This is a genomic window from Bradyrhizobium paxllaeri, from assembly GCF_001693515.2.
Lineage (GTDB): Bacteria > Pseudomonadota > Alphaproteobacteria > Rhizobiales > Xanthobacteraceae > Bradyrhizobium > Bradyrhizobium paxllaeri.
Genome location: NZ_CP042968.1, coordinates 4477381 through 4532051, shown reverse-complemented (window position 1 = coordinate 4532051; position 54671 = coordinate 4477381). Strand labels below are relative to the sequence as shown.

At 63.1% G+C, this 54671-nt stretch carries 58 protein-coding genes and 2 pseudogenes (2 of these 60 only partly in view); 38 read left to right on the top strand and 22 right to left on the bottom strand.

All coding sequences use genetic code 11. The features are described from left to right. From argS to surE, 11 genes and pseudogenes are all read left to right on the top strand, one after another. Positions 1-240: the 3' end of an arginine--tRNA ligase gene (gene argS / locus LMTR21_RS21660; protein ID WP_065756493.1), read on the top strand. Its footprint begins 1554 nt before the window's first position; the window shows 240 of its 1794 coding nt (coding positions 1555-1794); its start codon lies off the left edge, out of view; its stop codon occupies positions 238-240. A gap of 115 nt (positions 241-355) precedes the next feature. Beyond that, positions 356-1891 (top strand): SPOR domain-containing protein, encoded by a 1536-nt coding sequence (locus LMTR21_RS21655; RefSeq protein WP_065756494.1) that lies wholly within the window; start codon positions 356-358, stop codon positions 1889-1891. 47 nt (positions 1892-1938) lie between these two features. After that, positions 1939-2961 (top strand): beta-N-acetylhexosaminidase, encoded by a 1023-nt coding sequence (nagZ, locus tag LMTR21_RS21650; protein WP_065756495.1) that lies wholly within the window; start codon positions 1939-1941, stop codon positions 2959-2961. After that, positions 2958-3785, top strand: a complete 828-nt coding sequence (locus tag LMTR21_RS21645) for a segregation and condensation protein A (protein ID WP_065756496.1) — start codon at positions 2958-2960, stop codon at positions 3783-3785. The genes nagZ and LMTR21_RS21645 overlap by 4 nt, the downstream gene beginning before the upstream one ends. Positions 3786-3803: 18 nt before the next feature. After that, positions 3804-4557: pseudogene (gene scpB / locus LMTR21_RS21640) on the top strand (SMC-Scp complex subunit ScpB). A 146-nt stretch (positions 4558-4703) separates the two neighbouring features. Next, positions 4704-4946, top strand: coding sequence for a twin-arginine translocase TatA/TatE family subunit (locus tag LMTR21_RS21635; protein ID WP_057834624.1), 243 nt, complete (start codon positions 4704-4706; stop codon positions 4944-4946). 104 nt (positions 4947-5050) lie between these two features. Next, on the top strand, positions 5051-5569 hold the full coding sequence (gene tatB, locus LMTR21_RS21630; protein WP_065756498.1) for a Sec-independent protein translocase protein TatB: 519 nt from the start codon (positions 5051-5053) through the stop codon (positions 5567-5569). Further along, positions 5566-6387: a twin-arginine translocase subunit TatC gene (gene tatC / locus LMTR21_RS21625; RefSeq protein ID WP_065756499.1), complete on the top strand. Its 822-nt coding sequence runs from the start codon at positions 5566-5568 to the stop codon at positions 6385-6387. Before tatB ends, tatC begins: the two co-directional genes overlap by 4 nt. A gap of 111 nt (positions 6388-6498) precedes the next feature. Further along, the gene (gene serS / locus LMTR21_RS21620; protein WP_065756500.1) at positions 6499-7830 is read left to right on the top strand and encodes a serine--tRNA ligase; all 1332 of its coding nucleotides are present in this window, start codon (positions 6499-6501) and stop codon (positions 7828-7830) included. A gap of 12 nt (positions 7831-7842) precedes the next feature. Then, a complete protein-coding gene (locus LMTR21_RS41850; protein ID WP_210250527.1) occupies positions 7843-8310 on the top strand; it encodes a hypothetical protein in 468 nt (155 codons plus the stop codon). Positions 8311-8406: 96 nt separating this feature from the next. Beyond that, positions 8407-9174: a 5'/3'-nucleotidase SurE gene (surE, locus tag LMTR21_RS21610; RefSeq protein ID WP_065756502.1), complete on the top strand. Its 768-nt coding sequence runs from the start codon at positions 8407-8409 to the stop codon at positions 9172-9174. A 33-nt stretch (positions 9175-9207) separates the two neighbouring features. Here the strand turns inward: surE and LMTR21_RS21605 are convergent, their stop codons facing one another. Further along, positions 9208-9585, bottom strand: coding sequence for a response regulator (locus LMTR21_RS21605; protein WP_083519162.1), 378 nt, complete (start codon positions 9583-9585; stop codon positions 9208-9210). 245 nt (positions 9586-9830) lie between these two features. Between LMTR21_RS21605 and LMTR21_RS21600 the strand changes: the two genes are divergently transcribed. Together LMTR21_RS21600 and LMTR21_RS21595 are read left to right on the top strand one after the other, a co-directional pair. Further along, the gene (locus tag LMTR21_RS21600) at positions 9831-10475 is read left to right on the top strand and encodes a protein-L-isoaspartate(D-aspartate) O-methyltransferase (RefSeq protein ID WP_430642457.1); all 645 of its coding nucleotides are present in this window, start codon (positions 9831-9833) and stop codon (positions 10473-10475) included. A gap of 109 nt (positions 10476-10584) precedes the next feature. After that, positions 10585-11967 carry a peptidoglycan DD-metalloendopeptidase family protein gene (locus LMTR21_RS21595; RefSeq protein WP_065756503.1) on the top strand — a complete coding sequence of 461 codons (1383 nt, stop codon included), beginning with the start codon at positions 10585-10587 and terminating at the stop codon, positions 11965-11967. A 570-nt stretch (positions 11968-12537) separates the two neighbouring features. Here LMTR21_RS21595 and LMTR21_RS21590 read toward each other — a convergent pair. Then, positions 12538-13692 carry an IS110 family RNA-guided transposase gene (locus LMTR21_RS21590; protein ID WP_065750576.1) on the bottom strand — a complete coding sequence of 385 codons (1155 nt, stop codon included), beginning with the start codon at positions 13690-13692 and terminating at the stop codon, positions 12538-12540. 82 nt (positions 13693-13774) lie between these two features. After that, complete coding sequence (locus tag LMTR21_RS21585; RefSeq protein ID WP_065756475.1) at positions 13775-14746, bottom strand: ATP-binding protein; 972 nt, start codon at positions 14744-14746, stop codon at positions 13775-13777. A 209-nt stretch (positions 14747-14955) separates the two neighbouring features. Here LMTR21_RS21585 and yajC point away from each other — a divergent pair, with 209 nt between their 5' ends. From yajC to LMTR21_RS21560, 5 genes are read left to right on the top strand one after another with little or no spacing between them, the layout of a single operon-like run. Further along, a complete protein-coding gene (yajC, locus tag LMTR21_RS21580) occupies positions 14956-15318 on the top strand; it encodes a preprotein translocase subunit YajC (protein ID WP_028345926.1) in 363 nt (120 codons plus the stop codon). A 54-nt stretch (positions 15319-15372) separates the two neighbouring features. Further along, complete coding sequence (gene secD / locus LMTR21_RS21575; RefSeq protein WP_065756476.1) at positions 15373-16971, top strand: protein translocase subunit SecD; 1599 nt, start codon at positions 15373-15375, stop codon at positions 16969-16971. A 10-nt stretch (positions 16972-16981) separates the two neighbouring features. Continuing rightward, a complete protein-coding gene (gene secF, locus LMTR21_RS21570) occupies positions 16982-17983 on the top strand; it encodes a protein translocase subunit SecF (protein WP_065756477.1) in 1002 nt (333 codons plus the stop codon). A 3-nt stretch (positions 17984-17986) separates the two neighbouring features. After that, complete coding sequence (locus LMTR21_RS21565; RefSeq protein ID WP_065756478.1) at positions 17987-18370, top strand: Mth938-like domain-containing protein; 384 nt, start codon at positions 17987-17989, stop codon at positions 18368-18370. Next, positions 18367-19230, top strand: a complete 864-nt coding sequence (locus LMTR21_RS21560) for a phytoene/squalene synthase family protein (protein WP_065756479.1) — start codon at positions 18367-18369, stop codon at positions 19228-19230. Before LMTR21_RS21565 ends, LMTR21_RS21560 begins: the two co-directional genes overlap by 4 nt. 105 nt (positions 19231-19335) lie before the next feature. Here LMTR21_RS21560 and LMTR21_RS21555 read toward each other — a convergent pair whose 3' ends face one another. From LMTR21_RS21555 to LMTR21_RS21545, 3 genes are all read right to left on the bottom strand, one after another. Further along, positions 19336-20433 carry a serine/threonine protein kinase gene (locus tag LMTR21_RS21555; protein WP_065756480.1) on the bottom strand — a complete coding sequence of 366 codons (1098 nt, stop codon included), beginning with the start codon at positions 20431-20433 and terminating at the stop codon, positions 19336-19338. 4 nt (positions 20434-20437) lie between these two features. Then, positions 20438-21871, bottom strand: a complete 1434-nt coding sequence (trmFO, locus tag LMTR21_RS21550) for a methylenetetrahydrofolate--tRNA-(uracil(54)-C(5))-methyltransferase (FADH(2)-oxidizing) TrmFO (protein WP_065756481.1) — start codon at positions 21869-21871, stop codon at positions 20438-20440. Between the two features lie 191 nt (positions 21872-22062). After that, positions 22063-22215: a DUF1127 domain-containing protein gene (locus LMTR21_RS21545; protein ID WP_084031005.1), complete on the bottom strand. Its 153-nt coding sequence runs from the start codon at positions 22213-22215 to the stop codon at positions 22063-22065. A gap of 527 nt (positions 22216-22742) precedes the next feature. Between LMTR21_RS21545 and LMTR21_RS40160 the strand changes: the two genes are divergently transcribed. Beyond that, a complete protein-coding gene (locus LMTR21_RS40160) occupies positions 22743-22886 on the top strand; it encodes a hypothetical protein (RefSeq protein ID WP_187399159.1) in 144 nt (47 codons plus the stop codon). 45 nt (positions 22887-22931) lie between these two features. On the opposite strand, the gene LMTR21_RS21540 is transcribed toward LMTR21_RS40160, so the two are convergent. Both LMTR21_RS21540 and LMTR21_RS21535 read right to left on the bottom strand, forming a co-directional pair. Further along, positions 22932-23747 carry a lytic murein transglycosylase gene (locus LMTR21_RS21540; RefSeq protein WP_065756490.1) on the bottom strand — a complete coding sequence of 272 codons (816 nt, stop codon included), beginning with the start codon at positions 23745-23747 and terminating at the stop codon, positions 22932-22934. Positions 23748-23959: 212 nt separating this feature from the next. After that, a complete protein-coding gene (locus LMTR21_RS21535) occupies positions 23960-24871 on the bottom strand; it encodes a DUF2189 domain-containing protein (protein ID WP_065756482.1) in 912 nt (303 codons plus the stop codon). A 294-nt stretch (positions 24872-25165) separates the two neighbouring features. On the opposite strand from LMTR21_RS21535, the gene LMTR21_RS21530 reads away from it, so the two are divergent. Both LMTR21_RS21530 and LMTR21_RS21525 read left to right on the top strand, forming a co-directional pair. Beyond that, on the top strand, positions 25166-25552 hold the full coding sequence (locus tag LMTR21_RS21530) for a DUF3597 domain-containing protein (protein ID WP_065756483.1): 387 nt from the start codon (positions 25166-25168) through the stop codon (positions 25550-25552). A gap of 74 nt (positions 25553-25626) precedes the next feature. Beyond that, positions 25627-25861: pseudogene (locus LMTR21_RS21525) on the top strand (fumarylacetoacetate hydrolase family protein); the annotation flags it as partial. 111 nt (positions 25862-25972) lie between these two features. Here LMTR21_RS21525 and LMTR21_RS21520 read toward each other — a convergent pair. Continuing rightward, positions 25973-26242, bottom strand: a complete 270-nt coding sequence (locus LMTR21_RS21520; protein WP_065756485.1) for a GNAT family N-acetyltransferase — start codon at positions 26240-26242, stop codon at positions 25973-25975. Between the two features lie 101 nt (positions 26243-26343). Between LMTR21_RS21520 and LMTR21_RS21515 the strand changes: the two genes are divergently transcribed. Continuing rightward, a complete protein-coding gene (locus LMTR21_RS21515; RefSeq protein ID WP_065756486.1) occupies positions 26344-27288 on the top strand; it encodes a tetratricopeptide repeat protein in 945 nt (314 codons plus the stop codon). A 66-nt stretch (positions 27289-27354) separates the two neighbouring features. On the opposite strand, the gene LMTR21_RS41475 is transcribed toward LMTR21_RS21515, so the two are convergent. Further along, a complete protein-coding gene (locus LMTR21_RS41475; protein WP_283813498.1) occupies positions 27355-27477 on the bottom strand; it encodes a hypothetical protein in 123 nt (40 codons plus the stop codon). On the opposite strand from LMTR21_RS41475, the gene LMTR21_RS21510 reads away from it, so the two are divergent. Next, positions 27467-27868 (top strand): SPW repeat protein, encoded by a 402-nt coding sequence (locus LMTR21_RS21510; protein WP_065756487.1) that lies wholly within the window; start codon positions 27467-27469, stop codon positions 27866-27868. The genes LMTR21_RS41475 and LMTR21_RS21510 overlap by 11 nt on opposite strands. A gap of 52 nt (positions 27869-27920) precedes the next feature. Here LMTR21_RS21510 and LMTR21_RS21505 read toward each other — a convergent pair whose 3' ends face one another. Next, positions 27921-28442 (bottom strand): DUF3828 domain-containing protein, encoded by a 522-nt coding sequence (locus LMTR21_RS21505; RefSeq protein ID WP_065756488.1) that lies wholly within the window; start codon positions 28440-28442, stop codon positions 27921-27923. A gap of 189 nt (positions 28443-28631) precedes the next feature. Between LMTR21_RS21505 and LMTR21_RS21500 the strand changes: the two genes are divergently transcribed. From LMTR21_RS21500 to LMTR21_RS21490, 3 genes are all read left to right on the top strand, one after another. After that, the gene (locus LMTR21_RS21500; RefSeq protein WP_084031006.1) at positions 28632-30329 is read left to right on the top strand and encodes an acyl-CoA synthetase; all 1698 of its coding nucleotides are present in this window, start codon (positions 28632-28634) and stop codon (positions 30327-30329) included. A 4-nt stretch (positions 30330-30333) separates the two neighbouring features. After that, on the top strand, positions 30334-31191 hold the full coding sequence (locus tag LMTR21_RS21495) for a PCC domain-containing protein (RefSeq protein ID WP_065756489.1): 858 nt from the start codon (positions 30334-30336) through the stop codon (positions 31189-31191). 341 nt (positions 31192-31532) lie between these two features. After that, entirely contained in the window at positions 31533-32513 is a 981-nt protein-coding gene (locus LMTR21_RS21490; RefSeq protein WP_065750579.1) for an IS110 family RNA-guided transposase, read from the top strand. Positions 32514-32737: 224 nt separating this feature from the next. On the opposite strand, the gene LMTR21_RS21485 is transcribed toward LMTR21_RS21490, so the two are convergent. Both LMTR21_RS21485 and LMTR21_RS21480 read right to left on the bottom strand, forming a co-directional pair. Further along, a complete protein-coding gene (locus tag LMTR21_RS21485; protein WP_065753815.1) occupies positions 32738-33406 on the bottom strand; it encodes an outer membrane protein in 669 nt (222 codons plus the stop codon). Between the two features lie 492 nt (positions 33407-33898). Then, positions 33899-34222, bottom strand: coding sequence for a hypothetical protein (locus LMTR21_RS21480; RefSeq protein WP_065753816.1), 324 nt, complete (start codon positions 34220-34222; stop codon positions 33899-33901). 80 nt (positions 34223-34302) lie between these two features. Here LMTR21_RS21480 and LMTR21_RS21475 point away from each other — a divergent pair, with 80 nt between their 5' ends. The 6 genes from LMTR21_RS21475 (at position 34303) to LMTR21_RS21450 (ending at position 38018) form a co-directional block, all read left to right on the top strand. Continuing rightward, positions 34303-35079, top strand: coding sequence for an AAA family ATPase (locus LMTR21_RS21475; RefSeq protein WP_065753817.1), 777 nt, complete (start codon positions 34303-34305; stop codon positions 35077-35079). Positions 35080-35089: 10 nt separating this feature from the next. Continuing rightward, positions 35090-35329, top strand: a complete 240-nt coding sequence (locus tag LMTR21_RS21470) for a hypothetical protein (protein ID WP_065753818.1) — start codon at positions 35090-35092, stop codon at positions 35327-35329. 191 nt (positions 35330-35520) lie between these two features. After that, positions 35521-35847 (top strand): PRC-barrel domain-containing protein, encoded by a 327-nt coding sequence (locus LMTR21_RS21465; RefSeq protein ID WP_065753819.1) that lies wholly within the window; start codon positions 35521-35523, stop codon positions 35845-35847. 229 nt (positions 35848-36076) lie between these two features. Then, positions 36077-36619, top strand: coding sequence for an SRPBCC family protein (locus LMTR21_RS21460; protein ID WP_065753820.1), 543 nt, complete (start codon positions 36077-36079; stop codon positions 36617-36619). Between the two features lie 2 nt (positions 36620-36621). Continuing rightward, positions 36622-37569 (top strand): YVTN family beta-propeller repeat protein, encoded by a 948-nt coding sequence (locus tag LMTR21_RS21455; protein WP_065753821.1) that lies wholly within the window; start codon positions 36622-36624, stop codon positions 37567-37569. A 77-nt stretch (positions 37570-37646) separates the two neighbouring features. After that, a complete protein-coding gene (locus LMTR21_RS21450) occupies positions 37647-38018 on the top strand; it encodes a nuclear transport factor 2 family protein (protein WP_065753822.1) in 372 nt (123 codons plus the stop codon). A gap of 153 nt (positions 38019-38171) precedes the next feature. On the opposite strand, the gene uvrA is transcribed toward LMTR21_RS21450, so the two are convergent. The 3 genes from uvrA to LMTR21_RS21435 all read right to left on the bottom strand — a co-directional run bounded on the left by uvrA (position 38172) and on the right by LMTR21_RS21435 (position 43136). Further along, positions 38172-41156 carry an excinuclease ABC subunit UvrA gene (gene uvrA / locus LMTR21_RS21445; RefSeq protein WP_065753823.1) on the bottom strand — a complete coding sequence of 995 codons (2985 nt, stop codon included), beginning with the start codon at positions 41154-41156 and terminating at the stop codon, positions 38172-38174. Positions 41157-41409: 253 nt separating this feature from the next. After that, a complete protein-coding gene (locus tag LMTR21_RS21440) occupies positions 41410-42153 on the bottom strand; it encodes an outer membrane protein (protein WP_065753868.1) in 744 nt (247 codons plus the stop codon). A gap of 224 nt (positions 42154-42377) precedes the next feature. Continuing rightward, positions 42378-43136: an outer membrane protein gene (locus tag LMTR21_RS21435; RefSeq protein WP_065753824.1), complete on the bottom strand. Its 759-nt coding sequence runs from the start codon at positions 43134-43136 to the stop codon at positions 42378-42380. A gap of 502 nt (positions 43137-43638) precedes the next feature. Between LMTR21_RS21435 and LMTR21_RS21430 the strand changes: the two genes are divergently transcribed. From LMTR21_RS21430 to LMTR21_RS21415, 4 genes are all read left to right on the top strand, one after another. Beyond that, positions 43639-44127, top strand: coding sequence for a single-stranded DNA-binding protein (locus LMTR21_RS21430; protein WP_065753869.1), 489 nt, complete (start codon positions 43639-43641; stop codon positions 44125-44127). 279 nt (positions 44128-44406) lie between these two features. Continuing rightward, entirely contained in the window at positions 44407-44805 is a 399-nt protein-coding gene (locus LMTR21_RS21425) for a DUF2306 domain-containing protein (RefSeq protein ID WP_065753825.1), read from the top strand. A 202-nt stretch (positions 44806-45007) separates the two neighbouring features. Next, complete coding sequence (gene gyrA / locus LMTR21_RS21420) at positions 45008-47734, top strand: DNA gyrase subunit A (protein WP_065753826.1); 2727 nt, start codon at positions 45008-45010, stop codon at positions 47732-47734. 203 nt (positions 47735-47937) lie between these two features. Then, entirely contained in the window at positions 47938-48447 is a 510-nt protein-coding gene (locus LMTR21_RS21415) for a hypothetical protein (RefSeq protein WP_065753827.1), read from the top strand. Between the two features lie 90 nt (positions 48448-48537). Here LMTR21_RS21415 and LMTR21_RS21410 read toward each other — a convergent pair whose 3' ends face one another. After that, a complete protein-coding gene (locus LMTR21_RS21410) occupies positions 48538-49374 on the bottom strand; it encodes a hypothetical protein (RefSeq protein ID WP_187399158.1) in 837 nt (278 codons plus the stop codon). Positions 49375-49757: 383 nt separating this feature from the next. Here LMTR21_RS21410 and LMTR21_RS21405 point away from each other — a divergent pair, with 383 nt between their 5' ends. Both LMTR21_RS21405 and rnk read left to right on the top strand, forming a co-directional pair. Continuing rightward, positions 49758-50243, top strand: coding sequence for a GreA/GreB family elongation factor (locus LMTR21_RS21405; RefSeq protein ID WP_065753829.1), 486 nt, complete (start codon positions 49758-49760; stop codon positions 50241-50243). A 16-nt stretch (positions 50244-50259) separates the two neighbouring features. After that, positions 50260-50673 (top strand): nucleoside diphosphate kinase regulator, encoded by a 414-nt coding sequence (gene rnk / locus LMTR21_RS21400; RefSeq protein ID WP_065753870.1) that lies wholly within the window; start codon positions 50260-50262, stop codon positions 50671-50673. 80 nt (positions 50674-50753) lie between these two features. Here rnk and LMTR21_RS21395 read toward each other — a convergent pair whose 3' ends face one another. The 5 genes from LMTR21_RS21395 to pcaB all read right to left on the bottom strand — a co-directional run. Next, entirely contained in the window at positions 50754-50957 is a 204-nt protein-coding gene (locus LMTR21_RS21395; protein WP_084030676.1) for a hypothetical protein, read from the bottom strand. A gap of 168 nt (positions 50958-51125) precedes the next feature. Next, positions 51126-51479, bottom strand: a complete 354-nt coding sequence (locus tag LMTR21_RS40155; protein WP_065753831.1) for a hypothetical protein — start codon at positions 51477-51479, stop codon at positions 51126-51128. 69 nt (positions 51480-51548) lie between these two features. Next, a complete protein-coding gene (locus LMTR21_RS40935; protein ID WP_283813497.1) occupies positions 51549-52856 on the bottom strand; it encodes an ATP-binding protein in 1308 nt (435 codons plus the stop codon). 483 nt (positions 52857-53339) lie between these two features. Next, complete coding sequence (locus LMTR21_RS21385; RefSeq protein ID WP_065753833.1) at positions 53340-54335, bottom strand: Bug family tripartite tricarboxylate transporter substrate binding protein; 996 nt, start codon at positions 54333-54335, stop codon at positions 53340-53342. Positions 54336-54338: 3 nt separating this feature from the next. Continuing rightward, on the bottom strand, positions 54339-54671 hold the final stretch of the coding sequence (gene pcaB / locus LMTR21_RS21380; protein ID WP_246175716.1) for a 3-carboxy-cis,cis-muconate cycloisomerase. It continues 1038 nt past the right edge of the window; the window shows 333 of its 1371 coding nt (coding positions 1039-1371); the start codon falls outside the window, past its right edge — the gene reads right to left on this strand; the stop codon is at positions 54339-54341.

Here is a 54671-nt window from a genome sequence, read left to right as displayed (position 1 = left end):
ATAATCGAGGCGGCGGCAGTCGCACATGAGCCACACCGAATCGCTTTTTATCTATATGATTTGGCCAGTGAATTTCATGCGTTATGGACCAAGGGGCGGGATTTGCCCTATTTACGCTTCATTATGACTAATGATGCAGAGATCACGAGGGCGCGACTGGCTATGGTCCAGGGCGTCGTCTCGGTTCTGGCATCGGGCTTAGCCGTTCTCGGCGTCCACGCTCCGACCGAGATGCGGTAGGCAGGGGCGAAGGCCTTCACGAATGGGGGTTCGTGAGGGTATCTGGCAGGGGCCGCTCGTCATGGTTTGTTTGACATGGCGGGTTGGCGCTGTCCCGTAGGGATGCATCATCACGATGGCTGATCGATATCAGGACCGACCTTTTCCCTCCGCCGACCAGGCTCGCGGCGAGAGCGATCCATTGGCCGAGCTCGCAAGGCTGATCGGGCAGAACGACTCGTTCGCGAATGCGCCCAAGCCGGCGCCGCGCCCGCTGCAGTCGCGAGCCAATGCGCGTCCACCGCAGTATGATCCGCCGGCGTATGATCAGCCGGAAGAGGAGGCCAGCGCGCCACCGGCCCTGCCGGCATGGATGCAGCGCGCACGGCAGGAGACGACCCCGCCGCCGCCCCTTCCGTCGCCGCTGCCGGAAAACACCTACGACGACGAGTCGGAATACCAGCAGCCATCGCCGGTACATCCGTTGCACCGCTATTCGGCCCAGCCGCCGCAGGTGCCTACTCATGGGTCGCCTGCCCATGAAGCGCCCGTGCGGGACGACTATTACGAGGCGCCGCAACACCAGCAATATGCCGACGACCCGCAGCAGCAGGACCCGTCGCGCTACGACGATGCGCTGTACGGGCGGTTGGAGAGCGACGAGCACGGTTATCAGCGCGATCCGGCCTATCCGGACGATCCCTATGCCTACCAGAGCGAGTACGAGGAAGAGCCCGAACCCAAGAAGCGTTCGAGCGGCCTGATGACGGTCGCCGCGGTGCTGGCGCTGGCCGTGGTCGGGACCGGCGCTGCCTTTGCCTATCGCACCTATGTCGGTTCGCCCCGCTCAGGCGAGCCGCCGATCATCAAGGCTGACAACAGCCCGACCAAGGTGATACCGGCGCCGTCGGATGCGGGCGCGGCCAAGAACCCTGACCGGCTGCTGTCGGGCGATGGCGGCGAGAAGCTGGTGTCGCGCGAGGAGACGCCGGTCGATGTCACAAGGTCCGGCGCGCCGCGCGTGGTGTTTCCGCCGCTGAACCAGAACAACAGCCCGCCGCCGGTCTCAAGCGTTTCTCCTCAGGGTCTGCCGCCGCAGAACGGGGCGAACGGCACGATGCCGAACAATGAGCCGCGCCGGATCAGGACGCTCGCGGTCAAGGGTGACCCAGCCGACAATGGCGGCGTCCCTGCAGGCGCCGGCGCGCCGCCTCCGCGGCCGGCACCGACGACGCGAAGCGCTGCCGTTCCGGGGCCAGGCCCGACGGTGCCGTCCGCCGCGCCGGCCGGGCGCAATCCGGCATCCGCCAATGCCAGTGCCAATCCGCCGATGTCTCTGGCGCCCGGTGCGGCCGATCCTGCTCCTGCAGCGCCTGCGCGTGTCGCCGCCGTCAATCCCACCCAATCGGCCCCTGCGGCCGGCGGTGGCTATCTGGTCCAGGTCTCCTCGCAGAAGAACGAGGCCGATGCGCAGGCCTCCTACCGGGCGCTGCAGGGCAAGTTCCCGAGCGTATTGGGACCCCACTCATCGATGGTGAAGCGGGTCGATCTCGGCGAGAAGGGCGTCTATTACCGCGCCTTCGCCGGCCCGTTCGGCTCGTCCGAGGAGGCGGCGCAGGTCTGCAACAGCCTGAAATCTGCCGGCGGACAGTGCTTCGTCCAAAGGAATTAACGGCGGTTTCCTTGACCCAGGGGCTGCGAGGGGCCTAATCGGCCCCCATGACAAGCCGCGCATTCATCACGGGCGTATCGGGACTGGAATTGACCGCTGCAGAGCGGGAGTTCATCCGTGGCGAGCTGCCATGGGGCTTGATCCTGTTCAAACGCAATATCGAAGCACCGGATCAAGTATCTGCGCTCGTTGATGAATTCCGGAGCCTTGTGGGCGAGGCGGATGCGCCGGTCCTGATCGATCAGGAAGGCGGGCGGGTGGCGCGGCTCGGACCTCCGCACTGGCCGGTCTATCCGCCCGGCGCCACCTTCGGCGCGCTCTACGACCTCGACCCGGCGCTGAGCCTTCAGGCGGCGCGCTTGAGCTCACGGCTGATCGCGGCCGACCTGATCGACCTCGGCATTACCGTCGACTGCCTGCCGCTGGCAGACGTTCCGGTGGCCGGCGCTGACGCCGTGATCGGCAACCGGGCCTACGGAACCGCGCCGGCCAAGGTCGCGGCGATTGCGCGCGCGGTTACCGAGGGGCTGGAGCAGGGCGGCGTGCTGCCTGTGCTGAAGCACATTCCCGGCCATGGCCGGGCTACCGCAGATAGCCATTTCCGGCTTCCGACGGTTGATACGGCGCGAGAAGAGCTGGAACGGACCGATTTCGCGGCCTTTCAGCCGCTGGCGGACTTGCCGATGGCGATGACCGCACATGTTGTGTTTAGCGCGCTGGACCCCGCCCAACCCGCGACGACTTCTGCGACAATCATCCACCAGGTGATTCGCGGCGGAATTGGGTTCCAAGGCTTGTTGATGAGTGACGACGTATCGATGAATGCGTTGGCGGGATCGATCGCCGAGCGGACCCGCGCCATCGTCAATGCCGGCTGCGACATGGTCCTGCATTGCAACGGCAAGCTCGACGAGATGCGCGACGTGGCGCGCGAGACGCCGGAACTGGCGGGCGAGGCCTTAGGCCGCGCCAAGCGGGCGCTGGCCGCGCGAAAGCAGCCGAAGCCCTTCGACCGGCAGGCGGGACGGGCTGAACTTGAAGCGTTGATGGATCGGGTAGGAACGGCATGACGGCTGAGATTCTATCGTTTGAAACCGGACGGCCCGCCGAGATCACCGACGGCGAGGCCGCGCTGGTCGTCGACGTCGAGGGCTATGAAGGCCCGCTCGACCTGCTCCTGACGCTGGCGCGCCAGCAGAAGGTCGACCTCGCCAAGATTTCGATCCTGGCGCTGGCCGATCAGTATCTGACCTTCATCGAGGCCGCCCGAAAGATCCGCCTCGAACTCGCGGCCGATTACCTCGTGATGGCTGCCTGGCTTGCCTACCTGAAATCGCGCCTGCTGCTGCCCGAACCGCCCACGCCGGACGGACCGAGTGCGGAGGAAATGGCGACCGCACTGGCCAACCGGCTTCGCCGGCTCGAGGCTATCAGGGAAGCCGCCAACCGGCTGATGAACCGTCCGCAGTACCAGCGCGATATTTTTCCGCGCGGCAATCCGGAGTCGATTGCCGAGATCAAGCATCCCAAATTCACCGCGAAGCTGTTCGACCTGCTCTCCGCCTATGCCGCGCAGCGTCAGCAGCGCGTGCTGGCGACGGTGCATCTGGCCAAGCGCACGGTGTGGTCGCTCGCCGAAGCGCGTGCCTCGCTGGAGCGGCTGGTCGGTATGACCGAATCCGAGGACTGGAGCTGCCTCGACGATTTCCTGCTCAGCTACGTCGTCGATCCCTCGCAAAAGGCGACGGTGTTTGCGTCGAGCTTTGCCGCAGCGCTCGAGTTGGTGCGCGAAGGCGAGATGGAGCTGAACCAGAAAGAGGCGTTCGCGCCGCTGTATTTTCGTAAGCGTCCGCCGCAAGCAGCGGCGCCGGCGCCGGATATGACGGTCGAGTAAGTGGAAGGAGACCTAGCCATGGCAAGCCTGGCGGAAAAAACGCATGGAAGATGCCGAGGATCATCCCATCGACCAGAACACCGATCAGGCCGCGCGGCCCGAGGAATTGCGGCTGCTCGAAGCGTTGCTGTTTGCCTCTGCCGAGCCGGTCGATCAGGCAGCCTTGGCCAAGCGCATGCCCGATGGTGTCGACGTCAAGGCGGCGCTGGCGCAGTTGCAGGCCGAATATGCCCCGCGCGGCGTCAATCTGGTGCGCGTGGCGAACAAGTGGACGTTCCGCACCGCCGGCGATCTGTCGTGGCTGATGACGCGAGAGAGCACGGAGACGCGGCGTCTGTCGCGGGCGGCGATCGAGGTGCTCGCGATCATTGCCTATCACCAGCCCGTGACGCGCGCCGAGATCGAAGAGATCCGCGGCGTGATCACATCAAAGGGAACGCTGGATGTGCTGCTCGAAACCGGCTGGATCCGCCCCCGCGGCCGCCGCAAGACGCCGGGTCGCCCGCTGACCTTCGGCACCACCGAGGCGTTCCTCTCGCAGTTCAGCCTGGAGGCGCTGGGCGATCTGCCGGGCCTGGAAGAGCTGAAGGGCACGGGACTGCTGGATTCGCGGCTGCCCTCCGGCTTCAGCGTTCCGACGCCATCGGACGACGTGGCGCTGCGCGAGGACGAAGACCCGCTGGAGGCGGGAGACAATCTGGAACTGCTGTTGGCGCCGGCTGCCGAGCCGGAAGAGGGCGGTGGGGCTGGTTCCGAGGGATCAGCCGGTTAGTCCCGTAATCGGGGTTAACAATAGCCATAATACGTAGCCGCGACAGCGATTTGCCGCGGCGTGGGTCCTTGTTTTTGACACCTCTCGGGCCTACCTTCCGCCAAAGCTTGGCCGGAAGCCGGCCGTCTCTTTTGGAGGGTTGCAGGATGGGTTCGCTTAGCATTTGGCACTGGATCGTCGTGATCGCAGTGGTCCTGCTGCTGTTCGGCCGCGGCAAGATTTCGGACCTGATGGGTGATGTCGCGCAGGGCATCAAGGCCTTCAAGAAGGGCATGCAGGACGACACCAAGGAAGCCGAAAAGCCCGCTGAACCGGTGAAGACGATCGATCACAATGCGACGCCGGCGCCGACGGCGGCACGCACGGATGTCGGCAGCAAGGCTGTCTGAACCGGGCTCGGCTGATAGAGACCGGTTGAGAAAAGGCGCGGGCGGCTCCAAATCTTGGCTATGATGGCTTGGGGCGCGGACGTCTCGCGCGAGCGGAAGAATTCATGTTCGACATCGGGTGGAGTGAACTGGTCGTCATCGCGGTTGTCGCGCTGATTGCCATCGGCCCGAAAGAGCTGCCGGGCGTGCTGCGCATGGTCGGGCAATGGATGGGCAAGGCGCGCAAGATGGCGTCCGAATTCCAAGGCCAGTTCCAGGAAGCCATGCGCGAGGCCGAAATGGCCGACCTCAAGAAGAGCTTTGACGAGGTCAAGGAAACCGCAACTGCACTTTCCCCGGCCAGCGTCATGACCTCGCTGCAAAAGGACGTCAACGACGCGCTGCAGATCGGCGACATCGACAAGCCGGCCGCTGCCCCCGCCAACGACGCCCAGGTGGCGGGCGCAATCGGCGAACCCGTCACCCCGACGACGCCGGCCGCACCGACGCCTGAGACCTTTGTCGAGGCGGAAGCGCATGCGGCGGCTTCCGAGCCGCTGGCGATCACGCGTGAAGTTCAGCCGACGCCGCAGGACGTTGCACCGCCGGCGCCCGACATCCTCAAGGACGCCAAAGCGTCATGACCATCGAAGACATCGAGGCCAGCAAGGCCCCCTTGATGGATCACCTGATCGAGCTGCGCTCGCGGCTGATCAAGGCGCTGCTCGGCTTCGGCATCGCATTCATCTTCTGCTTCTTCTTCGCCAAGCAGATCTACAACGTGCTGGTCTGGCCGTTCGTCTGGGTCGCGGGCGCAGAGAATTCGAAATTCATCTACACCGCGCTGTTGGAATATTTCCTCACGCAGTTGAAACTCGCGCTGTTCGGCGCCGCCTTCATCTCGTTCCCGATCGTGGCGACGCAGATCTATAAATTCGTGGCGCCCGGCCTCTACAAGCACGAGCGCGGCGCGTTCCTGCCGTACCTGATCGCAACCCCGTTCTTCTTCGTGCTCGGCTCGCTGCTGGTCTATTTCGTGGTACTGCCGATGCTGGTGCGGTTCTCGCTCGGCATGCAGCAGATGGGCGGCGAGGAGACCGCGCAGATCCAGCTGCTGCCCAAGGTCGGCGAGTATCTGTCGCTGATGATGTCGCTGATCTTCGCCTTCGGCGTCGCGTTCCAACTGCCCGTGATTCTGACTTTGCTGGGCCGGATCGGCATCATCACCTCGCAGATGCTGCGCGAGAAGCGGCGCTATTTCATCGTCATCGCCTTCGTGATCGCTGCCGTGCTGACCCCACCCGACGTCATCAGCCAGGCCTCGCTGGCGATCCCATTGCTGGCGCTCTACGAGGGCGCGATCGTCGCGGTCCGCATGGTGGAAAAGAAGGCCGCCGCCGCGCAGGCCGCGTCAGGCACGCCACCCGCCAGCCCGCCCCCGGAAGCCAATCCGGCGGAATAGGGGTTATTCGTCATGCCCGGGCTTGTCCCGGGCATCCGCGTCTTTTACAGACCTTGCGGTTAATACGTGGATGGCCGGGACAAGCCCGGCCATGACGCAGGAACTGTGGCCATGCACGACATCAAATCGATCCGCGACAACCCGCAAGCCTTCGACGCCGGCCTGAAGCGCCGTGGACTGGCGCCGCTGTCGGCTTCGCTGCTCGCGATCGATGAAAAGCGCCGCGCCGCCATCCTGGCATCCGAGCAGGCGCAGGCGCGGCGCAATGCGGCTTCAAAGGAAATCGGTGAGGCGAAGAAGGCCAAGGATGACGCGCGCGCCAGCAAGTTGATGGCCGAGGTTGCCGAGCTCAAGACCACGATGCCGGAGCTCGAACTGGCGGCGAAGACGGCGGATGAGGAGCTGGCGAAAGAGCTCGCGGCGCTTCCGAACCTGCCGCTCGCTGACGTGCCCGAAGGGGCCGACGAGCACGGCAATGTGCAGCGCCACATCTACGGCAAGATCCGCAACTACGCCTTCACGCCGAAGCCGCATGACGATCTCGGCGGCGCGCTCGGCTACATGGATTTCGAAGCCGCCGCGAAATTGTCGGGCGCGCGCTTCGTCGTGCTGAAGAAGGGCCTGGCGCGGCTGGAGCGCGCGATCGGCCAGTTCATGCTCGATCTCCACACCAACGAGCACGGCTACACCGAGGTCAATCCGCCGCTGCTGGTGCGCAACGACGTCATGTTCGGCACGGGACAATTGCCGAAGTTCGAGGACGATCAGTTCTGGGCCATCAAGGGCGAACTGCTCGTTGCTCCCGACGAACGATTGAAGACCGAACGTCTCGGTCTCATTCCCACCGCCGAAGTTTCGCTGACCAATCTCGTCCGTGAATCCATCGTCGACGAAAAAGAACTGCCGATGCGGCTCACGGCGCTGACGCCGTGCTTCCGCGCCGAAGCGGGCGCTGCAGGCCGCGACACCCGTGGCATGATCCGGCAGCATCAGTTTACAAAAGTCGAACTGGTGTCGATCACGACACCCGAGACCAGCCGCGACGAGCATGAACGGATGCTTTCGTGTGCCGAGCAGGTATTGCAAAAGCTCGACCTGCATTACCGCGTGATGACGTTGTGCTCCGGCGACATGGGTTTCTCCGCGCAGAAGACCTACGACATCGAGGTCTGGATGCCGGGGCAGGGCGAGGGCGGCGCCTTCCGGGAAATCTCGAGCTGCTCGGTGTGCGGCGATTTCCAGGCGCGGCGCATGGATGCGCGTTCGCGCGGGCCCGACGGCAAGCCGCGTTTCGTGCACACGCTGAACGGCTCCGGCACCGCCGTCGGCCGCGCGTTGATCGCGGTGATGGAAACCTATCAGCAGGAAGACGGCTCCGTCGCGGTGCCTGCGGTGCTACAGCCCTATATGGGCGGGCTCAAATCCATCGAGCGGGATAAATAGCGCAAGGCACGAATGGCATTGCATCGCGACATCCTTTGGATCGGGAGGCAATGGGCTGTAACCGGCCACGGAATGCAATTGATCGACCAGAGGCTGATGGGCGCTTTCGATATCGAAGTGGCCAGCTTGTGGGATGACGACCTGATCGATCGGATGCGTGCGAAAGAGTGGCTCAACGTCGCCGATTTCGACAAGGGGCTGGCGGTCGCGCGGACGCGGCACAAGCTGCCGGAGCCGGGATCGGAGCCGATAGCTGTGGCGGTCCCAGTGATCGACGCCGTCGCGCTACGTCCGCCACCGAAACTGGAGCTGCCCGCTACCGCTGAGCCTCCGCAAGCGGCGCCGGCGCTGCCTGCGGCTGCGATACCGCCATCTGCGCCCATCGAATCGGGGCAACAGGCGTCGCCGGATCTGCAAATGAAAATCGATGGAGCTGCCAGATTCTCGCGCCCCTGGCGGGTCTGGATGAAGAAAACATGAGGACACCGGACGGTTTGCCTCAGCCGCGATAGCCGGATAAGACCACGCCCAAAGGCAAGAGCCCGCCTCGATCCGAACCAGAAGGCATTTTGACGGATGCGAATTCTCTGCACCAACGACGACGGCATCCATGCGCCGGGCCTGAAGATCGTCGAGGAGATCGCCCGCGCGCTATCCGACGACGTCTGGATCGTGGCGCCGGAGCTCGATCAGTCCGGCGTCTCGCATTCGCTGTCGTTGAACGATCCGTTGCGTCTGCGCGAAGTCGGTCCGCGTCATTTCGCGGTGCGGGGCACGCCGACCGACTGCGTGATCATGGGCGCGCGCCACATCCTCGGCGAGAAGATGCCCGATCTGGTGCTGTCCGGTGTCAACAGGGGCCGCAACGTCGCGGAAGACGTTGTCTATTCCGGCACCATCGCGGGCGCGCTCGAAGGCACGATCCTGGGCTTTCCGTCCTTTGCGCTGAGCCAGGAATTTTCTATCGAGACCCGTCACGCGCCGCTGTGGGAAACGGCGCTGAAATTCGGACCCGATATCCTGCGCAAGGTGATCGATGCCGGCGTGCCCAAGAACACCGTGATCAACGTCAATTTCCCCGCCTGCACGCCGGATCAGGTCAAGGGCGTCCGCGTGACGCGGCAGGGCAAGCGCAATCTCGGATTCCTCAAGGTCGACAAGCGCCACGACGGCCGCGGCAATCCCTATTTCTGGATCGGTTTTGAGCGCGCCGCGATGATGGATACGCCGGCTGAGGGCACTGATCTTGCGGCGCTTGCGGCGCGCTACGTCTCGGTCACGCCGCTGCGGCTGGACCGTACGGATGAAGCGTTTTCAGAAGAGCTGGTGTCGACGCTGAAGTGATGCGGAATGGCGTAGCCGGGATGGAGCGAAGCCCTAGACCGGCGCGCTCTTCATCGTCGAACTGATCACCTGCGCCAGCGTTTCCAGCTGGAATGGCTTCTGCAGCGCGGGGCGGTCGCGATATTCCTGGGGCAGGCCGGAGGAGCCGTAGCCGGTTGCAAAGATGAACGGGCGGTTGCGTGCGGTAATCAGCTCCGCCACCGGCGTTATCACCTTGCCGTTGACGTTGACATCGAGAATCGCGAGATCGAATTCAGTCGTTTGCACCAGCTTGACCGCTTCGCCGATCTCGCCGGCCTCGGCCGCTACGCTGTGGCCCAGCTCTTCCAGCATGTCAGCGACCATCATCCGGATCATGACCTCGTCCTCGACGAGGAAAACAGAACAGCCCGCCGGCCGTGTCGCTACCATGATGGATTCCTTGCCCTTCCGAGCGTCGAGGTTCGCAAAAAACGTCCTATGTTGCAATGTCGACATAGTCGGCGAGCCCCGCTTCTCGCGAGGGATTTTCCGTGCCCTAACGCCGAGGCGCGACCCGCGGTTCCGGCGGAGGAACCACAATCTTGAGGAAATCGTTCCTTAAATGCGCGGACCCTATTACATCTCGGCGTGGCTGATGCATTGGATTGGCGGCTGAGTCCCGCCACGAGACCGCAATGTCGCAAGAACCGCCCGAGAAAATGATGTTTCAGCTCACCCTGCGGCGGCGGGGGATCAGCGACCAGGCGGTGCTGCGGACCATGGAGGCGGTGCCCCGCGAGGCTTTCGTGACGGCGGGCGATCGCGGTCATGCCTACCGCGACAGCGCGCTCGGCATTGCCTGCGGGCAGACCATCAGCCAGCCCTTCGTGGTCGCCTACATGACCGAGCAGTTGCAGCTCCAGAAGAGCCACAAGGTGCTCGAGATCGGTACCGGCTCCGGCTACCAGGCCGCGGTGCTGTCGCGGCTGTGCACGCATGTCCTGACGATCGAGCGCTACCGGACGCTGGCGGATACGGCGCGCGACCGGCTCGAAGCGCTGGGCTATTTCAACATCGAGGTGATGCTCGGCGATGGTTTTGACATTCCGCCGGGCGCCGGTGACTTCGACCGCATCATCGTGACAGCGGCGATGGAGCAGATTCCCGAAAAGCTGCAGCAGCGGCTGTTGCCGGGCGGCATCCTGATCGCCCCGGTCGGGCCCCACCACGGCACCCAGACGCTGGTCCGAATGACCCGGACGGACAGCGGCTTCGAGCGCAAGGAATTGGTCGATGTTCGCTTCGTCCCGGCGCTGCCGGGAATTGCGCGCGAGCTGTAAAAGCCCGGATTGGCGGTTCCCGCCAACATCTTATTCCAAGGGTTAAGCGGTTATTTACTCGGTACGTGTTTACTCAAAACAGTATTTTGTTGCGTACGAGTGAGTAACCATGTCCCGTCTCGCCGAGTTGCTTCGCTCGCGTCGGGTGCCGCAGGTCGCGGTGCTGACGCTGATGTCGGTCGGCTTTGCCGGCTGCAGCGCCGATATGCAGACGCGCTTTTCCGATAGCTCGTTCTCCAACCCCTTTGCCTCCCAGCCCGAAGCGACCGGTTCGGTACGCGCGCCCGCCGCCGAACGCCGCGAGCTGCCGCAATATGCCCGCCCGCAGGCTCAAGCGGCTCCGCAATTCCAGTCCCAGGCCTTGCCGCCGCCCGCCGTCGCCGCACCACCCGCTTATCCCGCCAGCTCGGGCGGGGTGTCCGGCGGAGGGCGCGGGGTTTCGTCCTACGCGCCGCCGACCCATTCGCCGATCGAGACCACTGCCACCGTGCCGCCGCGCTCGGTCGCGGCCGCCCGGCCGGCTGCGGCGCAGGGTGGCACGACGATCATCGTCGGCACCAGCGACACGCTCGACATTCTGGCGAAGCGCTACAACGTTTCGTCCGCCGCGATCCTGCAGGCCAATGGCTACAAGGGGCCGCGCGTGCTGTCGCCCGGCCAGCAACTGATCATTCCGCGCCAGACGGCTGCGGCCACGCCAGCGCCGGCGCCTGCAGCCCCGGCCAGCAAGCCGGTTGCCGCTGCGGTGACCCCGCCGAGCGTCCATGTCGTCAATCGCGGCGATACGCTGATGAGCATCGCGCGCCGGAACAATGTGCCGGTGACCGAGCTCGCCAAGGCCAACAATCTCGATCAGTCCGCCAAGCTCAGTCTTGGCATGAAGCTCACCGTGCCCGGTTCGAAATCTGCGGCCGCCGCTCCCGTGGCGCAGCCCGTCCTCGCAGCAGCGCCCGCCCAGCCGGCCGCACCGGTTGCAGCGCCGGCCACCAAGCTGGCCTCGGTCGGCGGTCCGCCGCAGAGCGCGCGGCTGGCCTCCGCCACCACCAACGTCACGGAAGAAAAGCCCGTGGTCGAGCAGACCTCGGTCAAGCCCAGCGAAGCCACCGGCGCGCTGCCGACCTTCCGCTGGCCGGTACGCGGCAAGGTGATCACGAGCTACGGTGCCAAGACCAATGGCAAGTCCAACGACGGCATCAACCTGGCGGTGCCGGAAGGCACGCCGGTGAAGGCCGCGGAAGACGGCGTGGTCGCCTATTCCGGCAACGAGCTCAAGGGTTACGGCAATCTGGTTCTGGTGCGGCACTCCAACGGTTACGTCACCGCATATGCCCATGCGAGTGAACTGCTGGTGAAGCGCGGCGACACGATCAAGCGCGGCCAGATTATTGCCAAGTCGGGTCAATCAGGCGAGGTGGGGTCGCCGCAGCTCCACTTCGAGATCCGCAAGGGATCTTCACCGGTTGACCCGCTTCAATTCCTGAACGGGGCGTGAGGCCGGCTGGTGCGTAGCCCGGGTGCAGCGAAAGCGAAACCCGGATTTGCTCCACTAGGCTAGACCGGTCCCGGATTGCGCTGCGCTCCATCCGGGCTTGTATGGGGTAGTGGTTGTCAAGGGGATTGATTCATTAGGGCATGGCTTTGCCTTGGCATGTTCGGTGGAGAGCAACGGCTCTTGATGGCTGTTTCGTTCCGATGGATAGCCGCTGCGCCGGACGCGGCACGGTCAAGGCTGGCCGCAGGCCACCGCCGGAGGCGGCGCGTAGCGGCCTTGACGGTGGCAAGGCCGGTGCGAAGCTTTCGGATCGGGACGTTTCGAGGCGCGCGATTGACAGCTTGACGTGATGTCCTGGACTGGGCCGTGACGTCGTATGCGGCCAACACCGCATCAACTTGTATCCGGTCGGGTGTGGTGGCCCGGACCCTGATCTTTCATGCACGGGTGAAGGTAAGGCCCAGAAGAGACGGGACCCATCTACGAAAGCGGAATCCGAAGACCCAAGCCCGGGTTCGGTCACACGTCTGTCCTGGATCACGTCGGCCGTCATTGGCACACCGGCGTTGGTTAGAGACTTGGACGCATCACAGCGCCGCTCGGCACAAGGCCGGTTTCCAGATAGCGCCAGAGCGCCACCATCAGCTTGCGCGCCAGCGCCACGATGGCGATCTTGCGGATGCGACCCTTGAGGTTGCCAACCCGCTCGCGGAACCAGCGGCTCAGCTCGCTGTCGGGCTGATGGCTCAGCCATAGCCAGGCGAGCTCGATGGCGGTCGTTCGCGCTCGGCGATTGCCAGCCTTGCTGATGCCCTGTTGCCTGCGGCTGGCGCCGCTGTCGTAGGGCATGTCGGTCAGTCCGAAGCAACTGCCGACCTGACGCCGGTTCTTGAAGTTGCGGTAGAAGACCTCGTTGGCGAGAAGCTGGGCGATGTGCGGGCCGATCGCCTTGAGTTGGGCAAGCTGAACCGCCTTCGCCTCTACCGAGTCCTTGGCCGGTGCCCGATGCGCGGCCGCATTCGCTGCCTCGAGCGCCTTGATCTGCTTGTGCACCAAGACCAGCCGCTCATGCTCGCGACGGATCTCGTCCTTCAGCCGCGGCGGCAGAGCGCGCCCATCGCCGGTACGCATCTCCTCCAGACCCGACAAGAAGTCCGGCTTCAGGGGCATGACATCGCGGATACCCTGGCCATGCAGCAGCCCCTTGATCCGATTGCTGTGCCCGGTGCGCTCCTCCAGCAGCCGCTCGCGCTCGCGCGTGCGCCGTTTGCGGTCCTCCTCCTCAGGCGTGGGAACCCGAACCATGCTGCAAACCCGCGGTTCGCCACGCAGGTAAGCCAGAAACGAGCGCATCAACTGCGCCAGGTCGATCCGATCGGTCTTGGCACGCCGTGCCCGCCGGTTCACCTCGATGCTCGACGCATCGATCTCGTAATTGAGCACCTCGTTGTCGGCAAGCCAGCGGTGCAGCCAATGACCGTCGAGACCTGCTTCATAGCAAGACAGGATACGAACCGGCTTCCCCGTCTGCGCCGCCTTCGATCGAGCCTTGACCAGCAAACTCGACAACGCCGCCAAGTCGCCACCGTCAATCCGGTAACGGCTCACCTTCTCGGCACCAGGCATCATTATGCCTAGCTGCCATTTCGCCTTGCTCAGTTCGAAAGCAACGTAAACCGTGGCATACTCGCAGCCGGCGGGTGTGTCAGCGTGATCTGTGCACATCGTGGATCCTCTGGGTGAGTGGGGGTCGCAAACTCAACTTACCCCCTGAACACCTGCCACCCATAGGATCTACGGGCTCGACCTACTTCCCCGAAAGTCGCACACCCAGCCGTCCCGCCAGTTCCTGCGTGAACTGCCAGGCGACGCGGCCCGACCGGGAGCCGCGGGTGGTCGACCATTCCAGCGCCTCGCGCTCGAGTTCGTCGTCGGCGATCTTGATGCCGAAATGGCCGCAATAGCCGCGGACCATGGCGAGGTATTCGTCCTGACTGCAGCGATGAAAGCCGAGCCACAGGCCAAAGCGGTCCGACAGCGACACCTTTTCCTCGACCGCCTCGCCCGGGTTGATCGCGGTCGAGCGTTCGTTCTCGATCATCTCGCGCGCCAGCAGGTGCCGGCGGTTCGAAGTAGCGTAGAGAATGACGTTGTCGGGGCGACCCTCGATGCCGCCTTCCAGCACCGCCTTGAGCGACTTGTAGGAGGCGTCGTTGCCGTCGAAGGAGAGGTCGTCGCAGAACACGATGAAGCGGAAATCGGAGCTGCGCAGCAGGTCCATCAGGCCGGGCAGGCTCTCGATGTCCTCGCGGTGGATCTCGATCAGCTTGAGCCGGTCGGCCAGCTTGCGGTCGAGATTGATGCTGGCATGAGCGGCCTTCACCAGCGACGACTTGCCCATGCCGCGGGCGCCCCACAGCAGGGCGTTGTTCGCGGGCAGCCCGTCGGCAAAGCGCTCGGTGTTCTCGATCAGGATGTCGCGCATCCGGTCGATGCCCTTGAGCAGGCCAAGATCGACGCGGCTGACGCGCGGCACCGGCGAAAGCCGTCCGTCCGGATGCCACACGAAGGCATCGGCCGAGCCGAACGACTCGGGGCTGGCGCCTGCTGGGGAAGCCGCGGAGAGGTGGCCGGCGATGGCTTCCAGCGCGGTCGCTATCCGCTCGGCGGTGGCGCCGTTAAGGCTGCTTGCCGGACGTTTTGTCGCGGTTTTTGCAAGGGCTCGCGAGGCGGCCCTGGGGGCGGCACGGGGCGCTGTTTTCTTGGCTTTTTTCGACATTTCCGGAGTTCCTGACGGCGCAGCCTTAACGGGCCTTGGAAGGTCTCGCAAGCGGCCTAAATGAGGGGGCGGCCAGCGTTGCAATTGGGCCCGCCGCCGCTATAGTCCGCGCAAATTTGCCCGGACCGGCGACATGCCCAGGAAGCTCTGCCTAGGGACGCTATGCCCAGGCATGGCCGGTTCTTTTCCGTCTCACGAGGATTGTTCGAATGCTGATTACCCCTGCGTACGCCCAGGCTGCAGCCGGCGGCGATGCGAACAGCATGCTGATGTCGCTGCTGCCGTTCGCGCTGATCTTCGTGATCATGTACTTCCTGATTCTGCGGCCGCAGCAGAAGAAGATCAAGGATCACCAGGAACTGGTCAAAAACATCCGCCGCGGCGACACCGTCGTCACCTCGGGCGGCCTGGTCGGCAAGGTGACCAAGGTGGTGGACGACGACCAGATCGAGTTCGAGATTTCGGACGGTGTCCGCGTGCGGCAGATGCGGCAGATGATCTCGGGCGTCCGCGCCAAGGGCGAGCCGGCCAAGGAAAAGAGTGAGGCCAAGGACGAGACGTCCGCGAGCTGAGTTTTGCGCGCCGCGCGTTGCGGCGCATTTTCCTGGATGTGACGGGTCTACTCGATGCTGTATTTCTCGCGGTGGAAGGCGCTGGCGATCATTCTGACGGCGCTGATCGTCTGCCTGTTCGCGGTTCCGAACTTCTTTCCCCAGGAGCGGGTGAAGACCTGGCCGGTCTGGGCGCAACGCCACATCGTGCTCGGCCTCGATCTGCAGGGCGGCTCGTACCTGCTGCTCGAACTCGATACCAATTATATCAAGAAGGAAAGACTGGATCAGGTTCGCGACGAGGCCCGCCGCGTGCTGCGCGAAGCCAAGATCGGTTACACCGGTCTTGCGGTGCGCGGCGACGCTGTCGAAGTCCGTGTCAAGGACAGCGACCTTCAGGCGGCACTTCCCAAGCTGCGTGAACTCTCGCAGCCGCTTGGCGGGCTGCTCGGCTCCAGCGGGCAGCGAAGCCTCGAGGTTTCAGACGCTGGCGGTGGCTTGATCCGCCTTGTGGTGCCGCAAGCGGCGATCACCGAACGCATACGGCAAACCAACGAGCAGTCGATCCAGATCGTCGAACGCCGTATCAACCAGTTGGGTACGGTGGAGCCGCTGATCCAGCGGCAGGGCACCGACCGCATTCTGGTTCAGGTGCCGGGTCTGCAGGATCCGACCGAGCTGAAGCGCATCCTTGGCCAGACTGCCAAGATGGAATTCCGCATGGTCGATTCGTCGGTCTCGCCGGATCAGGCGCAGGCGGGACGGGTGCCGGCTGATTCGGAAGTCCTGATGAGCGAGCAAACGCCGAAGGTGCCTTACGTCATCAAGCGGCAGGTTCTGGTTTCCGGCGGCGATCTGACCGATGCGCAGCCGGGTTTCGACCAGCGCACCAACGAGCCGATCGTGAGCTTCAAGTTCAACACTTCGGGGGCACGCAAATTCGCTCAGGCGACGTCGGAGAATGTCGGGCAGCCATTTGCCATTGTCCTTGATAACAAGGTGATCTCGGCGCCCGTCATCCGCGAGCCGATTACCGGCGGGCAGGGGCAGATCTCCGGCAGTTTCACCGTGCAGGCCGCCAACGAACTCGCGCTGCTCCTGCGGGCCGGCGCGCTGCCGGCGCCGCTCACCGTCGTCGAAGAGCGTACCGTGGGTCCGGGCCTCGGCCAGGACTCGATCGAGAAGGGCAAACTGGCGGCCTATGTCGGGTCCATCATGGTCATCGTGTTCATGCTGCTGACCTACCGGCTGTTCGGCGTCTTTGCCAACATCGCGGTCGCCATCAACGTCGCGATGATCTTCGGCATCCTTTCGCTGCTCAACGCCACTCTGACGCTGCCCGGCATCGCCGGTGTCGTGCTGACGGTCGGCATCGCGGTCGACTCCAACGTGCTGATCTATGAGCGCATCCGGGAAGAGCTCCGACACGGCCGCAACGCGATTTCGGCAATCGATGCCGGATTCCGGCGCGCATTGGCGACAATTCTGGACTCCAACATTACCACCTTCATCGCCGCTGCGGTGCTGTTCTACATCGGCACCGGCCCGGTCCGCGGCTTCGCCGTTACGCTCGGCATCGGCATTATCACCACGGTCTTTACAGCGTTTACGCTCACCAGCCTGATCGTTGCCGGTTGGGTACGGTGGAAGCGACCGAAGACCGTGCCGATCTAGGAACCCCACCGTGACTCAATACGTTCTCATTGCGCTGGGCGTTCTGGTCGTCATCCTGACCATCGTCGCCATCTTCGATCTGTTGCCGCCGCTGCGCATCGTCCCCGACGATACGCACTTCGATTTCACGCGCTTTCGCCGCATCAGCTTTCCGATCTCGGCAGCGCTGTCGATTGTCGCGATCGTGCTGTTCTTCACCCACGGGCTGAATTTCGGCATCGATTTCAGGGGCGGCACGCTGCTGGAAGTGCAGAACAAGTCCGGCCCCGCCGATATCGGCGCGATGCGCGCGCAACTGAGCACGCTCGGGCTTGGCGATATCCAGTTGCAGCAGTTCGGTGGTCCGAACGACGTGCTGATCCGGGTGGCCGAACAGCCGGGCGGCGACGCCGCCCAGCAGGCTGCCGTGGGGAAGGTGCGCGGCGCGCTCGGTGACAGCGTCGAATACCGCCGCGTCGAAGTGGTCGGACCGCGCGTTTCCGGTGAGCTGTTGGCCTTCGGCATGGTCGGCCTGATGCTCGCGATCGTCGGCATCCTGATCTATCTCTGGTTCCGGTTCGAATGGCAGTTCGCGCTCGGTGCCATGATCGCCAACGTCCATGACATCGTGCTGACGATCGGCTTCATGTCGATCTCGCAGGTCGATTTCGACCTGACCAGCATCGCGGCGCTTTTGACGATTCTCGGCTACTCGCTGAACGACACGGTCGTCATCTACGACCGCATCCGGGAAATGCTGCGGCGCTACAAGAAGATGCCGATGCCGCAGCTTCTGAACGAATCCATCAATTCGACGCTTTCGCGCTCGATCATCACCCACGTTACGGTGACGCTGGCCTTGCTTGCGCTGCTCTTGTTCGGCGGCCACGCGATCCATAGCTTCACGGCTGTGATGATGTTCGGCGTCGTGCTGGTCGGTACCTACACCTCGATCTTCATTGCGGCGCCGATCCTGATCTATCTCGGTGTTGGCGAGCACCGCGACGCGCCGGACACGCCTGCGAAGAAGTAAATCATGGCCACATCCTCGGACGCTCCCCATCTTCCGAGGTCGGCGCCGATCGAGGCCTACGGCAAGGGCGGCTTCGCCTTCGCCGACATGTCGCATCGCGGGTCGCTGTTGTGCCTGCCGGATGCGATCTGGGCCTGGCCGGTGACGAAACCTGCCGAGATCGACGAGTATTCGCTGGCGCGCGTGTTCAAGGCCGCCAATTCCATCGACACGCTGATCGTCGGCACCGGCACGGAGGTCTGGGTCCCGCCGCGGGGCCTGCGCGAGGCGCTGCGCGCCGTGCGCGTGGTGCTTGATGCGATGCAGACGGGGCCTGCGATTCGCACCTACAACATCATGCTGGGCGAACGGCGGCGCGTCGCGGCGGCGCTGATCGCGGTGCCATGAGCGAGGCCGCGACGTCGAAGGATTCTGCCGCGTTCTGCGCCGATCTGGTGCGCACGCACGACTTCGTCCGCTACGCGTCGACGCTGTTCCTGCCGGCGGTTCATCGCCGCGCACTGCTCGCGATCTATGCCTTCAATGTCGAGATCTCTCGCGTGCGCGAGCAAGTCAGCCAGCCATTGCCAGGCGAAATGCGGATGCAATGGTGGACCGATATGCTGGAAGGCGCCGGCCATGGCGGCGTCGAGGGCAATCCGGTCGCAGCCGAACTGCGGCAAACGATCGGCGAATTCCGCCTGCCGATCGAGCCGCTGTTGCGGCTGATCGAGGAGCATCAATTCGACCTCTACAACGATCCGATGCCGTCGATGGCGGCGCTGGAGGGGTATGCCACCGATACCGCCTCGGCGCTGTTCTCGCTGGCTGCGCGGATCGCGGCACCGCCGTCGGCCGCGATCGACCATCTCGCGCGCCATGGCGGGCTGGCGCAGGGAATCGCGCAGGTACTCACCGCGTTGCCGCACGATGCCGCACGGCGCCAGCTTTTCGTGCCGCTGCAATTGCTGCTGCAACATGGCAGCGGAATGGAGCAGGTATTTGCAGGCAAGCAGACGCCACAGGCGCGTGCTGCGATCGACCAGCTGATCGGAGAGGCACGAAAGCATCTCCGCACGGCTTTCGAGCTGCTCGCGCACGTGCCGCCGCCGGTGCGGCCGGTGTTCCTGCCGTTGACGCTAACCCACCGCGATCTGAAGCGCATGTCGCGTGCCGATGCCGATCCGTTCGTCCCGCAGGCAACGTCGCGACTGCGGATCCTGTGGACGCTGTGGCGCGCTTCGCGGACCAAGGAGTTTGGCGGGTAGAGAACTCCGCCCTTGCCGCGTCATTGCGAGCGAAGCGAAGCAATCCATGCCTCAACGCGGGGATAGATGGATTGCTTCGCTTCGCTCGTAATGACGTCGGAGCGCCTACCGCGAATTCAATTCGCTGCTTTCGAAATTGAACCGGTCCCGCAAATTTTTCCGGCTCTCCAGAATGTCCTTCAGGAAGGCGCGGTCGACCTCGTTGTTGATCAGCGGCTCGATCAGGTCGACCTGGTTCATCGCGACGAGCTGCAGGATCTCCGTGCGCGGCTTGCCGGCGGCATCGCGCGGCAGGGCATGCACCACCTGGATATGCTCCGGCGGTTTGACGCCCTTGGCGGCGGCAAGCTCGCTGCGCAACTGCTTTTCCAGCTCGACCTTGTCGGCCTCGACAAAGGCATACAGCCCGACGCCGCTGCGCCGGTCGGCGAAGGCGACAATGGCGGTATCGCGCACATCGGGATTCTTCCGGATCAGCTCGATCAGGACAGGTGCGTCGTTGACCAGCCGGCGGCCGCCGCCTTCGCGATCGGTGAAGTTGAACAGGCCGCGGGTGATGGCCTGATAGACCTTCTTGCCGGTCTTGAGCCAGAGGCTGGCGACAAAGGATTTGCGCGCGAGAATCTTGCGCTCCATCGGCGTCAGCGCCGACGGCGCATAGCTGCGCTTGTGCTTCAGCATATGCCGCAGATCCTCATAGGCCGCGATCCGGAACAGCCGGCTTCGGGTCGAAAAGCAGGCGGCCAGTTGAAAGTCGGTGAGGTAGGCGCGGCCGTCGCGGCCGACCAGCCAGTTCTGCTCCTTGGCGAGATCGTTGTGGCAGATGCCGGCGCGATGCAGCTTGCGGAGCGCTGATTTGGCCGAGCGGAAATAGGCGACGTCGCCATGGGGCTTTGCCAGATGCAGCGCGACGCCGTCGATGAAGCCGCGCACCAGTGCCTTCCGTCCTGCCCACAGCAGTTTGGGGCCGACGTCGAGATCACGCGCCAGCGCCAGCGCGCGGCGCTCGCGGGCAAACAGGTGGCGGGCGAGGGGATAGGACCACAGCGGCACCTGATCGAGCCGGCGCAGCACTGCATCGACCTCGCCGTCCTCGTCGCGAAAACGGCCGCGCTCGACCGTTGAGAAAACGTCGCGCTTCAGCAGCACGCCTTCGGTCCATCGCGCCGACAGCGTCGCGGCGTCGTCTTTCGGCAGAGCCATGGGATTACGCCGCCGCCGCTACGCCGAGATGCTCGGCGATCCAGCGATCGAGATCGGTCAGCGCCCGCGCACCGAGCGCCTGCTTCTTGGCGACCGTCTTCTCGTTGCCGCGCAGCCGCGTGCCGTCCGCCTTCTTGGTGGGCACGCTCGCAAGCGGCGGGAATAGCCCGAAATTGATGTTCATCGGCTGGAATGAGCGCGTGCCCGCCTCAATGGTTTCGATATGGCCCCCAGTGATATGGCCGAGCAGCGAGCCCAGCGCCGTGGTCGCGGGCGGCGGTTCAAGCGATTGCGCCCGGGCGTTCGCCGCAGCGTAGAGGCCTGCGATCAGCCCGATGCTGGCGGATTCCACATAACCCTCGCAGCCCGTCATCTGGCCGGCAAAGCGCAGCCGTGGCTGCGCACGCAGCCGCAACTGGCCATCCAGCAGCTTTGGCGAGTTCAGGAAGGTGTTGCGGTGCAGGCCGCCGAGCCGGGCGAATTCGGCGTTCTCGAGCCCCGGAATGGTGCGGAACACGCGCTGCTGCGCGCCGTAGTTCAGCTTGGTCTGGAAGCCGACGATGTTGTAGAGCGTGCCGAGCTTGTTGTCCTGGCGAAGCTGGACGATGGCATAGGGCTTCACCGTCGGATTGTGCGGATTGGTCAGCCCGACCGGCTTCATCGGCCCGTGCCGCAGCGTCTCGTGGCCGCGCTCGGCCATCACCTCGACGGGGAGGCAGCCGTCGAAATAGGGCGTGTTGGTCTCCCAGTCCTTGAAATCGACCTTCTCGCCGGCCAGCAATGCCGCGACGAAGGCGTCATACTGCTCCTTCGTCATCGGGCAGTTGATGTAATCGGCGCCGGTGCCGCCGGGCCCGACCTTGTCGTAGCGCGACTGAAACCACGCCACCGACATGTCGATGGAATCCTTGTGGACGATCGGCGCGATCGCGTCGAAAAACGCCAGCGCGCTCTCGTCCGTCAGCTCGCGAATGGCGTCAGCCAATGGCGCCGAGGTGAGGGGGCCGGTCGCGACGATCACGTTGCTCCACTCAGCGGGCGGCAGGCCGGCAATCTCGGAGCGGGCGATCTCGATCAGGGGGTGGTCATGGAGAGCCTTGGTGACGGCAGCCGAAAACCCGTCGCGGTCGACTGCCAGCGCCCCGCCGGCGGGCACCTGGTTGGCGTCGGCGGCGCGCATGATCAGCGATCCCAGCCGACGCATCTCGGCATGCAGCAGGCCGACGGCGTTGTTGGCGGCATCGTCTGAGCGGAACGAATTGGAGCAGACCAGTTCGGCCAGGCCTTCGGTGCGGTGCGCCTCGGTCATCCGCTGCGGGCGCATCTCGTGCAGGACCACGCGAATGCCGGCAGTGGCGACCTGCCAGGCAGCTTCCGAGCCGGCGAGGCCGCCGCCAATCACATGGACGGTGTCAGTTTGGGAGGTAGAGGAAATCATGCGCGCAGGGTTAGCGCGTTTTCACGCGAAGCGCACCTGCCATAGCGTTTTCAAGCGAAGTATGCCCCTCGGACTTTGATCCGGGGGTGGATACCGGTTCGCGTAAAGAAAACGCGTCAAGATCAAGGCTCAAACGACAACGCCCGCAACGAGGGCGGGCGTTATCCGTTCATCAGGCGGCTGAACAGAGATCAGCCGTTATAGGCCCCGGAGGCAACGCGCGGAATGTCCGAACGATCGAGGCCAATATCGGCCAGTTCGCGGTCGCTGAGCTGGGACAGTTCGCTGACATTGCGCTGATAATCCCGGAAAGCCTGGATCATGCGGATGAGCGAGAGCAACATGGTAGTCTCCTTGCAGTTACGATTCAGCTCTTGGAGGACAGCTTCATCGTTGAAATGAATATAGCTTATATTTTGCAGTGCAGAAGTTCCGATGTTGCGTTGCAGCTAATCGTCAAACGCATAACTACGATAAGGTCCGCTTAACCTTTCGGTATGGCTCGCAGGTTGGCTGCCCGAAGCGCGTGAGAGTGTGCTTCAACCATTCAAATAATACCGGAAATTTTCGGGTTTCTCGTAAACGACGAATAAGCCTCGTTTGCTGCCGGACCATTAGCCAATGCGGCCCGAGAGCCGTCGAAGGCGGACAAATATGCCGAGAAAATCCTGATTTTTGGAACGTTCTTATGCGCGAATCGCATGTGGTCTGCTGATATAATAATGAATATATATTCATTATTATAGCATTGCTAGGAAATGACGTTCCGACCCCGACTGTAGGCAATTGGTCTGTTTAACGGGCGTGTCAGCATGGTTCGCACCAGACGGGCCGCAGGCGCCGCGGCGACAATCTGAACAAGACCGAAACGATGATCGAGAACATGGCGGACGGCGAGGGGAAGATCGCCGCCCAGAAAGAAATCGCGGCAGCGCAGGATGCGATGCTGAGCGGCAAGGCCGGCGTCTGCGCAGCACATCTGAGCAATGCGATGCAAGCGAGCGCGGCGAAATAGAGCGTGGCAAAGGGCCGGTCATTTCGGCCGGCCCTTTGAGTTTTGCTAGGGCGCGCGCGAAAGCTGCGTCGCGAAAGCAGCGATGGTCTTGGCGTAGACCTCGCTCTTGTTCCACTCCTTGATCGCCGCGAAATTGGCGCTGCCGGGCTCCCACTCCTTGCCGCGCTGCCAGCCATGGTTGGCGAGGAAGTTGGCGGTCGAAGCCAGCACGTCCGGCGGGCTGCGCAGGAGATCGCGGCGGCCGTTGCCGTCGAAATCAACTGCGAATTTGATGTAGGACGAGGGCATGAACTGGGTCTGGCCGATTTCGCCGGCCCATGCGCCGCGCAGATCCGCCGGCGCGATATCGCCGCGCTCGACAATGCGCAGCGCATCCATCAACTCGGCCTTGAACAACTCGGTGCGCCGGCAATCATAGGCCAGCGTCGCCAGCGCGCGCAGCGTCGAAAACTTTCCGATGTTGACGCCGAAATCGGTTTCCAGGCCCCAGATCGCCACCAGCACTTCGCCCGATACGCCGTAGGCCTGTTCGATACGCCCAAGCACCGAACCGTATTGCTTGAGCATGTTGGAGCCGCGGGTGAGGCGGGGCGGAACCATTCGGCCGGAGAATTCCTCAAAGCTCTGGGTGAAAACCTTCTGCGACTGGTCGCGGGCCAGCACGCTCTTGTCGAGCGTGACGCCGGACAGGCCGGCCTGAATGGCGGGTGCCGATATTCCCTTGGCGGCCGCTTCCTTCTTGAAGTCTTCCAGCCAGCTTTCGAACGAGCCCGTGCCGCAGGGCGCGGCGAGCGCGGGCACCGCAGAACTCAGTAACAGGGCGCCCAAGGTGAGAGCGCGCAGAGGCAGGCGGGAGATCATCGTGCCGTTCGCTCCACGATCGATGCGTTCATCGAGTTTAGTGTCAACGTCACGTTCGAATGTTCGAAGCAAGATCGGCCAAAACAAGGCTCAAATCGTGGCCCTGGATGCTATTCCGTTGAACATGCTCAATTCATCGTTAGTGAGCGGTGAACAGCCAAGCCGCCGGTCGGATTCGACCGGCGGTTTGATTGATCAGGGTTCCCCGTAGCCTATGCACCATCCTTGTGCCGCCAGGGGAACAGGTTGGCCGGAAAATCGGCGGCCGGCTTGCGTTCGCGGTGCGCGCGGGGCGGAAGCGGCTGCGGATTGAGTTCCGGCTCGATCGTCTCTCGGTAAAGATGCCAGGTGGCGTGCCCGAGCAGGGGGATGACGACGGCCAGGCCGAGGAAGCACGGCAACGTTCCCACGACCAGCAGCGCCGCGACGATGAATCCCCATGCCGCCATCGGCGCGGGATTGCGTGCCACCACGCGCAGCGAAGTCACCATCGCATCGCCGGCGCCGGCGTGACGGTCCAGCATTAGCGGGAAGGAGACCACGCTGATGCAAAGTGCGACGAGCGCGAACAGGAAGCCGACGCCGCAGCCGACCACGATCAGCCACCAGCCTTGTGACGTGGTCAGCACGCGCGTGACGAAATCGGAAATGCCGGTCGCTCCCGCATAGCCGAACGCGGCGATGTAGATCGCCTGCGCGGTGGCCACCCAGGTCACGAACAGGGCCAGCAGCAGGACGCCGAGCCCGAGCATTGCGCCGAACGACGGCGAGCGCACGACCTCGAACGCATCCCAGGCAGTTGCTTGCTCACCGCGTTCGCGGCGGCGACTCATCTCATAAAGGCCGACTGCCGCAAACGGACCGATCAGGGCAAAGCCGGCGGCGAGCGGAAACAGCAATGGCAGCACGGAATAGCCGAGCACGGCACGCGCCAGCATCAATCCGAGCACGGGATAGATAACGCACAGAATGATCGCGTGAGTTGGTACCGCCTTGAAATCTTCCCAGCCGCGCTGCAAGGCGCGATGGAGATCTGACAAGCCGATGGTTCGGATGACTGGCGCGGCAGCGTTATCGGTTACGCCCTGCGCCATAGATGTGACATTGCCGTGAAGGGTGGCCATGGTCGCTGTCTCCCTGCCGGCAGCATTGGTGCGCCTATCGAAAGACGCCAATGCGCCGCTTCATAAAATGATCACGATCAGGCCAGACGCGAGGACAGAGGGATGGAACTGGCCAAGTCGCGAACCGAGTCATCAGCGTACTCTCAAACAGCGACAAAGGCACTCACGCTTAGGTGAATGTTTCATTGGCAAGCTACTTCGGTCTGGCTAGACTTGCCGGCGATCCCGGCGTGGTGCTGTCGGTCGAAAACTCGGCAGCTACTCAGCCCATCCTCAAGTCATTGGGAGTCAACGATGAGCATTTTCGGAAAAATCATGGGCGCGATCTTCGGCAGCAAGGCAGACGCCGCACCGGCGGGCGGTGGCGGCGCGGCCGCGGGAGCCGGATCGTCCGGCGGGGCCGCCGCTGCACCGGCTGCCGCGACGGTCGATGTCGCGCCCATCCTGGACAAGGCGGTCGCTGCCAAGGGCGAGAAGCTGGCGTGGCGCACCTCGATCGTCGACCTGATGAAGGCGCTCGACATCGATTCCAGCTTTGCCGCGCGCAAGGATCTCGCGAAAGAGCTCGGCTACACCGGCGACACCAACGATTCCGCCAGCATGAATATCTGGCTGCACAAGCAGGTCATGGCCAAGCTGGCTGCCAATGGCGGCAAGCTGCCGCCTGATATCAAGCACTGAGCTTCGTTAAGATCCATCCGAAAGGCCCGCGGTGACGCGGGCCTTTTTGTTTGGCGATGGCGCGCCGATCGGCGACCAAGGGCGCGATCTCGCTGGCGGTGAACGGCACGGTCAAGCAGAACTCCAACCTGCAGAACATGATCTGGAACGTGGCCGAGCAGATCTCCAAACTTTCGGAAGCCCTTCGAACTCAAGGCCGGCGACATCATTTATTCCGGCACGCCGGAAAATGTCGGCCCGATGGTGAAGGGTGATGTGATCCTGTGCAAGCTCGAGGGCCTACCGGATATGTCGATCCGGATTACGTAGACGCATGGGACGTAGCCCGGATGGAGCGAAGCGAAATCCGGGGGACCCAGATCGCAGCGGATGGACCTATCCCGGATTGCGCTTCGCTCCATCCGGGCTACGACAACACCACTACGTCAGATCGGCGAACTCCGGATTTCTGCGTAAGTAATCCACGACGAAACCGCAGCCGGCGATGACCTTGCGGCCGTCGGCGCGGATCAGTTCGAGCGCGCCCTTGATCAGTTCGGAAGCGATGCCGCGGCCGCGCAGTGCGCGGGGCGTCTCGGTGTGGGTGATGATGATAGCCGCGGGTGTGGCGCGATAGTTCGCAAATGCCACCGCGCCGTCGACGTCGAGTTCGAAGCGGTTTTGAGCCTTGTTGTCGCGGATGGCGGTCATGCAGTGATTCCCAGCGTGATTCACCCTTTGATGTAGGGGCATGAACCCGCCGATGCAAACCGGCGACGAAGGGGGAGCTGGCTTGCTGGGGATTACCTGATATGCGTATCTTGACCTGCCTGACCGCTTCGCTGCTGGGCGCAGCCGTGACACTGGCGCAAGCACCCGCCGCATCCGCCGAAGATGACAAGACCTGGCGGGCCTGCGTCAGCACCACCACGACGCCGGACGACAAGGTGGCCGCCTGCGGCGCTGTCATCGAGGCCAAGCGCGAGACGGGCAAGAGGTTGGCTGCCGCCTATTGCTTCCGGGGGCATGGGTTAACCGAGAAGCGGCAGCTCGACGCCGCGCTGGCCGACCTCAATGAATCGATCCGGCTCGATCCGACGTCGGCCTGTGCACTCACCAACCGAGGCCGCGTCTACGCCTTCAAGCGCGATCTCGACCGTGCAGTGGCCGACTACGACGACGCGCTCCGCATCGATCCCGCATTCGCGCTGGCCTACAACAACCGCGGCGACGCCTGGTTCAACAAGGGCGACCTCGATCGCGCAATCGCCGATTTCAGCGCCGCCATCAAGCACAATCCGGCGCTTGCCATCGCCTACAGCAATCGCGGCTATGCCTATCACCGCAAGCGCGACATGGCTCGTGCGGCTGCGGATTACACCACGGAGATCAAGCTTCGACCCAGCATGCTGGCCTATATCAACCGCGGCAATGTCCATCGCGACAACGAGCAGCTCGACCGTGCCGCGGCCGACTATGGCGAGGCTATCAAGATGGCGCCGACGGACGCGCGCGGCTGGCGCAATCGCGGCATGATCAGGCTGTTCCAGGGCGACACCAAGGGCGGCCTGGCCGATTATGACAAGGCGCTGCAATACGATCCAGCCGATGCCTACTCCTGGAACAATCGCGGCCAGGCCAAGATGTGGCTCGGCGACAAGGCCGGCGCGATTGCGGATTTTCGCAAGGCACTCGAGATCAGCCCAAATCTGCGTATCGCCAGCGAGAGTCTGCAACGGTTGGGTGCGGCGCAATAGCGGTCGGATGCGGTTCCCGTCCGCCAAGATCTCTGCGGGCGGACCTTGCAGCGGTGGGCAGCGTTCCTACGTCTTTAGGATGACATACGCCGCCGAAGCGGCCGGATCTGGTTCGGGATCGAAAATGCTGTGATCGCGGCCGCCGACGTATGCCTCTTTTTTCAAGGGGAGGTCTACAATGTCGGGCATTCATTTCTTCAGTAAACATCGCACATGGGAAGACTGGTTAGGCATGCTCCTTGGCGTGCTGATCGTAGTTTCGCCGTGGTTTCCGTTCTCCAATCATGAAGTGATGGACGCCGAACGCAGCACCATGATCCTCAATACATTTGTGGTCGGCATGCTGATCTTCGGACTGGCCCAGCTCGAATATGTCGCATTGCAGCGCTGGGAGGAGGTGGGCGAGATCGTGCTTGGCCTCTGGCTGATCGCCTCGCCCTTCATCTTTGGCTATTCCGGCGATGAGACGCTCCGGATCTGGCACGCCATGCTCGGCGGAATCGTCGTTCTGTTGGGCGCGCTCCAGCTCTGGCAAGACTGGCGCCTGAGTGACCAGGAACTGGCCAACCATCCGCAATAATGCGTGGGGGCCTGCCGGTTCGTTGACTGGCAGGCCTTGGCTTCCTTAGCCGCTAGTACTTGAATGAGTCCACGAGCAGGGCGCGAACCGACCATGGGTTGCCACCGACGGCGCCCTTGATGTCGTCAATCTTCCACTGACCGGCCTCGCGGACGAAGTCGTAGCGGATGGTTTTGTCGGCCTGGTTGGCGCGTGCATCCTGCTGATGGGCTTCGATCGTGACAGCAATAGTCGCCTTGTCGCCATCCTGCTTCTCGGCAGCCACTTTGAACGATTTCACGTCCGGATCCTGCGAATTGGTGACGGGGTCGAACCCCACGGGTCCGCCATCGCCGTTTTTGGTGCGGGCATCCGCTTTGGCCCACAGCGCGATCAGCGATTTCGACAGGTATTTGGCTTTCGCGGCCTTATTCTCGATCACGAACGTGCCGCCGCCATCTCCCTTGCCCTTGGCCACGCGGGTATAGACCGCGGTGAGAATGCCGGCGGGATCGTCGGCGCGCGCGTCGTGCGGCAGGGCAGCGGCCAGCACGAGGGCTACGCCTGATACGATCAGGTTTCGGCGTGTAATCATTTGGTTCCTCAAATCGTTGGGGCGGGTTATGGACGGGAGAGCCTGGCTGGACCATGGTGAGCATGACGCTGGCGACAAACCATTGGTCGCCCGGCCGTCTGTTATCGTTCGAATGAGGTGTTCGATGTCCGTGTTGCGATGCGTAACGGTTGATTGGCGTCCCCTGCGGGGCCCCCGGGTGGTCCTGCGATGACCGGCACTGGGACCACCGCCAACCCGCGCGGCGGGCTGGCGCGGATGTCGCGCCGGGTGATGAATCTCGCGCATCTGCTGACCCAGAATGCCCGTCGTCACGGCGACCGCACGGGTTTCGTCTGGGGCGAGAAATCCTGGACCTGGCGCGAGATCGATTCCGCCGTATCGGCGCTGGCGGCAGGCCTCGCCGCGCGTGGGGTCGTCAAGGGCGACCGCATCCTGGTCCATTCCAAGAATTGCGACGAGATGTTCTGGTCGATGTTCGCGGCCTTTCGCCTCGGCGCGGTCTGGGTGCCCACGAATTTTCGCCTGATGCCGGACGAGGTCGCCTATCTCGCCAGCGCCTCCGGCGCCAAGGCGTTTTTGTGCCATGGCGATTTTCCCGAGCATGCCACGGCGGCTGCCAATCCCGCGCTCGAATTCATCTGGCGGATCGGCGAGGGCACCCTCGGCGAACGCGCGGTGAGCGACGTGATCGCGGCGCAGGCCGGCGCGAAGATCGAGAACGCGGCGGTCGATTACGACGATCCCTGCTGGTTCTTCTTCACCTCGGGCACCACGGGACGCTCCAAGGCGGCCGTGCTCACCCACGGCCAGATGGCCTTTGTGGTGACAAATCATCTCGCCGACCTGATGCCGGGCACGACGGAGACGGATGCCTCGCTGGTGGTCGCGCCGCTGTCGCATGGCGCCGGCGTGCACCAGCTCGTGCAGGCCGCGCGCGGGGTGCCGACCATTTTGCTGCCTTCGGAAAAATTCGACATCGCCGAGGCGTTCCGGCTGATCGAGGTGCATCGTGTCAGCAACATCTTCACCGTGCCGACCATTCTGAAGATGATGGTCGAGCATCCCGCGGTCGACAAGTTCGATCACTCCTCGCTGCGCTTCGTCATCTACGCCGGGGCACCGATGTATCGCGAGGACCAGAAGGCCGCGCTGAACAAGCTCGGCAAGGTCCTGGTGCAATATTTCGGGCTCGGCGAGGTCACCGGCAACATCACCGTGATGCCGGCCAACCTGCATGACGTCGAGGACAGCCCGCAGGCCCGCATCGGCACCTGCGGCTTCGAGCGCACCGGCATGCAGGTCTCGATCCAGGGCGATGACGGGAGTGAACTTAAAGCCTTTGAGACCGGCGAGATCTGCGTGATCGGCCCCGCGGTGTTCGCCGGCTATTACGATAACCCCGAAGCCAATGCGAAGGCGTTCCGCGACGGCTGGTTTCGCACCGGCGATCTCGGCCACATGGACGAGGAGGGTTTTGTCTACATCACCGGCCGCGCCTCGGACATGTACATCTCCGGCGGCTCCAACATCTATCCGCGCGAGGTCGAGGAGAAGATTCTCACCCATCCCGCGATCGGAGAAGTGGCCGTGCTCGGCGTGCCCGACCCGTTCTGGGGCGAAGTCGGCGTCGCCGTCTGCGTCGCGCGTGAGGGTGCTGCTGCCGTGAGCGAAGCGGAGCTTGCCGCATTCCTCGCGCCGAAAGTGCCGCGCTACAAGATGCCGAAGCGTTTCTTCTTCTGGGAGGCGCTGCCGAAATCCGGCTACGGCAAGATTCCGAAGCGGCTGGTCCGCGATGAACTGGAAGCGCGAGGATTGCTTGAGACCATAGCGTTTTCGAGCGAAGTGGCTTCCGGTTCGCGTGAAGAAAACGCGCCCAATGACAATGTTTCCAAGACGGGCAGCTGAGGCGATGCGCAGCATCGAGCAGCCCGGGCCGCCCGCACCCGAACGCATCCAGTGGGTCGAGGCGCGGGGGCGGGCGTTCTCGTTTGCGCTTGAGGCCGGCCTGCCGCTGCTGGAGGCTGCACGCCGCGGTTTTGCGGAGGCCGGATTTTCCGGCGGCGTGCTGAGCATGCGGGGAGGGACGCTCGGGCCCTTTGCCTATGTCATGCCGGCGCTGTCGAAGACCGGTGCCAACGCGGCGTTCTACAGCGATACGTATCGGCCCTCCGGCATCACGCGGCTGAAGTGTGGGGCGATGACGCTCGGCGAGCGCGACGGTGCGCCGTTCTTCCATTGCCATGGACTGTGGACCGAGACCGACGGCCATCTGCACGGCGGCCACATTCTCCCGGAGGAGAGCATCATCGCCGAATCATTCACCGTCGAAGCGTTCGGCATCGACGGCGCCATGTTCATGGCCGAGCCTGATCCTGAGACCAATTTCAAATTGTTTGGGCCGGTCGCGCGTGCGAGCACGGATGTGAAGGCCGAGAGCCGCGCGTTCGCGCTGCGGCTGCGGCCGAATCAGGATTTCGCCGCGGCGTTGGAGACCTTCTGCCGGCAGCACGGAATTTTGCGCGCGCGGATTCACGGCGGCGTCGGCTCAACGATCGGCGCGCATTTCGCCGACGGCCGAACCGTGGTGCCGTTTGCGACGGAGCTTGCCATCAAGGCCGGCGCGATCGCGCCCGGCGCCGACGGTACACTTCACGCGGAGATCGATATCGCACTCGTCGATTATCTCGGCGGCGTCGCCGAGGGCCGGCTGATGCGCGGCGACAATCCGGTGCTGATGACGATGGAGCTGGTGCTGGAAGTGGTTTGAGTTCTTCGTAATGCCGTAGCAACCATTAAACAAGGGTGGGCAAAGGCGCATTGCGCCGTGCCCACCATCCAGTGTCATTGTAGTCAGTAGGTAGTCAGTAGATGGTGGGCACGCTTGCGCTTTGCCCACCCTTGTATTAGCGCGAAGGATTAAAGTGGTCTCGTTCCGTGAGGAATGGCCCAGCCGGGGTGGCCACCCTGGCTGGGCCGCCGATTGATCGGATCGATGCCCACCGAAGCCTAGAGGGCTGTCTTACGTAGCAAGATCGCAATCGGCACTTCATCGGGACCCGGATGGTTGAAGGAACTTCAGGTTCGCATCACAAGGGAGGGTCGACGAAGATGGCCAAGCGTACCACAATCTGCGCCGGGATCGATACCGGCAAACGGAAGCTAGACGTGGCGATCGATGGCAACTCCTTGCAGCTGCAAGTCGAGAACACGGCTGAAGGCCACAAGGCGCTGTTGGAGTGGTTGCGGCGCCACAAGGTCAAGCGCATTGGGATCGAGGCGAGTGGCGGCTATGAACTCCCAGTCGTCAGCGAGCTGCGGCGCAAGCGGTTCGTTGTGGTGGTGTTTCAGCCGGCACAAGTGCGGGCCTATGCCAAGTTCCACTTGCAGCGCGCCAAGAACGACAAGATCGATGCCGCGCTGATTGCCGCCTGCACTGCTGCGGTCAAGAAGATCCACGCCGCCCCCGATCCCCGGCTGCAGCCGTTTGCCGAACATCTGACGCTGATCGAACAGATCGGAGAGGACATTACGCTGTACAAAAACCGGCTCGAGGCCTGCCGCGATCCGCGCATCCAGAAGGTCTGGAAGGACGAGATCGCCCGCCTGGCCAAGCGCGAGAGGGTCGAACTCAAGGCCTTGGTGGCCGCGATCCGCGAGCATCGCGACCTCGCCCAGCGGCTCGATCTGATCTACAGCGTGGGCGGCGCCGGGATGCCGACCGCAGTCGCGGTCCTGATACGCATGCCCGAGATCGGCCAGCTCAGCCGCGAGCAAGCCGCCGCTCTCGCCGGCCTTGCGCCCTATGACGATGACAGCGGCGAGCACAGCGGCGCCCGTCACGTCGACGGCGGACGCAAGAGGCTGCGTCGGGCGCTCTATACGGCGGCGCTGCCGGCATCCTTTCGCTGGAATCCGCAGCTTATCGCCCTTTACAGCCGGCTGAGGGCCGCTGGAAAAGAGCACAAGCAAGCGCTCATCGCCTGCGCCAGGAAGCTGCTCATCTTCATCAACACTGTCGTGGCACGTGGCACGCCTTGGCAAGACCAGCCCCCCTTGGCTGCAACGATGGGCGCCTCGCCAGCAAGCTAATCCAAGTTTCTTGGTTCGACCGCAGCACCGTTTCTTCGTCCCGACCTGCCATCCCAACGACGTCGCGCGCAGCCGTCGTCAAGGATGGCCGTCGCTCCAATCTCTCGCCACCCACAGCCGCCGCCAGGCCACGCCTTGACGGTGGCGAGCACGGCGTCATGCTCAGCGGAAACGGACAATCAATCGCGCACAATCAATCCGTTTAATGGTTGCTACATGACCGGTTACCGGAAGTGATAGTTCACGCCGACCTTGAAGGTGTGGAGGTCGATGGTGCCGGACTCCAGTGGGAGGCCGCCGAGATTGTAGGTCTCGCCGCCGAGGCTGGTGAACATGTATTCACCCTTGGCCGACCAGTTCGGGGCGAACATGTATTCGAGGCCGCCACCGATGGTGTATCCCGTGTGAGTGTGGCTATCCGAAGCCGACAGGGCGAATGCCGGCACTGAAAGATTGGCCTTGCTGTTGGCCCAGGCGAAGCCGCCCTTGGCGTAGATGAGCGCCGCATCCACCGCGAAACCGGCGCGGCCCGTCACGCTGCCGAATGAGTTGATCTTGGTATCCAGCGTGGCCACGAGGCCGGCGCCGTCATCCTCGGTGACGCTGTCCTTGATGCTGGCGCCGGCGGCATCGACTTCGATACCGAACACGAACTGGCTGCCGGGAAATTGCCAGTTGTAGCCGACCGTGCCGCCGCCGAAGCCGCCGCTGCCCGCCTCGGTCTCCGAACCGTAGCCGCCCATCGCGCCGATATAGAAGCCGGACCAGTTATACGCCGCAACCACCGCCGCCGGGGGGGCCGCTTTGGCGTAGGGCCGCGCCCGCAGGTCGGCGGCCGATGCCGCGGTCGCGACCGACAAAAGGGCCGCACCAGCTAGAAGTAGTCGTTTCATTGTTTGTCCCCTGTAGTTGAACACTCGTGTAATCCCCTGCAGGCCCCATAAACGGACCGATTGCACCGGCATGGTGACGTAACGTTCTGGAAGCAGGCGCGAACGCGCCCTCAAGGAGTCGTCTGCAAGCGACGTTTGAGCGGATGTGAAAACGTCGTTCGCAGGATTAACCATACGACATGTATGCCGGCAAAAATTGGACCGAAGCGCGTCTGCTCATTGGCGCGGACAGGTTGCTATTTCGACAGCGATGCGGCGACGTGTAGCGCGGAATACGTTCTCGATATGCGCGAGAGATGACGCGAATGCGTTAGATCGAGATTGCGTTCGCGCATGCGAATGTTGGTGCGCACCAGCCTATCCACGTCATTGCGAGCGCAGCGAAGCAATCCATTGTCACCTCATGCGCGGAAAGATGGATTGCTTCGCTACGCTCGCAATGACGGGTGGAGATAGTTTTGCGATCATGCGACACATTTGCTGACGATCGTATCACCTGCGTTTGCGAACGTGGACGTTGATGTCGAGATCGATATCGCTGACGCAGGTCTGCGTCGTACGGTGCGAGCCGCCCTCGTGCCAGCGGCCTGCGCGCAGGCGGGCGTCGCTGACTTCGGCGAGTTTCAGGCAGCGCCATTGCGGCAGCGGGCCACTGCTCTCGCCGGCGAACTGCCAGGCCAGCACGACCTCTTCGCCGCGTTTGTTGGTGCCGATGATATGCGGGCAGAGTTCGCGGTTGCGGCCGCCGTAGCGGCAGACGATCTGATGCTCGCCGAGGATGGCATTGCGGAAGATTGTGTACGCGGCGCTTTGCATTGCTCGGTGTGCCATCTAGGATTGCGCGGCATGGACTGTATAACCATAACGAATGACTTTGTTTCCCGAGAACCGCAAACATGGCTTCCAGACGCAATCGCCCGATCAACTTGCCGGCGCCATATCTCAAGCGCATCTGGCTCGAACCCTCGCGCATCACGAACCGCGAGGCCTATCCGTTTTGCTTGCCGTTATTGCACGACGATTTCGAGCTGAGCTTCAACCGCGCGATCACCATCATCGTCGGTGAGAACGGTACGGGCAAATCCACCTTGCTAGAAGGCATCGCTGTGCTTGCCGGCTATGACGAAGCTGGCGGCGGCAAGGGCTACTTGACGGTCGACCACTCATGGGCGTTGGAGAAAATGGGTGGACAATTGTCGAAAGCGTTGCGGGCGAGTTGGCTGCCCAAAATTACCAATGGCTGGTTCTTCCGCGCCGAAAGCTTTTTCTCGGTCGCCCGATACTTAGACGAGATGGCCCAGAAATATCCGAGAGGAGGAGGCCCCCCACCTGACTTCCTCTCCCATTCCCACGGCGAAGGCTTTCTGCGCTTCTTCGAGGAGCGCTGCCAGAAGCAGGGCATCTTCATCTTCGACGAGCCGGAATCCGCGCTGTCACCCGCGCGCCAGATCGAGTTTCTGAAACTGATGCGGCGGATGGACGAGATCGGCCATTGCCAGATCATCATGGCCACGCACGCGCCGATGCTGATGGCGTACCCGAATGCGACACTGCTGCGGCTAACGAAATACGGGCTGGAGCCGGTGAGCGTGCGCGAGACCGATCACTACAAGGTCATGCGCGAGTTTTGTGATGACCCGGACGGATTCGTGCAGGCGGCGATCGAGGAGTGAGAACATTCTAATGGATATCGCGGAACTACAAAGAATATTGTCAGACCGTGGCGTGAGATCGCGCGCGTTTAGCATCGAGGGAATTGGGGCCGACGACGAGCAATATCGATTGGAAAGAGATGGGGTCGTTTGGCGTACCTATTATTGCGAGCGCGGAAATTTGAATGCTGTTCATGAATTTCCTGATGAAGACGAAGCGTGCCGTTATTTTCTCGAGATGCTTCTCAATGATCCGACCACGCAGCGGTGACGATCGAAGTCTGTAAGGATGGGTAGAGCGTAAGCGAAACCCATCATTCTGCATCGCACGGCTATCCTGATGGGTATCGCTGCGCTCCACCCATCCTGCACAACGGCAGACTTTGTCGCAGGGTGAGGCAACCACGACGGGCCCGGTTGTGCTATTATATCGGCCGAACAAGGGAAAACAGGGAGGACGCCATGCCTCATACCCTGGTGCCCAGCGATCGCGTCGAGCGTGTGAACGTGTACGGCCGCGACGGCACAAGACTTGGCTCGATTGAGCGGCTGATGCTCGACAAGGTGAGCGGAACGGTTGCCTACGCCGTGATCAAGACCGGCGGACTGCTCGGCAGCCACCATCATTGTCCGATCCGCTGGGACGCCCTCCGATTTGATCCCGCGCGTCAGGCCTACCAATCCGACGTGACGCTGGAGGATCTGCGCACGGGTCCATCCGAGCTCGATGAAGAAGCCTTCGATTGGGGTGATCGCTCAAGGCCTCATCCGCATTACTGGACGGTGTAGAACGGCATTTGCGGCTGCGGGCTTCTGAGTTCCCAAGCGGCGCGATGCGGCCCTCGTTCGCGCCGTAAAAGCGCGATCGGTATCGCTTCCGGCGGACAACGTCGCTCCACCCATCCTGCATTACCGCCTCCCGGCAGCGCCACGAACCAGCCTTCTTTGGCACGAAAATGCGGTACGCTATTCGCCAACGCGCGCCGACGCGGGGCCAACGAAACATTGGGGAAACGACATGAGAGTGACGATTGCGAGGGCGGGCGCCGTGGTGATGGCGCTGGCGGTAATGGGGACAGCCTGGGCGCACGGGCCGACCCGCCAGAAGGTGCGGGAGTCGATCGAGATCAACGCGCCGCCGGCCAAGGTGTGGGCGGTGATCGGCAATTTCCAGGACATGAGCTGGCTGCAGCCGGTCAGCAAAACCGAGGGTGCGAAAGGCAACGCGATCGAGGCCACGCGGCGATTGACGCTGGCGGGTGGCGCGACGGTCGATGAGGAACTCTACAAATACGACGCCGAGAAGATGACCTATTCCTATCGGATCACCGCCGTTGACGTGAAGGTGCTGCCGGTCACCAACTATTCGTCCACCCTGACGGTCACGCCCAGCGCCGACGGCAAGGGGAGCAGCCTGGAATGGGCCGGCGCATTCTATCGCGGTTTTCCGAACAACGACCCGCCGCCGGAACTGAGCGACGAGGCCGCGGTGAAAGCAGTGAGCGGGCTCTATCGCGCGGGCCTCGAGGCGCTGAAGAAGAAGGTCGAGAGCGGAAGCTGATCGTGCGGGCCGTGGTTCTGGCGGCGCTCGCCGCCGGCATCGGCTCCGCCTTGGCCGGGCAAGGTTGGGCCGAAGAGGCGTTCGTCACCAACCAGCTCAGCGAAAACCTGACGGTCGTGGATCTCACATCCTTGCAGCCGGTCGCGACCATCGCGATCGGCGGCAAGCCGGCGGGTGTCGCCATCACGCCGGACGGACGCTTCGCCTATGTGACGAGCCCGGACACCAAGGCGCTGACGGTGGTCGATGCCGCCGCACGCCGCGTCGTCGGCAAGATCGACGTCGGCGGCGGTCCGCTCGGTGTCGCCGTGACGCCGGATGGCGCCACCGTCTATGTCGCCGACTGGTACGCCGCTTCGGTGCGGGTGGTCGATCCCAGGGAGCAGCGTGTGATTGCAAACATCACGGTCGGCGCCTCGCCGTCGGGGCTTGCAGTGACGCCGGATGGTCGGCTGCTGCTCTCCGCGGACCGCGATGCCGACAGCGTGTCCGTGATCGATACCGCCTCGCGCGAGCGGCGCGCCACCATCAAGGTCGGAACGCGCCCGTTCGGCATAACGATCGATGCCGAGGGCCGGCACGCCTACACCGCCAATGTCGGATCGAACGACGTCTCGGTGATCGATATTGAGCAGGCCCGAGAGATCGGCCGCGTGAAGACGGGCTTGCGCCCCTATGCCGTCGCGCTGGCCCAGGGCCGTGGCTTCGTCACCGACCAGTATGACGGCACCGTCACCGTGTTCGATCTCGCAACGCTGTCGCTGGTCAAGCGCATCACCGTGGGCGATTATCCGGAAGGGATCGCGGCGACGGCGGATGGGCGGCGCGTTATCGTGGCAAATTGGGAGAGCAACTCGATCAGCGTGATCGATGCCGTCGAGCTGAAGGTCGTAGGTGAGATCAAGGTCGGCGACGGGCCAAGGGCATTCGGGGCGTTTCTCAGGCGGTAGAGCCCCGGTCGGCGCCCATTAATATTTCGGAACACGCATGAGCAGTCATCGATAATCCGAACGCGGGAGACGAACGAATGGACATTCGATCGACACTGACCGAGCTATGCACGGCCTTCAACGCACATGACCTTGATCGCATCATGACGTTCTTTGCTGACGATTGTGTCCTGGAAATGCCGAGGGGAAGCAAACCTTGGGGTTCTCGTTTCGAGGGAAAACAGAACGTACGAGAAGCATTGGCAATACGCTTTGAAGGCTTGCCTGATGTCCACTACGGCAACGATGAACATTTTGTGGATTCGGCTACCGATACTGGCATCTCTAAATGGACCCTCACAGGCACCACCCGCGAGGGAGCGAGAAAAGAGGTCCAAGGTTGTGACTTCTACACGTTTCGCAACGGCAAGGTAATCCGCAAGGACTCATATTGGAAGATCGTGGAGTAAGAGTCCGAGGTAGGGCTGGAGGGTGGTAGAGCGAAGCGACTGCCGCGTGCGGCGACAGCCCACCCGACCCATTCCGATTGTGTAATACACAAATTGGAGGTCAAAGTTCGTTGCAGCTTGCTGTACTATGGTCATAGTTAGCTAAGCAAAAGCTCACTCCGCCGCCTCACTCGCTCCCGCGCTCTTCCTCGGTTTCCCATCCGCCTTCTTCAGCACCGGGGCCAGGAATTTGCCCGTGTAGCTCCGCGGCGCCTTGACGATATCCTCCGGCGGGCCCCAGGCGACGATTTCGCCGCCGCCATCGCCGCCTTCGGGGCCGAGGTCGATGACCCAGTCGGCAGTTTTGATGACTTCGAGATTGTGCTCGATCACGACGACCGTGTTGCCCTGGGCGACCAGCTCGTGCAGCACTTCGAGGAGCTTTGCGACGTCGTGGAAGTGCAGGCCCGTCGTGGGCTCGTCGAGGATGTAGAGCGTGCGGCCGGTGGCGCGCTTTGAGAGTTCTTTGGCCAGTTTGACACGCTGGGCTTCGCCGCCGGACAGCGTCGTCGCCTGCTGGCCGACATGGATGTAATCCAGGCCGACGCGGTGCAGCGTCTTGAAGGTTTCGCGGACGCGGGGGACGGCCTTGAAGAATTCGGCGGCTTCTTCCACCGTCATGTCGAGCACGTCCGAGATCGACTTGCCCTTGAACAGGACTTCGAGCGTCTCGCGGTTGTAGCGCTTGCCCTTGCAGGTGTCGCAGGTGACGTAGACGTCGGGTAAAAAGTGCATCTCGATCTTGATGACGCCGTCGCCCTGGCAGGCCTCGCAGCGGCCGCCCTTGACGTTGAAGGAGAAGCGGCCGGGCTCGTAGCCGCGCGCCTTGGCTTCGGGCAGGCCGGCGAACCATTCGCGGATCGGCGTGAACGCGCCGGTATAGGTCGCCGGATTCGAACGTGGCGTACGGCCGATCGGTGACTGGTCGATGTCGATGATCTTGTCGATATGCTCCAGCCCCTCGATGCGGTCGTGCGGCGCCGCGCCTTCGCTGGCGTTGTTGAGCTTTCGCGCAATCGCCTTGTAGAGCGTGTCGATCAGCAGCGTCGACTTGCCGCCGCCGGAGACGCCGGTGACGCAGGTGAACAAGCCCAGCGGAATTTCCGCCGAGACGTTTTTCAGGTTGTTGCCGCGGGCGTTGACGACCTTGATGGTGCGGCGATGGTTCGGCGGCCGGCGCTCGGGGATCGCCACCGACAACTCGCCGGTGAGATATTTGCCCGTCAGCGATTTCGGATTCTTCATGACCTCGGCCGGCGTACCTTGCGCCACGATGTGGCCGCCATGCATGCCGGCGCCGGGGCCGATGTCGAGCACGTAATCCGCGAGGCGGATCGCGTCCTCGTCATGCTCGACCACGATCACGGTATTGCCGAGGTCGCGTAGCCGCTTCAGCGTTTCCAACAGCCGCGCATTGTCGCGCTGATGCAGGCCGATCGAGGGCTCGTCCAGCACGTAGAGCACGCCGGTCAACCCCGAGCCGATCTGCGAGGCGAGGCGGATGCGCTGGCTCTCGCCGCCGGATAGCGTGCCGGAGGAGCGGGAGAGGGTGAGGTAATTCAGGCCGACGTCGAGCAGGAAGGACAGCCGCTCGCGGATCTCCTTCAGCACGCGCACGGCGATCTCGTTCTGCTGGGCGTTGAGCGCCTTCGGCACGCTCTCGAACCATTCACCGGCGCGCTTCACCGACAATTCGGAAATCTCGCCGATGTGCTTGCCGCCGATCTTGACGCAGAGCGACTCCGGCTTGAGGCGATGGCCGTTGCAGCCCGCGCAGGGAATGTCGGAGAAATACTTTGCCAGCTCCTCGCGCGCCCACTCGCTCTCGGTCTCGCGATAGCGGCGCTCGAGATTGGTGATGACGCCCTCGAACGGCTTCTTGGTGTCGTAAGAGCGGACGCCGTCCTCATAGGAGAATTTGATCTCGTCGTCGCCGGAGCCGTGCAGCAGCGCTGCCTGCGTCTTCTTCGGCAGGTCCTTCCACTTGGTGTCGAGCGTGAACTTGTAGAATTTGCCGAGCGCCGTCAGCGTCTGGATGTAATAGGGCGAGGACGATTTCGCCCAGGGCGCGATCGCACCCTTGCGCAAGGTCAGCTCCTTGTCGGGAATGACGAGATCCTCATCGATATGCTGCTCGACGCCGAGGCCGCCACAGGCGGGGCAGGCGCCGTAGGGATTGTTGAACGAAAACAGCCGCGGCTCGATCTCTGGGATAGTGAAGCCGGAAACCGGGCAGGCGAATTTTTCCGAGAACAGAATGCGCTCGGGCCCGCTCTTGTCGTGAATCTTCGCCGTCTTCTTGTCGGACTTCTTCTCTTCCGCCGCGCCCGCCGGAGCATCGGCATATTCGATCACAGCCAGGCCCTCGGCGAGCTTCAGCGCCGTCTCAAAACTTTCGGCGAGGCGCTGGCCGAGATCCGGGCGGACCACGATGCGGTCGACCACGACGTCGATATCGTGCGGGAATTTCTTGTCGAGAACAGGCGCGTCGGAAAGCTCATAGAACGTGCCGTCGATCTTGACGCGCTGAAAACCCTTCTTGAGCCATTCGGCGATCTCTTTCTTGTATTCGCCCTTGCGGCCGCGCACGACCGGCGCCAGCAGATAGAGGCGGGTGCCTTCGGGCAGCGCCAGCACGCGGTCGACCATCTGCGAGACGGTCTGACTTTCGATCGGCAGGCCCGTGGCCGGCGAATAGGGCACGCCGACGCGCGCCCACAACAGGCGCATATAGTCGTAGATCTCGGTGACGGTGCCGACGGTCGAGCGCGGGTTCTTTGACGTCGTCTTCTGCTCGATCGAGATCGCCGGCGAGAGGCCGTCGATCTGGTCGACATCCGGCTTCTGCATCATCTCCAGAAACTGACGCGCATAGGCCGAGAGCGATTCGACGTAGCGCCGCTGGCCTTCGGCATAGATGGTGTCGAAGGCGAGCGAGGATTTGCCGGAGCCGGAGAGGCCGGTGAACACGACCAGTCTGTCGCGGGGAATCTCGAGATCGACGTTCTTGAGATTGTGCTCGCGCGCTCCACGAATGGTGATCGCACGCGACGCGGAGCCGGCGTTCTGTTGGCGCTTCGCCCTTAGCACTTCGTCCATATCGGCATTTCCAGGCGCGCAGGTCGCGCGCCACGTTGGGCGCGCATTGCCGGAGCGAACCGGGATCAGGCGCCGATGATTGAAAGTCGGAACATAGGAAGAACGATGGGGAATATCCAGTGCCGAGCGCGAATCATCAACGGATTGTTTTCGCCGAGATATTTTTGGCAGCAGCAGTCAGCAGTGCCGCGCAAAAAAAGGCCGGCGCAAGGCCGGCCTTTTCTCGATCTTGGGAACTCAGGTGATGCGGGGATCAGTACCGCGCGACCGTCGGACCGCCGAAGCGGTAGTTGATGCGGGCGGTGACGATGTCAGCGTCCTGCTTGATGTCGTCGTTGCGGGTGTTGATGCCCCCGACGACGGTACGGAAGTTGTAGTTATTGGTGCCCATGAACAGATGGTTATATTCGACGCCGAACGACCAGTTCGGAGCGAAGGCGTATTCCACGCCAGCGCCAACCGTGCCACCCCAGCGGGTCTGCTCGGAGCGATCGAACACCGTGCCGAAGAACACGCTTTCGTAGCGGTTGTCGGTCACCGCAGCACCGCCCTTGACGTAGAACAGGACGTTGTTGGCGGCGTAGCCGACCTGGCCGGTGAACAGGCCGAATGCGTCGATCTTGGTGCGGTTGCTGGCGAACGGCGCAATGGCGTTCGAGCCACTGAAGTCAGCCCAGTTGCCCTGCGCTTCGAGACCGAACACCCAGTTGCCGGCCTGCCAGCGATAGCCGACCTGACCACCGATCGTGCCGCCGTCAGCGTCGTGGCATCCTTCGGAAGTCGGCGCCACCGGAACGCCGCCAATTGCGGTGTTGGTCCAGCAGTTGTGGCTCGTGCCCCAGCCGCCGTTCGCGCCGATGTAGAATCCGCTCCAGTCATACACAGCCGCGACCATCGCGGGCGCCTTGGTGTAAGGCCGGGCAGCAAGGTCGGCGGCGATCGCGGGCGCCATCCCAAGCGCGATCAAACCGGTGGTGGTCAGCAGAATCTTTTTCACGTTCTTTTTCCTTTCGCGGCCCAACGCAACAATTTCCTCAGCCGTCAATTTGAGGTTGCTTCGTCATATAGCGCGATGTTCCCGCAAATTGCTGTCGCCGAAAAACCACATCCGCGGCAAATGTGGGCATTATGCAACCATAGCTGGTGCCGACCTTGTCGGGGTACAACCAAACAAAAAGGCCGGCGCGAGGCCGGCCTTTTCATCTTCGGTGAAGGCGTAGATCAGTACCTCGCAATCACCGGGCCACCCCACCGGTAGTTCACACGCACGGTGACGAGATCGACGTCCTGGCGGATGCGATCGCTGCCGAAGGCGAGTCCCCCCACAGTGATGAAGTCGTGGGTGCGGTCCTGCATGAACAGGTGGTTGTATTCAATGCCGGCCGACCAGTTGGGGGCAAAGCCGAATTCGAGGCCCGCGCCGACTACGCCACCCCAGCGGGTGTCGTCACCGGTGGTGGCAACCACGGCGCCCGTGGCAGTATCACGGATGCGGAAACGATCCCCCGTAACGGCCGCACCGCCCTTGACGTAGAACAGAACGTTATTGGCGGCCCAACCGACCTGGCCCGTGATCAGGCCGAACGCATCAATGCGCGACTCGTTGCGGAGCGTCGGATCGAACAGGCTCACATTGTTGCCCTGGAAGTCGGCCCAGTTGCCCTGGCCTTCAAGACCGAACACCCAAGTGCCGGCCTGCCAGCGATAGCCGAGCTGACCGCCGGCGGTGCCGCCGGTTGCATCGTGACAGCCTTCGGGGAAGGCCGGAACGATAGGACCGATGCCGTCGTTGGTGAGATCCCAGCACTTGCGGCTCGAACCCCAGCCGCCGTTGGCGCCGATGTAGAAACCGCTCCAGTCATACACCACGGCGACCGGCGCCGGCGGCGCCTTGGTATAGGGGCGCGCCGCAAGGTCGGCGGCGGCCGCAGGCGCAGCAAACGCGATGAGAGCAACCGTACCTAACAGAAACTTCTTCATCCTCTGATCTCCAGCTCTTGCCCGCTTCCCGTTGGTCCCGAAGCGTTGCCGTGATGACGCGAACGCCCGCGCCGATGGGTAATTCTATATCGCGACTCGCGCGAAAATGGCGTGTCCCGGGTGCAACAGGTGAGAGCCAAGTTATATGCACAACACCATGATTACGCTGGTATAATTGGAACCGAAAAGGGGGCTTTCGGGTTCCATTTCGGCTCTCCGTGGGTTCCCGGAATTCGCTTGGCGGTTGTAACGTCGCGGCCAGGCCCTAGTGGGTGTTGGCGGGAACAAAGCTGGAACGCGCGTCCGGGCGATGCTATATGTGGATAACCGCCGGCTTGGCGAGGGATCGCCAAGTCAGCGGGGCCTGCGAGCGTATAGGGTCCGGTTCGGATGTCCAAAGCGGACAGGCGACAGGTCAAGCGGCAGGTCAAGAATTGAAGAACGTCCGGCGACAGCCGCCGGGCCAGTGATTTTTGCCGGCGATATCGAGTGGAGAGCGGCGATGGCGGGAAGTGTGAACAAGGTGATTCTGGTCGGCAACCTCGGCAAGGATCCGGAGATCCGGCGTACACAGGACGGGCGGCCGATCGCCAATCTGAGCATCGCGACCTCGGAGACCTGGCGCGACAAGGGCACCGGCGAGCGCAAGGAAAAGACCGAGTGGCACCGCGTCGTGATCTTCTCCGAACCGCTTTGCAAGATTGTCGAGCAGTATCTGAAGAAGGGCGCCAAGGTTTACATCGAGGGCGCGCTGCAGACCCGCAAATGGACCGACCAGAGCGGCGTCGAGAAATACTCGACCGAAGTCGTGCTGCAGGGTTTCAACTCGACCCTGACCATGCTTGATGGCCGCGGCGGCGGCGGAGGCGGCAGCTTCGGCTCCGACGACGGAGGCGATTTCGGCTCCAGCGGTCCGGTCTCGTCGGCACCGCGGCGGGCGGTAGCGGCCGGCGGCCGCAACAGCGACATGGACGACGACATCCCGTTCTAGCGCAGGGTCTTCTAGTGAAGGCTCGTTCTGGAGCAGGGCGTTCCGGCGGCACATTGCCCTCGCAGGAAATTCGTTGGCGGGAACGGGCTTTGCGCCGGGCCTACTTCAATGCGCCGATGCAAGAACGAGCGGCATTCGGCTGACTGCGCTTGTGGGCGTATTTGCGATCTGAGCGTGCGGCCGGTTCGCCCCGGCCGTTATGGTTTTAATATTTACATGAGGTATTTCACCTAAGCTGCTCCCAGCCCCGAACGCCAATCGGATCTGGAGCGCCTACCGATGAGCCTCGCACCGCTGCTGGAGGCCCCCGGGACCATCCCGCTACACGCCTTCGCCGCGATGGCGGCGTTTGCACTTGGCATAGTTCAGTTCGCCGCACCAAAAGGGACGTTGCCGCACCGGACCATCGGCTGGATCTGGGTGGTGCTGATGTTTACGGTCGCAATCAGTTCGTTCTGGATCCACGAGATCCGTCTGCTCGGACCGTTCAGCCCAATTCATCTGCTCTCGATCTTTGCGCCGATCATGCTGGTGCTCGCGGTGCTGCATGCCCGCCGGCACAATGCCGGCGCGCACAAGAAGGCGATGATCTCGATCTTCTTCGGCGCGCTGATCGTCGCCGGCGTGTTCACCTTCCTGCCGGGCCGGATCATGCATGCGGTGGTTTTCGGCCCATAGAAAGAGGTAATAAAACACCGTTTTGACGGCTTCGTTCCGGCCCGGAAATGGCCGTTCCAGCAGCAGCCAAAAAACCTTCTTGCGATGCCGTAAGTCCATGAAAAAACGAGCGGAAAAACAGCTCCTCCTGAAAGCTACGGGGTGGTTATCGGACCCCCGATGCGCTATATGATTCCCGACTGAGAACTGACTGGATTCCCCTTTGTCCGACAACGAAGACGACAAGCCCGGCGAGCCGCCGGAGCACTCTGACATCCGTCCCGTTTCCATCCTCGACGAGATGAAACGTTCCTATCTCGATTACGCCATGAGCGTGATCGTGGCGCGTGCGCTCCCCGATGCGCGCGACGGATTGAAACCGGTGCATCGGCGCATTCTCTACGCGATGCATGAGAACGGTTTCGAGTGGAACAAGCCGTACCGCAAGTCGGCGCGCACGGTCGGCGACGTCATCGGTAAATACCATCCCCACGGCGACCAGTCGGTCTATGACGCGCTCGTGCGCATGGCGCAGGATTTTTCCATGCGCGTGCCGCTGATCGACGGCCAGGGCAATTTCGGCTCGGTGGACGGCGATATGGCGGCGGCCATGCGCTACACCGAATCCCGCCTCACCAAGATCGCGCAGACCCTGCTCGATGACATCGACAAGGATACCGTCGACTTCCAGCCGAACTACGACTCTTCCGAAAAAGAGCCGTCGGTCCTGCCGGCGAAATTCCCGAATCTTCTGGTCAACGGCGCCGGCGGCATCGCAGTCGGCATGGCGACCAACATCCCGCCGCACAATCTCGGCGAAGTCATCGACGCCTGCGTGGCGCTGATCGACAACCCGGCGCTCGGCATCGACGACCTCATCAACATCGTCCCCGGACCGGATTTCCCGACCGGAGGCATCATCCTGGGCCGCCAGGGCATCCGCTCGGCCTATCATCTCGGCCGCGGCTCGATCGTGATGCGCGGCAAGGTCACGATCGACACCATCCGCAAGGATCGCGAGGCGATCATCATCACCGAAATTCCCTACCAGGTGAACAAGGCCACCATGGTGGAGCGCATCGCCGAACTGGTGCGCGAAAAGAAGATCGACGGCATTTCCGACCTGCGCGACGAATCCGACCGCGACGGTTTCCGCGTCGTCGTCGAATTGAAGCGCGATGCGGTGCCCGACGTGGTGCTGAACCAGCTCTATCGCTTCACGCCGCTGCAGACCAATTTCGGCGCCAACATGGTGGCGCTCGATGGCGGCCGTCCGCAGTTGATGAATTTGAAGGACCTGCTGACGCTGTTCATCGCGTTCCGCGAGCAGGTGGTCACGCGTCGCACCAAATTCCTGCTCAACAAGGCCCGCGACCGCGCCCATATCCTGGTCGGCCTCGCCATTGCGGTCGCCAATATCGACGAGATCATTCGCGTCATCCGAACCTCGCCCGATCCGAACACGGCGCGCGATATCTTGATGTCGCGCGACTGGCCGGCAAAGGACGTGGAGGCGATGATCCGCCTGATCGACGACCCGCGTCACCGCATGGCGCCTGATGGCACCGCGCGGCTGTCGCTGGAGCAGGCCCGGGCCATTCTCGATTTGCGCCTGCAGCGCCTGACCGCGCTCGGCCGCGAGGAAATTTCCGAAGAGCTCGACAAGCTGGCGGTTGAAATCGCCGACTACCTCGAAATTTTGCGTTCGCGCGCACGCGTGCAGGCGATCATCAAGGACGAGCTTGCCGCGGTGAAGGACGAGTTCGCCACCCCGCGCAGAACTGTGATCGTCGAGCAAGAAGGCGAGGTCGAGGACGAGGACCTGATCCAGCGCGAGGACATGGTGGTGACGGTCTCGCACGCCGGCTACGTCAAGCGCGTGCCGCTCTCGACCTATCGGGCGCAGCGGCGCGGCGGCAAGGGCCGCGCGGGCATGCAGACCCGCGACGAGGATTTCGTCAGCCGCCTGTTTGTGGCCTCGACCCACACGCCGGTGCTGTTCTTCTCCTCGCGTGGCCAGGTCTACAAGGAAAAGGTCTGGCGGCTGCCGATGGCGGCGCCGAATGCGCGCGGCAAGGCGATGATCAACATCCTGCCGCTGGAGCAGGGCGAGCGCATCACCACCATCATGCCGCTGCCGGAGGATGAATCCTCCTGGGCCAATCTCGACGTGATGTTTGCCACGACAGGCGGCACCGTCCGCCGCAACAAGCTGTCCGACTTCGTCGATGTCCGCCGCTCCGGCATCATCGCCATGAAGCTCGGGGAGGGCGAGTCGATCGTCGACGTCCAGATCTGCACCGAGCATGACGACGTGCTGCTGACGGCGGCCGGCGGCCAGTGCATCCGCTTCCCCGTCACCGACGTGCGCGTCTTCACCGGCCGCACCTCGATGGGCGTGCGCGGTATCGCGCTGGCGGAAGGCGACAAGCTGATCTCGCTGGCGATCCTGCGCCATGTCGAGACCACCTCGGACGAACGTTCGGCCTACCTCAAGATGCGCCGCGCGGTCGCCGGCGAAACCGCGGCGGAAGAACCTGTTGATGCGGAAGGCGAGGAGGCCTCAGGCTCGCTCCAGCTCTCGCAGGAGCGCTACGCCGAAATGTCGGCGCAGGAGCAGGTCGTGCTGACGGTCTCCGTCAACGGCTACGGCAAGCGCACCTCGTCCTACGAGTACCGCACCACCGGCCGCGGCGGCAAAGGCATCGTGGCAATGAGCGTCAACAACCGCAACGGCAAGCTGGTGGCGTCATTCCCGGTCGAGGAATCCGATCAGATCATGCTGGTGACTGACAAGGGCCAGTTGATCCGCTGTCCGGTCGAGGGCATCCGCATCGCCGGCCGCTCGACCCAAGGCGTGATCGTGTTCGATACCGCCGAGGACGAGCACGTGGTCTCGGTCGAGCATATTTCCGAAGACGAGAACGGCGAGAACGGAAACGGCGGCTAGCGCATGCGTGTGGATCCTCTGGGTGAGTGGGGGTCGCAAACTCAACTTACCCCCTGACCACCTGCCACCCATAGGATCTACGACGTTAGGCGCCTTCAGCTCACCGCGTCAGGGCTCCGGGTGGGTAAACCAACCCTTAACCATAGATTGTTAGGATTTTGCTGTATCCGGGTGGTGACCGTCCGGCCAACGGGAGCAAAATCATGCCCGTCGAGATGCTGACGTATGCCGAACTGGGCGAAAGGCTTACCGTTTCGCCAGAAGCCGCGCGTGCCCTGGTAAAGCGGCACCGATGGCCGCGCTCCCGCTCCAACGACGGCAAGACGCTGGTCCAGGTCGATCTCAGCGAATTCAGCCATTCCCCAACACCTCGCCAGCCGCAAACGCCGCCCGGTCAACAGGTGGTCACCGCCCTGAAGCAGCGAATCGAGAGTTTGCAGACCGAGCTGGCGGAGATGAAGGTGATTGCCAGCGGCCATCGGGCCGACTTCGAGAGAGAATGCGAGCGCACCAACAAGCTGCTGGCTGAACTGCTCAAGGTCAGCACGGAAAGCGTGGGAGCCCGGGAAAGGGCGGCTCTGCTCGAAGGCAAGCTATCGATGCTGACGCAGCCTTGGCGACGCCGGCTGGTCGATGCGTTCACCTTGGCCCTGCCACAGGTCGTCTCCAACCCTCGCGAGAGCGCCAGCCCGATCGCCCAGTCGCAGAATTGAACTGACCTGCCGACGCGCCGGGCTTCGCCGTGGCCGACACAAACAGGCGATCGCGACTCGCGCCGCCATAGATCGCTTCGCTCATCCAGGCTACGCGCTGAAATAGTCTGCTTGTTGACGGGAAGTCACTCGCCTTCCTTCGAACCGCCGCTCGCGACCCCATTGCGTACCGAGTCGTTCCCGCATCAAATCGCGCAACGGTATGGCCTCCCGAAGGGTCCGGCTCGAGGCTAAGACGGAGACGAGACCCAGCGCCATCAGCAGCATGCCAATCCAGCTTGCCGTGGAGTCCCACCCGTCGTCGGCTGTCTCGGCGAGGGGAAGGGCGGCCGGCGACAGGGAGGCGGCAACCACTTCGCTGGCGGCTGGCGCGGCTGACAGAAGCGTCTCCACGTCGACCTGGCGCGATGTAGGTTGGCCAAACGTAGGCTGATCGGCCACGCCGTTGGCGACGGGTGCCGGCGGCACGAGGGCTGCGGCGCCCGCAGGGACGACGGAAGCGGCATCGGCCAGCTTCAGCTTGGGTGCGGGCGGCGTCGGCGGAGAGGTTTCTGCCGATGCGGAGCGCAGCAGCTCCGCACGCGCATCCACGACCGCCTTGCGCTTGCGCTGCGCGGCCTCGTTCTCTTCGGAGGAGATGACGCGAGGCTTCGCGGCGCGATGACGAGCCTGCTTTTTCACCGCGATCGCCTCATCGCTCTGGAACCAGCATTTGCGGCGACCGTCGAACCGGTAGACCCAGTGCTGGCCGGCCGTCGTCGACTTGCCGGGTCGCGACAAGCACTCTTCTTCCGCTTCCGCAGGAGCGGTGGCCTGCCGGGGAGCGAAATTGAAAAAGTCGGCAAAAGGATTCGAAGACGCAGGCGATGTCGAGAGACCTGCGAGAAGGACAGATGCAGCGAAGCAAAATCGCAAATGACCGGACATGGCAGCAACCCGGTGTTGCGCCCCCAGCGAAACGAGCTTTGGCCGCGACCTAGGTCAGAATACGGCTCAAATCTGGCGGCGCGGTGGATTCATTCTGGCTCCGAAAACACACTCCTGGCCGAGTGCCGGTCTTGCAGCGCATCCTGAGGGATGTGCGGTCTTTGGTCGCGATGCAAGGCGCGGTGGCAGGTCCTATGGTGGTTACGACATGACACACGTCCTCGACATCGATCCGCGCATCGCGCGGCGTTGCTTGCACGCCGGACGCCTCCAAGCAGGAGTCTAGCCGGACGGTAGTTTGCCGTCCGGATACCCCCTTCCTTCATCAAACAGATTTGGTGTGTGGCTCTCCCGCAAGGGAAGCCCAAACAAGGAGGCATGTCGTGAACAACCCCTCTATTCCGGACGTCACTCTTCCGGCGTCTGACCATCGCCGCCTGGAGCGGCTCGCGCAGGCAGGCGCAGATCAAGGCGACGTGGACGCACGTTTTCTGTTGAGTGAGATCAACCGTGCGGAAGTCGTCCCTGATCGCGCAGCCAGATTGGACAGCGTTGTCACCATGGGTTCGTGGGTGACGTTCTGGATTAACTGGGGCGTCCCCAGCAGGACGAGGCAACTGGTCTACCCCGAGGACTACGCGTCCGAGCGAACCCAAATCCCCGTGATGTCACCGTTGGGCGCAGCGTTGGTGGGGCTGAAGGTCGGAAGTGAAATCCCCTTCTTCACCGCTGGGCGCACCAACGTCGTCAGGATCGAACGCGTCAGTCGAGGTGAAGCGAATGATGTTGTCAGGGTTTTGTTCCGCAATCCGGTGGTCAAGGGCAAAAAGCTCTTTGATGACGATGATCCGGGACCATCAGCAGCTTAGGAAAGGAGAGAAGGTAATGAGCAAGACTAATCGCAAGAGCAAAGCTGAAATCGTGTTGCCGCCGATCACGGTGATGGAGAACGAGGCCAGGCGTCTAAACGCCCTGGCCGGTTCGAGCGCGATGCTCTTCCCGCGCGTGGCCCATTTCCTCGCGCAGGAGATGGAGCGTGCAAGCGTGGTGGCGGATAATTCCGATCTGCGTGGAGTGGTCCGCATGGGCTCGCAGGTCCGGTACTGCGATGACAAGACCGGTGAAGTCCGGGACGTGGTGTTGGTGTATCCGCACGAAGCGGACATAACGCTAAAGCGCGTCTCGGTTCTTACGCCGGTCGGAGCTGCGTTGATCGGCCTGTCGGTTGGCCAAGCCATCGAGTTTCAGACGCCAGGCCACAACAAGCGGTCCTTGACGGTGCTGGGCGTGTCCAACTGATGGCTTTGAGAGGTGTGTTGAGGCTAGTCGCGCCGCGCGGTTTTTCCCCGCGGCGCGACAGTTGCGTTGAGCGGATGCCGCTACGCCGCCTCGGTTGCGTGGAACTGCGCCTCCAGCGAAGCAATGGTAATCCGGATGTTGTCCTTCCGGGCCCTCAGACTCCGTGCCAACACCGGATAGGTTACGGCCGACAGATTATAAACACCCGCGCGGGCTTCCTCGTGTTCTATTTCGATGCTGAGTAGCTCGACCGAACGCGAGAGGCTTTCGATCAGTCTCGCCATTTGTGACCGGTTCGCCGCTGCGGTGCCCCGGAGTGTATGAAGTAGATGCGAAGTTGTCATAGGTAGCCTCTGCGCTGATCTGGTTTGGGACGCGCTCGCGGCGCATTCAGATGTACAGCAAAGGCAGTGCCAATCGGGGCACCGATAGACCCCGTAGGATTCCGGGCATCAGTCCCGTTCGGCAAGTGGCGTTAAGCCAGGGAACTCAAAGGTCGGCAGGCGAGCGCCTTCAAAACGTCCCATAGGCGTGCTGATCCCGCGGCAGGCTGGCACGGATTCACAAGATAGAAACCATAGAAAATTATCTGAAAACTCTTGCGAAACAACTTGGCCGGCTAAGCGTCGGTTTGCCAGAGGGCAAGCGTCATGACAGAGCGCCAGTTCAGAGAGCTTGAAACTGAGATCGAACGCTATCGGCTTCTGGAACGGGAAGTCACCGATCCACTTGCCGCGGGCCTGATACACGTCATCATCTCGGAACTTGAAGCTGACCTTCAGAAGGGTCGCGAGCTTAGTCAGCATCCATGTCAAGGCGACTAGAAGCGAACGTTGTCCGGCGCTTGTGACCCGGAGAGCAGCCGGCCCTTCGCGTCACTCTGCGGGTGGCGCCAGCGGCGCTTCACGCGGCACGATGATCCGGATTTTCGTTCCCGCGCCGGGCCTGGTTTCCAGATTGATCCGGCCACCCAAGCGATTGGTCACGATGTTGTGGACGATGTGCAATCCGAGGCCGGTGCTGCCTTGGTCGCGCCGGGTCGTGAAGAAGGGATCGAACACCTGGCGTCTGATTTCCGGGCTCATGCCGCAGCCGTCGTCCGAGAACAGCACTTCGACGTTATGCTTGCCCGAGGCCTGCGCCGCGATATGGACGGCGCCGCGTGCGCCATCCGGATAGGCGTGCACCGCGGAATTGATGACCAGGTTGGTGAGCACCTGGCCGTAGGGGCCGGGATAGCTGTTCATGGCAAGATCGGGCTCGCATGCGACGCTGACCACGAGATTTCTGCGCAGCCCGAACCGCAGTCCCTTGACGACCTGTTCGGTCACCTCCGCGAGATTGAAACCTCTGCGGTCCGAGACGTTGCGATCGGCCGCAACCTGCTTGAACGACTGGATCAGATCGATCGCATGATGGAGGTTGATCATGACTTGCGAGGCCGCCTCGCGGCTGGTCGCAATGAATTCGGTCAGGCTCGAGCGGCGCACGCCGCCGCTGGCGACGTCGGCTTCAAAGCGATCGGCCTTGTTGATCAATGTCGAAGCAACCGTCAGGCTGGTGCCGACGGGGGTGTTGAGCTCATGCGCCACGCCCGCCACCAGCCTTCCCAGCGCGGCGAGCTTCTCGGTCTGAACCAGGCTGTCCTGCGCGGCGCGGAGATCTTCCAGCGATTGCGACAATTGCGTCGTGCGTTCCTGGACCTCGGTGAACAGCCTTGTGTTCTCGATGGCGATGACCGCCTGACCGGCGAAGGTTTTCAGGAGCTCGACCTGCGCCTTGGCAAATAATTGCGGCTCGAGCCGCATCACCGCGATGGCGCCGATCGCGACGTCGTCGCGCAGCATCGGCACGACGAGGATGCTGCGATAGCCCGATGTTTTCTGCAGGTCGCTGTAGCCGCCGGAGACGAGCACGTCAGGCTCGTGCACGACGCGGCGCTCGCGGATGGCGACCGAGATCAGGTTCTTGCTGGTTAGCGGGGCAGGGTAGGCCTTGCGCACCGCGGCCACCGATTCCGGAGAGAACTGGTCGTGGGCGACCAGATGGACCTGCTCGCCATCCCGGCGATAGACGGCGCTCAGCACGCTCTGGCACAGCCGCGCGGCGTTCTTGACGATCCGGTCGAACACCTCCTGGATACCGGTCGGCGAGTCCGAGATGAGGCTCAAGACCTCGGCCATCGCGGCTTGCCGCTCCCGGGCTTCCTGCAGCTCGAGGGTGAGCTGTTCGATTTCTGTCCTGGCGGGATGTTTGGCTTTTGTTTTTGCGACTTTCGCGTTTGCAACCTTCGCTTTTGCGGGGCTGGGGACGCCCGCTGCCTTCGATGCACGGAGGTGCTTTACCGTGATCGCCGTGCGGCTTTTCGATCTGGTTGTTTCGCCGCCCGCTTTCATTGCCTGCCCCAAGTCTCCGGACAAGCTACCGCATCGCCTTGGGCCAGCAACGGGAAAATGGCGTCCCCCACGTCCGGGAAGCGTCAAGGAGTGACATGTGTGATATCAGGGCATCAACTGAAGATAGAGGTCATTTTGGGGCAGGCACGCCAGGCTTGGCGGATTATTGCGTAGCCCGGGTGAAGCGCAGCGTAACCCGGGATAAGCCTCTCGGTTTGGCGAGACCGTTCCCGGATTGCGCTTCGCTCCATCCGGGCTTCAGCTAATCCATCAATCGATGACCAAGCCGGCCTTGTGGATCAGCGGCACCCAGCGGTCGATTTCCGACTGGACGTAGGCGCGGAAGCCGGCTGGCGTGTTGGCCGCATCCTCTGGCACTTCGAGGCCCAGCGGGGCGAGGCGGGCGCGTAGCGTCGCGTCCTGGGTCGCCTTGCGGATCGAGGCGTTCAGCCGCTCCACGATCGGTTGCGGCGTGCCCTTGGGCGCGAGGAATCCGAGCCAGACCGGGAAGTCGAGGCCGTCGACGCCGAACTCGTTGGTGGAGGGAACATCCGGCAGGGTGGAAATCCGGGCCGAGCGGAACACCGCCAGCGGGCGCACGGTCTTGGCCTGAATCTGGGCCAGCGCGGTGAGCGACACTTCGACCATGTAGTCGATCTGGCCCGCGATCAGATCATTCATCGCGGGGCCGGTGCCGCGATAGGAAACCAGATTGACCTTGGTGCCGAGCCGCACGTTCAGCATGGCGGCGCCCATATGCGCCGACGAGCCGGGGCCAGCGGTGCCGACATTGAGCTTCGATTCATTGGCGCGGACATAATCGACGAATGCCTTGAAGTTGTCAGGCGGAAGGTCGCGCTTGACGATCAGCACCTGCGGAAGATCGCCGAGCAGTCCGAGATGTTCGTAATCGGTGATCGGGTTGTATTTCAGGTTTTTGTAAAGCCCGACGCTCGATACATGCGTGCCGGCCTGACCGATCTGGATCGTGTAGCCGTCAGGTGCCGCGCGGGCGGCCCGGGTCGAGCCGATCGTGCCACCGGCGCCGGCGACGTTTTCGATCACCAGCGTTTGCCCGAGGTCGCGCGAGATGAATTCGGCATAGATGCGTGCGATCGCATCGGTCGGTCCGCCGGCGGCGAAGGGAACGATGACGTTGATCGGTCGGTCCGGATAATTCGCCTGCGCGCGCAGGATCGAAGGCATGCAGAGGGCACCAGCCAGGCCGAACGTGACGGCGCGGCGATCGAGCGTGCGAGACGCCATGAATCAATCCTCCCAAATGTCTATTGTGTGTTGTGTCGATCGTTTGCCTTGACGCGCGAGCACGCGATCCACCATCGAACCCGCGGTGCCGAGATAGTTCGATGGCTCGCACAACGCGGCGAGCCGGTCGCGCGGAAGTGCGGATGCGATGGCCGGACGCCGCAGCAAGGCATCGAGCAGCGCGTCGCCACGTTCGAACGCATCGCGGCAGGCGGCATAGACTTCGTCATGGGCCGACTGGCGGCCGAGCGCGGGCGCAAGGCCCATCATGACGGCTTCGGCCACGATCAGGCCGCGCGTGGAATCGAGATTTCGCTTCATCGCCGCGGGCTCGAC

What these genes read in the sequence shown, in the direction of transcription:
- LMTR21_RS21655 (WP_065756494.1), top strand. Translation starts at nt 356, where the DNA reads ATGGCTGATCGATATCAGGACCGACCTTTTCCCTCCGCCGACCAGGCT.
- nagZ (WP_065756495.1), top strand. Translation starts at nt 1,939, where the DNA reads ATGACAAGCCGCGCATTCATCACGGGCGTATCGGGACTGGAATTGACC.
- LMTR21_RS21645 (WP_065756496.1), top strand. Translation starts at nt 2,958, where the DNA reads ATGACGGCTGAGATTCTATCGTTTGAAACCGGACGGCCCGCCGAGATC.
- LMTR21_RS21635 (WP_057834624.1), top strand. Translation starts at nt 4,704, where the DNA reads ATGGGTTCGCTTAGCATTTGGCACTGGATCGTCGTGATCGCAGTGGTC.
- tatB (WP_065756498.1), top strand. Translation starts at nt 5,051, where the DNA reads ATGTTCGACATCGGGTGGAGTGAACTGGTCGTCATCGCGGTTGTCGCG.
- tatC (WP_065756499.1), top strand. Translation starts at nt 5,566, where the DNA reads ATGACCATCGAAGACATCGAGGCCAGCAAGGCCCCCTTGATGGATCAC.
- serS (WP_065756500.1), top strand. Translation starts at nt 6,499, where the DNA reads ATGCACGACATCAAATCGATCCGCGACAACCCGCAAGCCTTCGACGCC.
- LMTR21_RS41850 (WP_210250527.1), top strand. Translation starts at nt 7,843, where the DNA reads ATGGCATTGCATCGCGACATCCTTTGGATCGGGAGGCAATGGGCTGTA.
- surE (WP_065756502.1), top strand. Translation starts at nt 8,407, where the DNA reads ATGCGAATTCTCTGCACCAACGACGACGGCATCCATGCGCCGGGCCTG.
- LMTR21_RS21605 (WP_083519162.1), bottom strand. Translation starts at nt 9,585, where the DNA reads ATGGTAGCGACACGGCCGGCGGGCTGTTCTGTTTTCCTCGTCGAGGAC.
- LMTR21_RS21600 (WP_430642457.1), top strand. Translation starts at nt 9,831, where the DNA reads ATGTCGCAAGAACCGCCCGAGAAAATGATGTTTCAGCTCACCCTGCGG.
- LMTR21_RS21595 (WP_065756503.1), top strand. Translation starts at nt 10,585, where the DNA reads ATGTCCCGTCTCGCCGAGTTGCTTCGCTCGCGTCGGGTGCCGCAGGTC.
- LMTR21_RS21590 (WP_065750576.1), bottom strand. Translation starts at nt 13,692, where the DNA reads ATGTGCACAGATCACGCTGACACACCCGCCGGCTGCGAGTATGCCACG.
- LMTR21_RS21585 (WP_065756475.1), bottom strand. Translation starts at nt 14,746, where the DNA reads ATGTCGAAAAAAGCCAAGAAAACAGCGCCCCGTGCCGCCCCCAGGGCC.
- yajC (WP_028345926.1), top strand. Translation starts at nt 14,956, where the DNA reads ATGCTGATTACCCCTGCGTACGCCCAGGCTGCAGCCGGCGGCGATGCG.
- secD (WP_065756476.1), top strand. Translation starts at nt 15,373, where the DNA reads ATGCTGTATTTCTCGCGGTGGAAGGCGCTGGCGATCATTCTGACGGCG.
- LMTR21_RS21565 (WP_065756478.1), top strand. Translation starts at nt 17,987, where the DNA reads ATGGCCACATCCTCGGACGCTCCCCATCTTCCGAGGTCGGCGCCGATC.
- LMTR21_RS21560 (WP_065756479.1), top strand. Translation starts at nt 18,367, where the DNA reads ATGAGCGAGGCCGCGACGTCGAAGGATTCTGCCGCGTTCTGCGCCGAT.
- LMTR21_RS21555 (WP_065756480.1), bottom strand. Translation starts at nt 20,433, where the DNA reads ATGGCTCTGCCGAAAGACGACGCCGCGACGCTGTCGGCGCGATGGACC.
- trmFO (WP_065756481.1), bottom strand. Translation starts at nt 21,871, where the DNA reads ATGATTTCCTCTACCTCCCAAACTGACACCGTCCATGTGATTGGCGGC.
- LMTR21_RS21545 (WP_084031005.1), bottom strand. Translation starts at nt 22,215, where the DNA reads ATGTTGCTCTCGCTCATCCGCATGATCCAGGCTTTCCGGGATTATCAG.
- LMTR21_RS40160 (WP_187399159.1), top strand. Translation starts at nt 22,743, where the DNA reads ATGATCGAGAACATGGCGGACGGCGAGGGGAAGATCGCCGCCCAGAAA.
- LMTR21_RS21540 (WP_065756490.1), bottom strand. Translation starts at nt 23,747, where the DNA reads ATGATCTCCCGCCTGCCTCTGCGCGCTCTCACCTTGGGCGCCCTGTTA.
- LMTR21_RS21535 (WP_065756482.1), bottom strand. Translation starts at nt 24,871, where the DNA reads ATGGCCACCCTTCACGGCAATGTCACATCTATGGCGCAGGGCGTAACC.
- LMTR21_RS21530 (WP_065756483.1), top strand. Translation starts at nt 25,166, where the DNA reads ATGAGCATTTTCGGAAAAATCATGGGCGCGATCTTCGGCAGCAAGGCA.
- LMTR21_RS21520 (WP_065756485.1), bottom strand. Translation starts at nt 26,242, where the DNA reads ATGACCGCCATCCGCGACAACAAGGCTCAAAACCGCTTCGAACTCGAC.
- LMTR21_RS21515 (WP_065756486.1), top strand. Translation starts at nt 26,344, where the DNA reads ATGCGTATCTTGACCTGCCTGACCGCTTCGCTGCTGGGCGCAGCCGTG.
- LMTR21_RS21510 (WP_065756487.1), top strand. Translation starts at nt 27,467, where the DNA reads ATGTCGGGCATTCATTTCTTCAGTAAACATCGCACATGGGAAGACTGG.
- LMTR21_RS41475 (WP_283813498.1), bottom strand. Translation starts at nt 27,477, where the DNA reads ATGCCCGACATTGTAGACCTCCCCTTGAAAAAAGAGGCATACGTCGGC.
- LMTR21_RS21505 (WP_065756488.1), bottom strand. Translation starts at nt 28,442, where the DNA reads ATGATTACACGCCGAAACCTGATCGTATCAGGCGTAGCCCTCGTGCTG.
- LMTR21_RS21500 (WP_084031006.1), top strand. Translation starts at nt 28,632, where the DNA reads ATGACCGGCACTGGGACCACCGCCAACCCGCGCGGCGGGCTGGCGCGG.
- LMTR21_RS21495 (WP_065756489.1), top strand. Translation starts at nt 30,334, where the DNA reads ATGCGCAGCATCGAGCAGCCCGGGCCGCCCGCACCCGAACGCATCCAG.
- LMTR21_RS21490 (WP_065750579.1), top strand. Translation starts at nt 31,533, where the DNA reads ATGGCCAAGCGTACCACAATCTGCGCCGGGATCGATACCGGCAAACGG.
- LMTR21_RS21485 (WP_065753815.1), bottom strand. Translation starts at nt 33,406, where the DNA reads ATGAAACGACTACTTCTAGCTGGTGCGGCCCTTTTGTCGGTCGCGACC.
- LMTR21_RS21480 (WP_065753816.1), bottom strand. Translation starts at nt 34,222, where the DNA reads ATGCAAAGCGCCGCGTACACAATCTTCCGCAATGCCATCCTCGGCGAG.
- LMTR21_RS21475 (WP_065753817.1), top strand. Translation starts at nt 34,303, where the DNA reads ATGGCTTCCAGACGCAATCGCCCGATCAACTTGCCGGCGCCATATCTC.
- LMTR21_RS21470 (WP_065753818.1), top strand. Translation starts at nt 35,090, where the DNA reads ATGGATATCGCGGAACTACAAAGAATATTGTCAGACCGTGGCGTGAGA.
- LMTR21_RS21465 (WP_065753819.1), top strand. Translation starts at nt 35,521, where the DNA reads ATGCCTCATACCCTGGTGCCCAGCGATCGCGTCGAGCGTGTGAACGTG.
- LMTR21_RS21460 (WP_065753820.1), top strand. Translation starts at nt 36,077, where the DNA reads ATGAGAGTGACGATTGCGAGGGCGGGCGCCGTGGTGATGGCGCTGGCG.
- LMTR21_RS21450 (WP_065753822.1), top strand. Translation starts at nt 37,647, where the DNA reads ATGGACATTCGATCGACACTGACCGAGCTATGCACGGCCTTCAACGCA.
- uvrA (WP_065753823.1), bottom strand. Translation starts at nt 41,156, where the DNA reads ATGGACGAAGTGCTAAGGGCGAAGCGCCAACAGAACGCCGGCTCCGCG.
- LMTR21_RS21435 (WP_065753824.1), bottom strand. Translation starts at nt 43,136, where the DNA reads ATGAAGAAGTTTCTGTTAGGTACGGTTGCTCTCATCGCGTTTGCTGCG.
- LMTR21_RS21430 (WP_065753869.1), top strand. Translation starts at nt 43,639, where the DNA reads ATGGCGGGAAGTGTGAACAAGGTGATTCTGGTCGGCAACCTCGGCAAG.
- LMTR21_RS21425 (WP_065753825.1), top strand. Translation starts at nt 44,407, where the DNA reads ATGAGCCTCGCACCGCTGCTGGAGGCCCCCGGGACCATCCCGCTACAC.
- LMTR21_RS21415 (WP_065753827.1), top strand. Translation starts at nt 47,938, where the DNA reads ATGCCCGTCGAGATGCTGACGTATGCCGAACTGGGCGAAAGGCTTACC.
- LMTR21_RS21410 (WP_187399158.1), bottom strand. Translation starts at nt 49,374, where the DNA reads ATGTCCGGTCATTTGCGATTTTGCTTCGCTGCATCTGTCCTTCTCGCA.
- rnk (WP_065753870.1), top strand. Translation starts at nt 50,260, where the DNA reads ATGAGCAAGACTAATCGCAAGAGCAAAGCTGAAATCGTGTTGCCGCCG.
- LMTR21_RS21395 (WP_084030676.1), bottom strand. Translation starts at nt 50,957, where the DNA reads ATGGCGAGACTGATCGAAAGCCTCTCGCGTTCGGTCGAGCTACTCAGC.
- LMTR21_RS40155 (WP_065753831.1), bottom strand. Translation starts at nt 51,479, where the DNA reads ATGCTGACTAAGCTCGCGACCCTTCTGAAGGTCAGCTTCAAGTTCCGA.
- LMTR21_RS40935 (WP_283813497.1), bottom strand. Translation starts at nt 52,856, where the DNA reads ATGGCCGAGGTCTTGAGCCTCATCTCGGACTCGCCGACCGGTATCCAG.
- LMTR21_RS21385 (WP_065753833.1), bottom strand. Translation starts at nt 54,335, where the DNA reads ATGGCGTCTCGCACGCTCGATCGCCGCGCCGTCACGTTCGGCCTGGCT.